The sequence below is a fragment of the Actinopolymorpha cephalotaxi genome, from assembly GCF_013408535.1.
GTDB lineage: Bacteria > Actinomycetota > Actinomycetes > Propionibacteriales > Actinopolymorphaceae > Actinopolymorpha > Actinopolymorpha cephalotaxi.
In genome coordinates this window covers 2,866,275-2,923,945 of record NZ_JACBZA010000001.1, presented here as the reverse complement: position 1 = coordinate 2,923,945, position 57,671 = coordinate 2,866,275, and the positions used below count along the sequence as shown (strand labels likewise).

Here is a 57,671-nt window from a genome sequence, read left to right as displayed (position 1 = left end):
ACGTCCTCGTGGGACCCACTCGCCCGTAGCCGTGGTGCTCTCAGGGGCAACACGGTGCTGACCGCCACCGTCACCGACCGGTACGTCGACGTTCAGCGGGTGCACGTGATGGTCACCGGGGAGGACCCGTTCGCCGACGACATCGATTCCGGAGCCGGGGACCGCTTCAAGGATCCCGCGGACTACGACTTCGCCATCGTCCACATGAGCGACACCCAGTACCTGTCAGAAGGCGCCACGCTGCCGGCGCACTCGGCGGCCGAGCGTGCGGTGTGGGAGAAGGCGTACGGCGACATCCCCCGTTGGATCAGGGACAATGCCGCTGCGCGGAAGATCGCCTATGTCGCAAACACCGGCGACATCACCAACAATAACCTCGCCCAGCCGACCACGCCCGAGAAGCAACAGCAGGCGATCCGGGAGTTCGAGCTGTCCAGCCGCCTGCAGAAGATCCTCGACGACACCGACGTCCCGAACGGCCTGCTCGCCGGCAACCACGACAACTGGTACGGCCACGAGACCGGCCCCAACGCCACCTACAACCAGTACTACGGTCCCGCCCGGTACGCAGCAGCCAGCCAGAACTGGAAGAACGGTGCGTACGGCGGCCCGTGGCGCGAGGGCGACAACGAGAACCACTACGACCTGTTCTCCGCGGGCGGTCGTGACTTCGTGGTCGTCGCCTTGTCGTACGGCATCAACAAGGAGGAGGCCAGGTGGGCCGACTCCATCTTCAAGCGGTACCCGGACCGCAACGGGATCCTGCTGTCCCACGACTACCTGAACGCGAGCATCCAACGTGACGGGCGCACCGGCCAGTTCGCCGACCCCGACGGCTCGTCGCTCTTCAAGCAGATCGTCCAGCCCAACCCCAACGTGTTCCTCATCCTCGCCGGCCACGTCCATGGAGTCGCCACCAACGTCAAGCCACAGGTCGGCCAGGTGGTCGGCAACGGCGTCGTCGAACTGATGGCCGACTACCAGTCCTACAGCGTGACGGCAGGCCGGGTCGGTCTCACCGAGGTCGGCGGCTACAACCCCACCGACCCGCTCAACTTCGGCGCGAGCTTCATGCGGTTGCTACAGATCGACGTGGATCGCGCCGAGTTGAAGGTGAGCACCTACTCGCCGTTCCTGAACGACTTCGGCGCCACCGAGTTCGACCCCGGCCTCCGCTACGACGGGCACGAGGACAACATGGTGCTTCCGATCGATCTGAACAGCCGGACCACCACGTTCAAGTCCGATGTGCTGGCGCTCTACACGCCGACGGAACTGATCGGCCAGACGTCGGTGCCCTCCGGCGAGGTGGCGTCGGTGACCTGGGCGAAACTCGGGCCGGCCACCCCGTACGCCTGGATCGTGACGGCACGCTCGACCAGCGGCGGCATCACCGCGTCCCAGCCGAGCGTCTTCGTCACAGCCGACGTCAATGGCGGCCCCGGACCATGGGGGCCCGACGCTCCGCTCTTCCCCTACTTCCCAGAGCGGTCCAAGACCGCGCCAACCGAACGATGACACAGGCTCGGCCCACACTGTAAGGGCCCGCGCGTAGTGGCGTCTCTCGCGCCACTACGCGCGGGCCTGCCCGTTTCGCAGGCCACTGCCGTGGTCTCCTCGGCGACGAGCGCCGCGATCCGCCCGGGAGGCAGCCGGCGGCCGGCACTCGAGCGGGACAGTGCACGGAGACCAGGGGCGAGGATCTGAAATCTTGATCCCTTCCGTGCCCGGAGAAGCTAACCTGTTGCCACCTCTGTCCCACTGAGGTAAGCATTCGATTCGGATACGGCGCCGTGGTGATGCGATGACCGGAACAAGCCTTGAGCGACGGTTCAGGCCGTGGGTCGACGTGATCGGTGATTCCCTGGCTTCCCCTTCAACCGGTTTCCCGGTGGACCTGCTCCTCGAGACCTTCCAGTCCTCCTTTCCGTGCGTGGTGTCCACCTGGCAGTGGCGCGACGGTGACGGGAGCTACGGCTTCCACCTGAACGAGCCTGTTCCGGGCTGGCCTCGTCCGGATGCGATGGGCGTGTGGGCCGAGATGATGACCCGGCATCCGCTGATCAGGTGGTTCGCCGTGACCCAGGACCCTACGGCGACGTCGATCGGACGGGTGCCGCAGAACGCGGAGAACAAACGAGCTCTTTCGTTTCTCCGCGCGGAGCTGCTGGACGACGGCTTCGAGCAGCAGATCTCGATTCCTTACCGGATCTCGCGTGCGGCGACGTACCGCGCCTTCGTGATAGCGAAGTCCGGCCAGGACTTCTCCGACGAGGACGTCAGTCTGGCGCGCAGAGTCCAGCCCCTGCTGTGCCTGTTGGCTCGCCAGGCCAACGTTCTCGATGAACGTGCCGCAGGAAAACCTGACGTATCCCCGACCGCTGTGTCTCTCGGACTGACCGGTCGTCAGCTCGCTGTCCTGCAGTTGCTGGCCGAAGGGCTCACCGCTGAGGCGATCGCCCGGCGACTGGCGATCTCCCCGCGGACGGTGCATGTCCACCTGGACCATCTTTATCGCAAGCTCGGTGTTCGCGACCGCCTCAGGGCAGTGCTCGTTGCCCGCGAGTGCGGCCTGGTTCTGGCGGGGGGACAACCGCGACGAGTAGCCGAGCCCCCTCAACCGACGGATCACTCACTCGTTCGCGACGTCGTCGGTCAGCGATTCGTGGCGTGGCGCCCGGGCATCGGCAGTCTCAGCATTGCCGGCACTCCGTGACACGCCGGTCGTCGGTACGCCGGGTGTCCCCGAGGTGAGTCCTCTCAGGGGCCGGTTGGTGTCGGACACTACCGGCGAGACTTCGGGCACGCGCGATGTCCACGAGCGAGTCCGGAGGCCCGCATGCGTATGGTCTTTCGTCCGATGGGTCTCGTCTACTGTGCGACCGGTCGGGGGAGGGGTTGATGTGATTCGGGAACGGAAACGTGTGGCTGGTGACCGAGGCCCGAAGGTGCGGGGACATACGTGGGCGTGGCCACCGCCCCGGTCACCGCGCGACCGAGGAGTCCGCGGAGCTCCTGGCCCGGATGAATCTGCAACTCGTCCCACAGCCGGCGGCGGTAGCACTGGTACGCCTTGTACGCCTCGGCGAGGTTCCCCTCGGCAAGATGGGCCTGCATCAGTGAGCGTTGCGCAGTTTCCCGCAGCGGGTCCGCTGTCACCGCCATCATCGATGCCGTCACGGCTTCGGCGAACCGCTCTCGCACGATGAGCTGACAGACGAGGGCCTCCAGGCCGTGCAGCACACTCTGACGAACCGACTCCCGCTCGAGCGAGATCCAGTCGTCGTACCAGCCGGGCAGGAGGTCGAGGCTGTCCACGCTCTCGGGAAGAACGCTCAGGTCGGCCGGCGTGGGGTTGCCCACGATCAGCCGTCCTGCCCACGAGGTCACCAGGGACACGTCGATGGCGACACCCTCGCGCAGTGACAAGCAGTTCTTGTCAGCGTCGATGATGTCGATGCCGGCCTTGTTGAGCCGCCACAGTGCCGAACGTAGATTTCCGGCGGCGCGTTCGTCCTCGCCGACCGGCCAGAGTGCGCCGGCAACCGCCCGCCGGGACAGCCGGCCCTTCCTCAGTGCGACCAGCACGAGCAGTCGTTTGCTTCCCTCGGGAACGTCGAAGCGCCTTCCCTGGTGGCGGAAGTACGGTCCCCCGAACAGATGAAGGATTCCGTCCGGCGCTTGTTCGTCGGTCAGTTCGTCGATCAAAGATGTGAACATGAGATGTCCTGATGAGAGATCGAATGGAGGACCGACGAGTCAGTCATCCGGGTGGCAGGCGCACCGCTTGAGAAACTGGGCGGCAGATTCGGCGATCGCGCCGGTCGCGCTGTCGATGTCGCGATACCGGGCAACCGTGTCCGGTCCCGGGGCAAGCAGTTCGGACCGGCTCATCACAGTAATCATCGGTGCGTTCGGCTGATTCTCGATACGCAGGATCCAGACGGCTGCCGACGGCTTCGATTGCTCGGATTGCTTCGTCATGGAACGACGATCTTTGCGAACCGTCACGCATCCGTCGCGAGTTCGACACCACAGTTCGGTTTTCCCGCGGTCGTGAAGTCCAGGGTCGAGCACCTGGTCTGGGCAACGCCCGTGGCGATCTCACACTGCCGGCCCACCACCACCCCCCAAGATCTTCCCGTCACGATGACGGCGGGCCCCGAGGGCTGTCAAGTACCAGGGCTCGATGTGGAAAACGCCTTCGCCGCGCGCCCGTAACGGTGGGGTGACGGCCGCCGGTTTCGCTGGGCCTCGTGACGGACTACGCGGCGATCCGTGGTGCATCGCTCTCCTTGCGCGACCTGTTCAAGGAGCACATCACCGACGACCCCGACGCCACGCTCAACGGCGTCCCGGTCGACCTGCGCTCGCCGCGGGAGCTCGAGGTCGCCGTCGTCACCGACGCGCTGTCGGTGTGGCTCTACCGGGTGGTGCTGCAGCCCGACCTGGCCAACCAGTCCGGACGGCGGATCTCGCCGCAGGAGACCGAGCGCCGGTCGACGTCGCTGCAGCTGCACTACCTGGTCGCCCCCATGCACTCGGCGGTCCTGACCGAGCACACCCTGATGGGCCGCGCCATCCAGGTGGTGCGTGACCATGCGCAGCTCGGCGGGAGTTCACTGCGCGGGGCCCTGGCCGGTACGCCGACGACGATGAAGCTCAGCATCGAGATGTCCGGCACCGCGGAGCAGAACACCCTCTGGTGGTCCCTGCAGAGCCAGCAGCGCGCCGCGTTCAGCCTGATCGTGGACGGCGTGAGCATCGACTCGCACCTGGCGCCGTCCGCCGGTCCTCCGGCGCTGTCCCGGCACTCCGGCTACGCGCAGATCGTGGGGGTCACGTGAGCACCCCCGTCACCGGCGTCACGACCGTCGCCACCTCGGCCCGCACCTACGCGGTGGCCGGTCGGGAGGAGACGCTGGACGCCGTCCTGGTGATCGTGCCGCTGGTGCGGGCCGCAACGGGCCGGCCGTTCCCGGCCCGGGCGGCTCAGCCGTCCGTCCGCACCGGTCATCCGCACGCCCGGGCCCGGATCGCTTCCGGAGGGTTCCTGGTGGTCGCCGGGCGGCCCGATCTCGTGCTGCGATCGTCGGTGCCGTTCACCACGATCACCGTGGAACTGGCGGTGCCGGGGGAGCCGGTGATCCGCCGCGACTTCTCGGTGCCGACCGGCGCGCCGCTGCCGGTGCACATGCCTGCCTGGGAACTGGACGATCCGGTACGTACGATCACCGGCACGGTCCGGCGCGTCGGTTTCCCCTTCCCGGTGGTTCCGGCCGCCACCGTCACCGCCGGAACGGGAGTGGCCGGCGCACCCTTCGCCCTCGCGCTGCGTACCCCGCTGGCTCGCGACCACGCTGCCGGGCTCGTCGTCCGGGAGTGCACGCTCACCGCGGGCCCGGTCACGACGCTGGCCGAGCCGGTGGTCGCGGGCGCCGTCAGCGTCGTCCTCGCCAGTTCGGCGGGAATCGGAGCCGGGACCGTCCTGGAGTTCGGTGCCGCCCCGGTTCGCGAGCACGTCGTCGTCCAGGGGCCCGGACCCGATCCGGGGCAGGTGTTGCTGCGGAGCCCGGTCGTGCACAGCGCCCCTGGCGGCGCCCCGGTCACCGGCCACGGCGTCACGCTCACCGGACCGTCTCCGGTGCTCACCCGGGCACCGCGAGCGGGGGACGGCGTTCTGCTGCTCGACTCGCCGCTGACCGGGCTGACGAGCACCGCCGCCGTCCGGATCGACGACGGCACCAGCAGCGAGATCCGTTCCCCACATGCGGTTTCGGACCTGGGCGGCCACGTACGGCTGGCCGGCGTCCGCAACCTCGCCGCACTCCAACTGACCGCGACCGGCCCCGCCGGAACCGGGCCCGCCCTCACCACCGCGATCGATCCGGGCGGCGGCCCGATCATCGTCGACCTCGCCACCCCGTAAGACTCACGAAGGAACCGTCATGGTCGAGTACCTCGCTCCCGGTGTGATCGTCCAAGAGGTCAACTCCGGTCCAAGCCCCATCCAGGGTGTCGGCACCAGCACCACCGGGTTCGTCGGCCTGACCCGGCGCGGTCCGATCAGCGGTCGCCCACTGCTGATCACCGACCACGGCAGTTTCGTCCGAACGTTCGGCGGGGCGCTGCCCCCGGACCCGATGCTGGACGGCTTCCGCGACCTGCCCGACGGCGTTCGCGGCTTCTTCGCCAACGGTGGCCGCCGGCTGTACGTCTCGCGCGTGGTACCGGGCGGAGCGACCGTCGCGACCGCCGCGCCGACCGGCGGCGTCACCACCACGACCCGGTCAGCCGTACTCCGCAACGCCACCACTGCCCAGCTCACCGGTCTGCTGCGCGGGATCGGGGTGGGCACCACGCTGCAGTTGCGGACCGAGCGAGACGGCATCGAGGTGCTCTCCGACGTCGTCACGGTCACCGCCACCGACGCCGGCACCCGGACGGTCACCGTCGGCGCCGCGTTCTCCACCACGGTCGACTTCCCCAGCGGGGCAGGGGTTCTCACCGGTTCTACCGGTCTCGGCGCCGACGGGGCGATCACCGGAACGGCGACCCCGGCCGTCTCGGCGATCGCCTCGATCCAGTTGGCCGCCCACGATCCGGGCTCCTGGGGCCGGGACCTGCAGGTCACCGCCACCCAGGAGGCCGCTGCGCGCACCGAGTTCGTTGCCATCGACTCCGCGGCGGTGGGCGACACGAAGCTCCGGGTGCTCAACGCGGCCGGCTTCTATCCGGGTGCGTGGATCGAGATCGACACCGGCGCCGACAAGTTCTACCGGCCGGTCCTGTCGGTGGCCGGCTCCGTCCTCACCGTCGACGGACCCGCTCCGGGAGCCACCGACTACGACCCGGCCGGCGCAACGCCCACCCGGGTGTCCTCGTGCGAGTTCGGCCTCGCCGTCAGCTACACCGACGCCGCCGCCAGAACGACTGTGTCCGAACGGTTCTCGGGCATGACCATCGCCCAGGTCCCCGGTCGCTACTTCCGCGACGTGCTGGCCGGCTCGAACCTCGTGGTCTACGGCGACGGGACCACCACGCTGCCGGCCGACCCGGCGAGCAGCGACCCGTTCAGCTTCCCGGCCGGAACCTTCGGCGGGGCGATCACCTTCGGCACCGGCGGCAGCGACGGCACGTCCGCCCCGGTCGCGTCCGACTTCGTGGGCACCGATCCCGGGCCCGGCCGGCGCAGCGGCCTGCTCGCGCTGGAGGAGGTCGACGAGGTGGCGATCCTGGCCGCCCCCGGGGTGTCCGACCAGGGAGTACAGCTCGCGCTGATCGAGCAGTGTGAGCTGCTGATGGACCGGTTCGCCGTCCTGGACCCGGTGCCGGGGACCGCCGGGCAACCGGCGACGCTGACCCAGATCACCGACCAGCGCAACCTCTACGACAGCAAGTACGCCGCGCTCTACTACCCGCGGGTGCTGGTCGCCGACGACCGCACCGGCGCGCCGCGGGCGATCGGCCCGAGCGGGCACATCTGCGGGGTGTACGCCCGTACCGACAACACCCGCGGTGTGCACAAGGCGCCGGCGAACGAGGTGATCGGCGGGGTCCTCGGTTTCGAGGCGGTGATCTCCAAGGGCCAGCAGGAGATCCTGAACCCGGTCAACGTCAACGTGCTGCGCGACCTGCGCACCCAGCACCGCGGCCTGCGGATCTACGGCGCCCGCTGCCTGACCAGCGACCCGATGTGGAACTACATCAACGTCCGGCGGCTGTTCATCTTCCTCGAGGAGTCCCTCGACGAGGGCACCCAGCCCTACGTGTTCGAGCCGAACGACGAACGCCTGTGGGCACGGATCCGTGACAGCGTGACGATCTTCCTCACCCGGATCTGGCGGGACGGCGCCCTGATGGGATCAAAGCCCGAGGAGGCGTTCTTCGTTCGCTGCGACCGCAGTACGCACAGCGACGACGACATCCTCAACGGCCGCCTGATCATGGAGATCGGCGTCCGCCCGGTCCGCCCGGCGGAGTTCGTCGTCATCAGGATCGGCCAGTGGCTCGGCGGCTCGTCCGTCCAGGAACTCTAGAACGCTCGCGACAACGCACGGAGAAGGTGACCAGGCATGGCAGTCGGAGATCGGGTGGATCCCTACCGGGGGTTCAACTTCCGGGTCGAGATCGGCAACGGCGGTGAGGAGGTCGCGGCCTTCCGCGAGGCGAGCGGCATGAACTTCACCATCGACCCGGTGGAGTACCGGGCCGGCAACTCCCCGGATCTGCATCCCATCAAGGAGTTCGGGATGCGCAAGTTCCAGAACCTGTCGCTGCGGCGGGGGATCACCACCGAACCCACGTTGTGGCAGTGGTTCGCGAACGTCTCCAGCGGGGTCGCGGACCGGCGCGACGGCGCCGTCGTACTGCTGGACGAACTCCACAACGACGTCCTGCGCTGGAAGTTCACCAGCGGCTGGATCTGCAAGTGGGAGGGCCCGGCCTTCAACGCCATGCAGAGCGAGATCGCCATCGAGGCCATCGAGATCTGCCTGGAGAAGTTCGAAATGGTCGCGGTGTAGCGCATGGAACTGATGGCCGCACCGGGTGTCCGGGTCGAGCTGGTCGACCCGCCGCCGCCGGTACAGCCGGGCCGGGTGGACGTGCTCGGCCTGGTCGCCGTGTGCGAACGCGGGCCGGCCGGGGTCCCGGTGCGGATCAGCTCCTGGCGGATGTTCACCGACCTGTTCGGCTTCTTCATCCCGAACGGGCTGGGGGCGTACGCCGCGAAGGCCTTCTTCGACAACGGTGGTTCGCTCGCATACGTGGTCCGGGCGGTGGCGCCGGAACACACCACCACCCTCGCCGCGGTGCAGCCGGCGGATCGGCGTACGTCGGTGGTACTGGCGCTGGACGGGCTCGTCCCCGGCGGCTCGGCCACGCTCGGCGGCCCGGCCACCGGATCGCACCAGCATCTGGTGACGGCGGTCGACCCGGTGGGGATGACGGTCACCTGGGACCGGCCGTTGGCGCTCGAGCTCGACCCGGTCACGAACGGGCCGATCACGGTGGCCAGTGGCGGAGGGGTCGCCTCGGCCGGGTTCGCCGACGCCGCCGGTACGCCCGTGCTGGTGGTCAGGGCGTACGGCCCGGGCAGCGCCGGCAACCGGCTGACCGTACGGGTGAGTGGCGGCCGTCGCAGCGCGGCGGTCACGCTCGCGGTGGGAACCGCCGCGGCGCTGCCGGTGTCGCGGGTCGACGGGTTCACCACCGGTTCCCTGGTGCGGTTCAGCCAGACCACCCCCACGCCGATCACCCGCTGGCAGGTGCTCGACGGCGTGGACGGTGTCACCCGGGTGCTCCTGCTGCGGGCGCCGCTGCCGACCGGGGTGGGCGGGTTCGACCTGAGCCGGCCGATCACCTGCGAGACGGACTCGTTCACGCTCGGCGTCTCCGACCGCGGCCATCTGCTGGAGGTGCACTCCGATCTGGTCCTGGTGCCGGGACATCCGCGGTACGCGCTGGACACCGTGGCCGCGTCCAGCCGGCTGATCCGGCTGGAGCTGCCTCCGGGCGGCCCGCCGCTCGTCCCGAGCCATCCGGCGGCGGCGCTGTCCGCCACCGTGACGGGGGACCCCGCGACGGCCGTGCTGACCGGCGGCCGGGACGGGAGCGCGGGAATGACCGTGACCGACCTGCTCGGAGCCGACCTGGCCGCGAGTGAGAGCGCCGATCCGTCAACCCTGTATGGGCTGAGCGTGCTCGGCGTGCTGTCCGAGCCCGGGATCATCGCCATCCCCGACCTGGTCGCGGGCCCGGTCGCCGCGAAGGTCACGCTTCCGCCGCCACTGCCGGACCCGTGCGACCCGTGTGCGCCGCCGGCCCGGCCGGTGCCGATCACGTCGGCCGCGGTGACCGAGGCCGGCGCGGTCTTCGACGACGACGCCATCGCCGCCGCCCAGCAGCTGGTGATCGAGCACTGCGAACGGCTCGGCGACCGGCTGGCGCTGCTCGATCCGCCGGCCGGGCGCCGTCCGCTGGACGTGGGTCAGTTGCGCGGATGGCGCGCGCGGTTCGACAGCTCCTACGCCGCTCTGTACGCACCCTGGATCAGCGTGATCGACCCCCTGGCCGCACGGGGCACCGCACAGGGCAGGCAGAACAGGCGGTTGCCGCCCAGCGGGCACCTGGCCGGACTGATCGCCGGGACCGACGCCGACGTCGGCCCGTGGCGTGCTCCGGCCAACCGGGTGATGCAGTGGGCGGTCGCCGCCGACTCCGACTTCGGGGACGACGCCCACGCGATCCTGAACAGCGAGGGCGTGAACGTGCTGCGGCCTAAGCCGGCTCGCGGGATCGTCTGCCTGGGCGCGCGGACTGTGAGCTACGACCCGGCCTGGCGCAACCTCAACGTCCGGCGGCTGTTCCTCTACGCGCGGCGGGTGCTGTCCGGTGCGCTGGCCTGGTCGGTGTTCGAGCCGCTGGACGACGCGCTCATCGGCCTGGTCGACACCGTGCTGGCCGGGTTCGCCGAAGGGCTCTACGCCGCCGGCGCCCTGGCCGGGGCGAGCGACGTCGAGTCGTACCGCATCAGCTTCGACGGCACCGACCGGGTCGGCGGCATTCTCTCGGCGGAGCTGAGCCTGGCCGCCGCCCGCCCGAACGAGTTCATCCTGCTCCGGGTCGCCCGGACCCAGGACCGGCTGGAGTTCGCCGACAGCAGCGCCGCCGGCGCCGTCACCCCGGACAACCCGGCCGTGCCGTTGACCGGTTCACTCACCGGGCTGACCGGACCCGGAGGCACGCCATGACCGCCGAACGCCCGATCACCGCCGCCAACTTCGTCGTCCGCCTGGTGGAGACGGCGTCACCGGTGTCGGCCGTGCTGTCGTCCATCCTGCCCGCCCCGGACACCGGGTTCTCCGAGTGCAGCGGCCTGGAGGCGACGATGGCGGTGGACGAGTACGCCGAGGGAGGGCGGAACACCGGCGTGCTCAAGTTTCCCGGCCGGGTACGCCATCCCAACCTCAAACTGCGCCGCGGCGTGACCAGTTCGCTGGACCTGTGGCAGTGGCACGAGGACTTCCTGCGTGGCCGTGGGCGACGGCGCGACGGGATCATCCAGCTGCGCAACGACGACGGCGACGTGGTCCGGTCGTGGCGCTTCCAGCGCGGCATCCCGGTCCGCTGGGCCGGCCCGCCGGTGAACGCGCTCGGCAGCCAGATCGCCATCGAGGAACTCGAGATCGCGCACGAGGGACTGATCGTGCGCTCGCTCGGGGTGGCGGGTGAGATCGCGGCCACCATCTCCTCGGTGGCCGAGTCGTTCGGGCGGCTGTGATGGCAGGCCCCGACGAGCAGTTCGAGGTCGGCGAGATCGACCTGCGGATCCAGCCGGTGGACGACCGGACGCTGCTCTCACCCGACGTCCTGGACCGGGTGGTGAGCGCGGTGATCGCCAGGCTGGACGAACGCGAGCGCACCCAGGCGGGCGCGAAGTCCGACCGTGCGATGTGGAACTCCGTACGGAAGGAGGGCTGAGTCGTGGCCCTGGCCCGCGCGCAGTTCTACCGCCTGCCCTCGCCCGGGGCGACCGAGGGCGGAAAACGGCTGAAGGTGCAGTTCAACCCGACCGACTACACCCTGACGAAGACCAACCAGCTTGCCGAGATCGGCGTTCCGGGGCTGGACTCTCCCATCCTGCAGTTCGTCCGCGGCCAGACCGAGACGATGAAGCTCGACCTGTTCTTCGACGCCACCGAGGAGGGCACCGGTCCGCAGGTGAAGGCGGTGACCGAGAAGACCGACGACTTCTACGACCTGGTGAAGATCGACAACAACACGCACGCACCGCCGATCCTGCTCTTCACCTGGGGAGGTACGGCGTTCCCGGGGCGGATCCGCAACGGCTTCAAGTGCGTGTGCTCCTCGGTCACGCAGAAGTACACGTTCTTCTCCGAGACCGGCCTGCCGCTGCGGGCCACGCTGTCGGTGGAGCTCAAGGAGTACAAGACCCTCACCGAGCAACTGCAGCAGCTCAACCTCAAGTCCAGCGACCACACGAAGTCCGACGTGGTGGGCGCCCGGGACACGATCGCCTCGGTGGCCCAGCGCGCCTACGGCGGAACGGGTTCGGACTGGCGGCGGATCGCCGAGGCCAACGGGATCGACGACCCGTCGGCGATCCCGCCCGGCGCCATCCTGCGGATCCCGCGAGGTGACCAGTGACCGCACCGGTGATCGAGCTCGACGAACCCGGACAGCCCTTCTACGCGCCCGCGTTCCGGGTCGCGCTGCTCGGTGCGTCGCCACACAACGGCGGCAAGCCGGGCAGCAAGAAGGGCGGCACGCCGCTGGATCCGCGGATCGTCCGGGACATCATCGAGGTCACCTTCGAGGACCGGATCGACGCGGTGGACTCGTTCACCCTGGTGCTGAACAACTGGGACGCCGGCCGGCTGGCCACGGCGTATCTCGGAAAGGACGCCGACGCGGCGCTGTGGCAGCTGATCCAGCCGGGCAACGAACTCCAGCTGTCGATGGGGTACACCGGCAGGCAGTCGGACCTGCGGGTGATGACCACCGGCTACATCACCGCCCTGGACGCGGAGTACCCCGAGACCGGCGCGCCCCGGCTGACCATCCGCGGGCTGAACGTGCTGGATCGCCTGCGTGGCAAGCAGTTCACCTGGGGCTGGCCGTCGGGCAAGGACCAGGGCGTCACCGACAGCCAGATCGCGAAGTCGCTCGAGCCGCCGCCGGACACCGCCTCCGGACGCCCCGGCCTAGGTGTCGCGGTCCGGACCGATCCGCAGGCCGCTCAGCTCGAACCGGTACTGCCGTCGATGATGATGGTCAACGAGTATCCGATCGTGTTCCTGATGCGCCGGGCCCGGGCGCGCGGCTACGACGTCTTCCTCGGCCGTGACGCCGCGGGGAAGCCGGAGCTGTACTTCGGGCCCAGCCGCCGGATCCGCGACCGTACCTACCGCCTGGTCTACGGGCAGAGCCTGGTCAGCGCCAAGGCCGCCATCCAGACGGCGAAACAGCTGAAGTCGGTGACCGTCCTCGGCTGGGACCGGGCCACCAAGAAGCAGCTCAAGGGCGAGTGCACGATCGACGACCCCGCGCTGAAGGACGTGCCACCACAGGTGCGGGAGTTCGCCCGGCGCAACGGGCGCGACGAGGTGATCAGCGACTTCCCGGTGCGGACCGCGGAGCTGGCCCGCAAGCACGCGGTCGAGGTCCTGCAGGCGCAGCGGCTGGAGCAGATCACCGTCGACGGCGCGGTGGTAGGGCTGCCGGACCTGCGCGCCGGCCGGAACGTCGAACTCGGCGGGCTCGGCACGGTGCTGAACGGGCGCTACTTCCTCACCAGTACCAAGCACGTGCTCTCCGACACCGGTTACCGTACGACCTTCTCGGCCAGGCTGGAGCACACGACATGAGCATGCAGCCGACCCCGGGGACGCAACCGGGAAAGATCTACGGCGTCGTCATCGGCCAGGTGGCGGCCGTCGGCACGGACAAGCATCTGGGCGAGGTCGAGGTGACCATCCCGGCACTGGGCGACGGCTACCACAACTGGGCGCCGGTGGCCGCGCCGATGGCCGGCCACGACCGCGGCTTCTTCGCGATGCCCGAGGTCGGCGACGAGGCCGTGATCATGTTCGAACAGGGCGACGTCAGCTTCCCGATCGTGATGGGCTTTCTCTGGAACGGCAAGGACGCAACACCGTCCACCGCACCGCGCGAACGGATGATCCGTTCGCTGAACGGCCACACCATCCGGTTGATCGACTCCACTCCCACGCCCGAGGGCAACCGGGGCGCGGTCGTGGTGGAGGACGCGGCCGGCAGCCAGGTCGTGCTCGCCGACGGCAAGGTCACGATCAGCTCGAAGGGCATCCTGGAGTTGCGGGGCACCGTCATCGTGCTCACCAGCTCCGGTGTCAGCCGCGTGGTCAGCCCGACCGGCAACACGATCTGACTCGGCGAACCCGTGACGGCGGGGTGACAGCACACCGGCACGGTTGGTCCGTGGCTCGCATCGACATCCCGCTCTCGGTCAACGTGCAGCACGCACTCGACCTGCCGCCGTGTGCCAAACTCCGCATCCCGCAAGGGAAACCCCTCACCCTGACGTTGCCGACCGGCGGCAGCATGCAGGCGATCACGGACCTGTCCAAGGGCATCCCGAGCGACTGCGCCACGTCGATGAACATCATGGTGCAGGTGGCTCCGCTGCTGGCCGCGATCGACTGCCCGCTGAAGATCCTGGGGGTGATCGGACCGCTGATGGAGGTGATCGGCGCCCTCACCAGCGGCGACCTGCTCGGCGCGGGCAAGGCGATGGAGAAACTCACCCCGGCCGTGGAGAAGCTGGCACCCTGCCTGGGGCTGGTGATTCCGGGCGGTTCGATGGTGCCGTTCGTCAAGGATCTGCTCTGCCTGGTCCGGGCATCCCTGAACTGCGTACTCACCAACCTGCGTTCGGTGCAGGAACTCCTGAACGGCAGGCAGGCACTGCTGAGTGTCTCCACCAGTGACGCGGAGCTCGAGGTCGCCAACTGCACCAAGGACAACGCGGACGCCCAGCTCGCGGCGATCGGGCAGGCGATCGACCCGATCGCGGCGGTCCTCGGCCTGATGGCCCCGCTGTTCGAGATCGCCCAGCTGGAGCCGATCAAACTCGAGGTGGCCGGGATGTCCTCAGACGACCTGGAGACGCTGAACACCACCGTCACCGTGCTCGAGGCGGCCGTGACCGCGATCGACGACATCACCGGCGGCATCTGTGCCGGATGACCGCCGCGACTTCCTGGGCACGGGCTGGCGATTCCCGTTGTCCGTCAATCCTTCGGGCGGCCTGTCGTGGTCGTCGGGGGAGCGGGACATCGCGGAGTCGATCTGGATCGTGCTGTCCACCGCCCCGGGTGAGCGGGTGATGGAGCCGGAGTTCGGCTGTGGCGCACACCAGCTGCTGTTCGACAACGACACCGCCGCCACCCGGGCCGAGATCGCGCACCACGTCACCACCGCGCTGGTCCGCTTCGAGCCCCGGATCGACGTTCTCGACGTACGGGTGGACGACGCGGGTGCGAGCGACCTCGACGCCCTGCTGGTGTCGGTCGACTACCGAATCCGCGCGAACAACGCGCTCCACAACCTCGTCTACCCGCTGTACGTGACCGAGGGGATGGTGACGTGACCGGACTGCAGGCGCCCAACCTCGACGACCGCGACTTCGCCGCGCTCTTCGCGCAGGCGCGCGCCCTGATCCCGCGGTACATGCCGGAATGGACCGACCACAACCTCTCCGACCCCGGCATCACGCTGATCCAGCTGTTCGCGGCCCAAGCCGAGCAGACGCTCTACCGGATGAACCGGGTGCCGGAGCTCGCGTACCTGAAGTTCCTGCAACTGCTCGGCATCCAGCTCGGCACTGCCACTCCGGCCGGGGTGGAACTCACGTTCACCACCACCGGCCCGACGGTCGACGCGCTCGTGCCCACCGGCACCCAGGTCGCCACCAGCGGGGGCGACAACGGGCCGATCGTGTTCGAGGTGCTGGAGGGATTCACGGCGATCGGCGCGCCGCTGACCGCGGTGCAGACCTACGACGGCACCGGCTTCCGCGACCACTCGGCCCTGCTGACCGTACCTCCCAACGGCGGGCAGGCCAGCCTGGTCAGCACCGGAACCGCGTCCGACGTCGACATCTTCGGCGCGCACGCCCCGGTGGGCGCGGCGCTGATGCTCGGCTACACCACGCCGGGCGCCTTCACCGCCAACCCGATCACCCTGTACGCCACCCTGCCGCCGCTGCCGGGTGGCGACGTCGTACGTGCGGGCGACGACGCCCGGCCCGGCTCACCGGCGGGCCGGATGTGGGCCGAGTTCCACGACGGCACCCGCTGGCAGCCGATCGCCATCCTGACCGACGAGACCCAGGCCTTCACCGGCAGCGGCCGGCTCACCGTGGCCGGGCCGGGCATCCGGGCCGCCCGGGTGAAGCTCGGCTCGGTGACGACGTCGCTGTACTGGATCCGCTTCGTCCTGACCGCGGGCGACTACCAGAACCCGCCCCGGCTGCGGGTGCTCGCGCCGAACACGGTGCCGGCGCTGCAGGGCGTCACCTTGCGGGACGAGGTGCTCGGCGGCAGCGACGGGATGCCGAGCCAGGGCCCGTTCACCCTCTCCACCGTCCCGGTCATCCGCGGTGAGGAGCGCGAGGTGGCGCGCGGCGACGGCCGGCTCGTCCGGGTCACCGACCTCGAGCTCCGCGTCGACGAGGGCAGCGGAGCCCAACCCTGGCAGCAGGTTCCGGACTTTCTGGCCTCCGGCCCGGACGACGAGCACTTCGTGCTGGACCGGTTCTCCGGTGACGTCGTGTTCGGCGACGGCCGCAACGGCCGGATCCCGATCGCGAACCCGGCGCATCCCGGCGACAACATCGTGGCCGTGTGGTACCGGGCCGGCGGCTCCGCGGCCGGGAACGTCGGCGCCGGCACGGTGACCAGTCTGCAGACCGCGGCGTTCGGCGTGGCGTCGGTGACCAACCTGGCCGCGGCCTCCGGCGGCGCGGACCCGGAGACGGTCGCCCAGGCCAAGGTGCGCGCCCCGGCCGTGCTCAAGGCCGGCGGCCGCGCGGTCACCGCCGAGGACTTCGAGACCATCGCCCTGCAGACCCCGGCCGCCGTCGGCCGGGTGCACGCGCTCGCGCTGACCGACCCCGGCTTCCCGGGTGTGCCCGTGCCGGGTGCGGTCACGGTGGTCGTGGTGCCGAACTCGCCCGGCCCGGCGCCGGTCCCGACGGTGCACACCCTGCGCGAGGTCTGCGCCGAACTGAACAAGCACCGGCTGATCACCACCCAGGTGTTCGCCACCGGCCCCACCTATCGGCAGGTGCGGGTGGTCGGGGACCTGATCGTCGCGCCGAGCAGCGACCTCACCGTCGTGCAGAACGCGGTGAGCGACCGGCTCACGACCTGGCTGCATCCGCTCACCGGCGGGGACGACGGCACCGGCTGGCCGTTCGGCGGCACGATCTACGCGTCGTCGCTGCTCGGCCTGATCCTGACCACGCCCGGAGTCGCGCGGATCCGGGACAACCAGGTGCTGGTCGAACTCGACGGTGAACGGCAGATGTTCTGCCGGGACGTGGAGATCGGCGTGGGTGAGCTGATCGACGCGCTCACCCCGCAACTGGTGGTCGGCTACCGATGAGCGCGCCGTCGCCCTCGTTCCTGCTCGACCAGCGCGCGGGCTGGCGGCTCGACCCGTCGGTGTCCACCGGCGTCCAGACTGTCAACGGTCCGTTGACACTGAGCCCGCAACCCGCGGCGGCGCAGGTGATCTCGGATCCGTCCGGATCCTTCGGGGGCCTGACCGCACCCACCGGCGTGGCCATCGGGCCGCGCGGGGAGATCCTGGTGCTCGACCGGTCCGGGCACCGGGTGCTGCGCTACGACCCCGGCTCCCGCACGTTCGCACCGCTGGGCTGCCTGACGTCCGATCCGTCGTTGCTGGGTGGGGCCGCCGGGATCGCCGTCACCGGCACGGGCGACGTGGTGTTGGCCGACCCGGTGCTCCGCCGGGTTCTCCTGGTCAGCGGTGACGGCCGTGGGGTGCGGGCCGTCCTCGGTCCGGTGAGCGCTGTCCCGGGCACCCGGCCGGTGCCGAGTTGCCCGGACTGGGTGATCGCCGAGGGTGGGGTTCTGCCCGAACCTCGTTGGCCGGTGGGCGATCTCGCGCCCTGGTCACCGATCGCGGTCGCCGCGGCCGGAACCCGGATCGCCGTGCTGGACGCCGCCCGCGCCCTGGTCGTGCTGTTCGACCAGTTCGGCCGCTGGTGCGCCACCACCGACGGATCGGGCGCCGGTCTGCCGCCCCTGTCCGAGCCGATCGCCGTCGCGCTCGACCTGCACGGCCGGATCTACGTACTGGAGAAGGGCCGGCCGTCCGTACGCCAGCTCGGTCCGGACGGGGTGGCGATCGCCGACCTCGACTCGCCTGCGTCCGTACGGCAGGACTTCCGCCCGGTGCTGGTGGCGGTCGACGCCGACGGGCGGCTGTGCGTCTCGGACCGGGCCGGCTGCCTGCTGCTCGGAGACCCCGGAAGTCCCGGAAGTCCCGGTGGGCTGGCGCCCTGCGACTCGGGGCTGGACAGTGCGGTGTCCGGCCTGGCGTTCGACTCCAGCGGCAGCCCCGTGCTGGTGGACCAAAGCCGGCAGTGTGTCGTACGGCTGTCCGACGGCGGCGGATACCCACGGCGAGGAGAGGGGCGGACCGAACCCCTGGACTCGGGCTGGACGGCGCGGGTCTGGCACCGGATCGAGCTGACCGCCTGCATCCCGGCGGGCACGTCGGTACGGATCGACACGCTTACCGCGGAGGCGCCGTTCGACGCAGACACCGTTGAGGCGCTGCCACCGGACCGCTGGGTGACCGGACCCGAGTTTCGTACGAGTACCGGTGACGGCGGCCCGGAGACGGTGGACCAGCTGATCCGGTCCGCCGGCGGGAGGTACCTGTGGCTGCGGATCGTCCTCTCCGGCGACGGCAGCACCACCCCGGTGGTCGAGTCGCTGCGGGTGGAACTCCCGCGGGACACCAGCACCCGCTTCCTCCCCGCCGTCTACACCGCCGACCCGGCCGCCGGTGACTTCACCCAGCGCTTCGTCGCGCTGTTCGACACCATGACCGCGACCATCGACCGGCATCTGGACCGGCTGCCCGCGTTCCTCGACCCCTGGGCCGTACCGGACGGTGAGCACGGCCTCGGCGGAACCAGCGAGTACGGCGACTTCCTCAGCTGGCTGGCCGCGTGGGTCGGCGCCGCGAACGATGCCGGGCTGCCCACCCGGACCCGCCGCGCCCTGATCGCCCGGGCGGCCGACCTCTACGCCCGGCGCGGAACCCCCTCGGGCGTGGCCGACTTCGTCGGGCTGTTCAGCGGATCGACGGTCCGGGTGCTGGAGCAGTACCGGCTGCGGCACTGGGCGTTCGCCGGCCGTACCCAGCTCGGCGTGGACCAGCTCTTCGGTCCGTCCATCGTCGGACGGTTGCAGCTCGACGTCTTCTCCCGGATCGGCGAGTTCACCCTGGTCGACACCGGTGACCCGGCGCTGGACCCGTTCGCGGTGCACGCCCACCGGTTCACCGTGTTCCTGCTGCCGCACGCGGACACCACGCCGGACGACGCGCAGCGCTGGGCCCAGCTCGCGATCGAGCTGGCCAAACCGGCGCACACCGTGGCCGACCTGGTGCTCGTCCGCGCGCGGATGTGCGTGGGCCGGCAGGCCACGATCGGCTTCGACACCGTGATCGGCGGGCTGCCCGAACCAGGGGAGAGCCGGCGCCTGGGCGACGGCTTCGTGCTGGCCGGGGAGCCGGTCCCACCCGGCGGCGCCCTGGTCGGCACGCACCGGCTCGGCGGCGCCGCGACGTGATCGTGACGGGCGGGCGACGCTGACCGGGTTGGCTGCCGTACAGAACCAGCGAGAAGGAGATGGGCCGGGATGGCAACTCTTTCCCAGCACGCCGGATGTGGCTGCGGCAGTCACGCGACGAGCTCCGTACACGATCCGCACTGTGCGAGCTGCCCGCCCGCCCAGCTCGGCCGCAACACCTACTTCACCGGGAAGCTGCTGCTGGACCGCGACTTCCAGATCGAGCAGGACTTCTTCCGCGGAAAGCACCTGCGCCACAACCGCTACCAGCACGGCAGCGGCATCGGCTGCGGGCTCGAGGTGGAGCCGCACCCGACGGTGGGCTGCCGCGACACCTACGTCGTGGTGCGGCCAGGCCAGGCTCTGGACTGCTGTGGTCAGGAGATCGTGCTCGCGCGGCCGGAGGTGGTGCCGCTGGCCGAGCTGGTGAAGCAGGCGTGGGCGGCCGAGCACGGCGACGACCCGATGACCGGCACACACACCATCCAGCTGTGCGTGCAGTACGCCGAGTGCGCCACCGAGGACGTGCCCGCCGTCTACGCGGACTGCAGCTGTGACGACGCCTGCCGGCCCAACCGGATCGTCGAGTCCTACCGGTTCCAGGCCCGCATCGACCCGCCGGCGCCGCCGCCACCCGCACCGGCCAGGCTGACCTGGGACGCCACGATCGCCGTGGCCGGAGTCGCCGGGATCGCGGTGAACCCGGACCAGGACCGGCTCTACGTGGTCACGGCGGGCGCCACCCCCAGCCTGCTGCAGTACGACACCGCCAACGGTTCGCTGCTGGCCTCGCGGACCCTGCCGGCCGATGGGCTCGACGTACTGGCCGGTGAGGACTCGGTCTACGTGGCGGTGCGGGACGCCGACGGTGTGCTGGTGGTGGACCCGGCCGACCTCGGCGTCGTCCGCAACACCCTGCCCCTCGCGGGGGCACCCACCGGCGTGGTCCAGCTGGCCGGACTCCCCGGTGGCGGGCTGCTCGTGCTGGACTCCGGAGCGGCCACCGTCACGGCCTGGTCGGACGCGATCGACACGGCCGGAGCGGACCTGACCACGGCCCAACTCGCCACCGCCACGGTGGCCGCCGCGCCGTCCGCCCTCACCGTGCTGGGCGACGGGAGCGGCTGGGCCACCGCCCATCCGAGCGGTGAGATCAACCTGATCGCCGCCGCCACGCCGGGCACCGCCACCGGCGCGGCCTTCACCGGCGCCCCCGAGCGGCTCGCCGCGTGGAGCGGTACGACGACTGCCGGGGCCGCGGCCGAGTACCTGGTGGTCGGTGACGCCACGGCGGGCACCGTCCAACTCGCGGCCGTCGATCTCACCGCCGGAACGGTCACCGCCACCGGTGCCGCCGCCTCCCTGGGTGGGACGCCGCTGGGACTCGGCGTCCCCGCAGGCGGATGGAGGGCGCTGGCCTCGATCCAGCCCGCGACCGGCCCGGCCGCGATCGTCGCGATCGACCTGGTGGCGTTGCGGGATTCGGGTTCTGCCGTCGGCGTACCCGTGACCATCGGCGCCACCGGTGGGGACATCGTCGCGCTCGGCACCACCGCATACGCCGCCTTCACCGGCCCGGCCGGCCACCCCGAGCAGGGCGGCGTCGCGGTCGTCGCCGTCACCGAGAACGACTGCGGCGCGCACCTTCGCGGCGGGCCCTGCCCGGAGTGCGACCAGCCCGAGTGCCTGGTGCTGACCACGGTCCGCGACTACGAGACCGGCGCCGTCTTCACCGGCGACACGCTGCTCACCACCGACCGGGTGAACCTGCCCAGCGTCGCGCAGCTGACCGCCGCGGTGCGGTGCCTGCTGGACCGCCCGGGCGGGAGCGGCGGCGGTCCCGGCCCCAAGGGCGACCCCGGACCGGCCGGCCCCAAGGGCGACCCCGGGCCGGCCGGGCCGAAGGGCAACCCCGGGCCACCCGGGCCGGAAGGACCGGAAGGACCCGAGGGACCCGAGGGGCCACCGGGCACGAAGGGCGACCCGGGGCCCGAAGGACCGCAGGGACCGGAAGGCCCGCAGGGGCCGGAAGGCCCGCAGGGACCCCAAGGACCGCAGGGACCGAAGGGCGACCCCGGCGGGCCGGGCACGGGCGACTACCCCAGGATCCAGGCGATCAACTGGCTGCACGGCGCCCGGATGGACCAGGCGCAGCAGGCCAGGCTCCAGGAGGAGGGCTTCCTGATCGCGTTCACCGAGTTCATGAACGCCGACACCTTCAACCGGTTCACCTTCGAGATCTTCGTACGGGTACCCCGGGAGCCCGACGACGAGACCTTCAAGGTGGGCCTGAACTCGCCGGCCTGGGAGTGGGTGGGGATGCGGCTGGCCATCCAGCCGCTGAGGGTCGAGTCCGAGTGCGGCAACCCGAAGGTCTCGGTGGTCCTCGGGGACCCTCCTCCGGACGAGGTGAACGGCGTCCGGCTGAGGCCGCGCAACGACGGCCTGCCGACCGGCGACCTGCTGATCGTCGCCCGCGGCGACCAGATCCTGGCGCTGAAACCGGCCGTGGGCGAGGACGGTGCCGAGACCCCGAGGGCGCTGGACGGGAACCACCTGGGTCCCGGCATCAACGGACCGAATCCGCGTTGTCCCACCGGTGACAAGGTCGAGGGCGGCCGCTTCGAGAGCTGGATCATCGGCGAAGGCGAGGACGAGTGATGGCCCTCAAAGCGGGTGCGGGCGGTGCCTGTTCGTGTGGCACGACCGGTTCCACGGGTTGCGGGTGCGGTGCCGGATGCGATCTGGCCAGCCCGTCGCGGCCGCGATTCTTCGCCGGGCAGGTGCTGTCCGACCTCGACCTGATCTCGCTCGAGCGGTACGTCATCGCCAAGGACCAGCTCCACAACCGGTACTTGCACGGTTCGGGGGTGGTCTGCGGCCTGGCGATCACCCGGGACGACTGCAGCGACAACCTGGTCGTCGAGTGCGGCTACGCACTGGACTGCCACGGCCGGGACATCGTCGTACCGAACCGGCAGTCCTTCGACCTGGACGCGGCGATCCGGGCCTGCCTGCTGGCCGAACGGACCCGGCCGGTGTGCGATCCGCCCAGTCAGCCTCCGGCGGCCTGCCCGGACGACGGCACCTGGTGCGTGACCCTGCGCTACCGCGAAGCCGACATCCGGCCGCAGAAGCCGCTCATCGCCGGGTCGTGCGGGTGTGGCCGCGGCGGTACGGCCATGGGTGGCGGCACCTGCGGATGCGGCGGCGGTTCGGCGTCCGCCGGATCCTCGGCGTGCGGATGCGGGGGCACCGGGACGTCCGGCGGTACGACGACCAGTACGACGACCGGCACCGCGACCTGCGGGTGCGGCAGCACGGCGTTCGCCCCCGGCTGTGAACCCACCCGGACCGTCGAGTGCTTCGAGCTCGGCGTGTGCCGGGACGACCAGCAGTGCCACGACCTCTCCGCCCGGCTGGCCAGCTCCATGCCGGCACAGATCATCGCGTGCCTGCGGGACGCCTGGGCAAAGGTCGGCCGCCAGGTCGACCCGGAAAGCCAGAAACTGAACGCGAAACTGGCGATGGGCAAGGCGACGCCCCGCGACGCCGGTGCCGCCTACGCCGCGGTCTGGCGGCTGCACGCGGCCATGTCCGACCTGGTGCGGGGCTGCGAGAGCCCGTCGCCGGAGGTGGTCCAGGAACTGGCCGCGGCCAGGCCGACCCCGCAACTGGCCGAGGAGAGCAACGCCGTCTACGTCGCCCGCAGCGGTACGGCGGTCCGGCAACTGCTGCTGCTGGCCGTGCTCTACGCCAGGGACTGCATCTGCAAGGCGATGCTGCCGCCGTGCCCGCCCTGCCCGGACGACGACCGGATCATTCTCGGCTGCGTCACCTTCCGGGACGGGAAGGCGCAGAGCATCTGCAACCTCTCCTGCCGGAAGTACGCCGGCAGCTTCGTGAACCGCGAGTACTGGCTGCCGGTGCTGCCGATGCTCACCTGGGTCGCCGGGCTGCTGTGCTGCCTGCCCATCATTCAGGACCAGCGCGGCGACCGGCGCGACCTGCAGGTGCTGATGTCCGCGCACGACCCCGACGGCGTACTGCGAGATGCCCTGCTGGACAACGACTTCGCCGCCGTTCGTGACCTGTTCACCCGCGCGGGTTCGGTGCGGACGGCGTTCCGGCGCGGTGCGTCCCGGTTCGCGCCGCAGCGCTGGGCGGCCGGCCGGGTCAACCTGAGCGACGTACTCGGCACCAACGTCAGGTCGGCGCGCACCCGGCTGGCCAAGCGCCGGGTCGAGGTCACCGAGGTGGTGGTGGACAGCCGGGACGACATCCCGCTGCGTGGGTTGGGGCTGCTTCCGCTGGTGGCGCCGGGCAGCCGGGTCACCGCCTACGTGGTGGACGGCAGGATCGTGGCCTTCCGCGCGCAGCAGGGCCAGGAGGAGCAGGGAGGGGGAGGATGACGGCGATCGAGCGCCCGCAGTACACCCAGGGCCAGACCCTGGGCGCGGCCGACTTCCGGGCCGAGCAGTTGTACCACCGCAACGCCCGGCGCCGGCACGCGCTCGGTCCGCACACCTGGGGGATCGTGCTCGGGCTCGAACTGGTGGAGCAACCCAGTCCGGTCGATCCCTCCGTGGTCGACATCATGCTGCGGCCGGGCCTGGCCACCGACGGGTACGGCCGGGAGCTGATGGTCGACGCGGCGCTGCGGCTGGATCCGGGCGCGTTCAGCGCGTTCTACGACCTGGCCCACCGTTCGGTCTATCTCGCCTACGACGAGGTCACCAGCGGGCACGACGCCAACCGGTACGACGACTGCCTGCCCGGCCGCCAGACCCGGGTCACCGAGGGCTACCGGATCGTGGTGGACCCGGCGCCGCCGACCCATGACGACATCGACATCGCCGGCCAGCCCGGACTCGTCGTCCCCGACGGCGGATCCCTCCCGGCCGGTGCGGTGTCGATCCCCGACGACGAGAGCATCCCGTACCAGACGCTGCCCGACTCCTCGTCCACCCGCTGGCTGGTCCGGCTCGGTGACGTGAAATGGGACGGCACGACCGCGCAGTTCCGGCCGGCCGATCCCGGTGCCCTGACGAACGGGCGGCACTACGCCGGGCTGGTCGCCGACCACCTGCTCGGCGCCGCGGGCACTCTGCGGATCGCGCCGCGCGACGATCCGGACGCGGACACACCGGACCCGGACGGTGCCGACTTCGCCACCGTGCAAGGGCGCCTGCGGGTCGAGGGCCGGATCAGTGCCGAGAAGGACGTACATCTGGAGGCATCCGCGCTCCGGTTCGTGAACCCGCCGCCCGCCACCACTCCGGTACCGATCACGGTCAGCCGCCGCACCACGCTCTCGGGCAGCGAGGAGAACCTCTGGGTGCAGCTGGGCGAGACACCGGACGACGCGAACCACCTGCTGATCGGGCCGGGGACCACCGCCCCGGCGCCCGACGTGGTCAGCGTGAGCGGGACCGGCGACCTGAGGCTGCCCACCGGCGACGCATCCATCCCGCAAGGGGTTCTCGGCTTCGGGGCGAAGACGCGGCAGATGATCGACCTGTGGGGAGCCGGTCACGAGTACGGCGTCGGCGTCCAGGACTTCACGCTCTACCACCGTACGGGCAGCGACTTCGCGTGGTACCGGGGCGGCGTGCACTCCGGCACCCGCGGCGATCCCGGAGCGGGCGGGGCGGCGATGATGACGCTGACCAACCCGAACGGGCTGCGGGTGTTCGGCCCGATGGCGACCACGAACGGGCTGACCGTCGGGTCGGGCGGCGACGACCAGGTCCGCACCAGGCACGTTGTGGGCAAGGCGTCCGGCAACGACGGCATCGACTCGCTGTACCTGAACTGGGCCACCGGCCGGGACGTCGTGATCGGCACCCTCGGTGGCCCGCGCAGCAGTCTCTGGCTGTCCGGCGACCTGCAGGTACAGGGCACCGTCACCAGTGTCGTGGACGTCTACACCACCACGGTCCGGGTCAGGAACACGGCCACGGACGCCCCACGCACGTGGCAGATCACGCTGCCGGCCGGGCGGTTCAGCGAGGTGGTCAGCGCGTTCGCCGTGCTGCAGGGCTTCAGCCTTTGGGACAACCAGAACAACGGCGCGTTCGACTCGTTCGGTCACGTCGCGAACGCGGACGCCATCCCGCAGCACGTGATGGTGACCGTCGACTCGCAGTCGACCAGCACGGTGTCGGGCCGGTGCTTCTGCTCGGAGTCGTCGGCCGCCCTGCAGGGGGACAACACGGTGTTGTTCACCGTCGTCGTGATCGGACGGAAGCGGCCATGAGCGAGGATCTGGCATCGGTGGTGAACCGGCGGCTGGCGCAGCTGCGGTCGGACTTCGCGGCGGGGGAGCGGGACCTCGCCCGGCTGGACGAGCAGCGGGAGACCCTGCGGGTGGCGCTGCTGCGGATCTCAGGCGCCATCCAGGCACTCACCGAGTTGTCGGAGATCTTGCCGGACGGGGCCGCGGCGGAGGCGGCGCCGGCCCTTGTGGACGTGAGCTCAGGAACCGCAAGGGGTTCTGGGAGTTCGGGGTGAGCCGGATCGGCCGCCTGACCGCCGGCATCGCCGTCCCCGGCCAGGGTGAGCTGCCGCTCGGGACCATCGACCGGATCGCGACGGCGGTCACCGAGGGAGTGCCCGCAGCCCTGGCCCGCCGCTTCCCGGTCCTACGGGAGTCGGCGCCGGACTCCGCGGGCGACGGGCCGGTGGTGCTGATCCGCCGGCTTCAGGTCTCGGCGGCGGTACCGGCCACCGCCAGTGCGGACGAGATCGCCGAGCGGCTCGCCGACCGGCTGGCCCGGGCCATCCGGACAGCGCCGGACGAGGTCCGGATCCGCTACCCCTCCCGCGCCGCGCACATCGCGGCGTTCGTCGCCGCGCTGGCGAGTGGGACGGGGGACAGCTGGGTGTTCGAATCCTTCGACGGGGTGCGGCTGCTGGCTCCACTGACGGCGCTGCGCACGCTCGCCGAACGCCACGCGGTTCCCGTCGTCGCCGTGCTCGGCGCGCTGCGCCGCAGCGGTGACCTGACCACGGTCCTGGCCCGTGCGGCCCCGTCCGAGGTGAACCGCACCTGGGCGGCGTGCCTCGCGCTCCCGCACGTCCGGATGTCCGCGGCGGCCGCGGCGGCTCACCTCGGGGACGACCCGGTGGACGACGGCAAGGGGCTGCACCGGTCGAGTGCCGAGGCCCTGTCGCTGGCGCTGGCCGCCCGCACCTTCGCCCGGGGCCGGTCGCCCGCGGTCGCCGTGGCCGTGGCGTCGGCGACGGCGACGGCGGCTGCCGAAACCGTTCGGGCATCGTCGCCGGCGGTGCGCGATCCAATTGCCGTACGCCGTTCCGGTGCGGCTGGTTCCGCCGCGAAAGAGCCGCGGGCAGCTGACCTCGCGGTGTTCGAGGCCGAGGGCGCGCCGGCGTTCCTCCTGCTGCCGTCGTTCGCGAAGGTGGGGCTGGGCGCGCTCGCACCGGCCGACCGGGCGCGGGTGCTGGCGGCCGCGACCCGGACGTCACCCGAGGATCCGGCCGTGGTGCTGGCATCGGCGCTCGAGGACGACGAACCGCCCTGCGAACCCGGCGTGGACATATCGCAGGTCGTCCAGCAGGCGCTGGTCGACGACGACCGGCTCGGCCTGGACCGGCTGGTGACCCACACGTGCGGTCCGTACGTGATCGTGGCGGACGCGTCGTCCGGTATCTGGCTGGCGATCCTGGACGACGCCGAACCGCCGGACGACGCGCTGATCCCGGCGCTGGCGGGGCTCGAGCGTGCGCCCGCCGATCCGGATGAAGCAGCGGCCACCCGGATGGTCGCGGACCTGCGCTACCTGCTGCCGGACGACTCCGGTGACGCCGGTGCGCCGGCCCGGGCGGTGGCTGTCGCCGCGCGCGCCGGGATGGGCCACTTCGCCCGGCGGCTGGGCGGTTTCGGCGCCAGCTCGCTGCCGTTCCTGTCCGATCGCTTCCTGACTCCCGGGGGCGTCGTCGCCGACCTGGGCGAGTCGATCCAGGTACGCCTGCCGGCGCCACCGCTGCTGGTGGTGCTGGCCCTGGCCGGGCTGGACCGCACCACGGTCGAGGTGCCCTGGCTGCCGAAAGCGGTGACCGTCACGCACGAGGACGCCGGATGGTGTGTCCCGGGTTCTGTTGAGTCGAAATTGCTGGATTCTGGTGCCCGACACCAGGAGGCCAGAGTGGGAAGACGGGGCTACCCGCCGCAGTTTCGTCGTAAGGTCCTCGACCTGCTCGAGGAAGGTCGTAGCGTCGCCCAGGTCGCGCACGACCTCGACATCAGCGACCAGTCGATCTACGCCTGGCGACACCAGGATCGCATCGACAAGGGCCTCGTCGCTGGCCTGACGAGCAAGGAGAAGGCAGAACTGGCCTCGGCGAAGAAACGGATCGCCGACCTGGAGACCGAGCTGGCCGTCGCGCGCCGGGCCGTGGAACTGCTGCGGGAGGAAGCGACCCCAAAAGGAGGTTCGCGGCGGTCGAGGTGATGGCTGCCGAGAAGCTCCCTGTCCAGGTCGCCTGCCGGGTCCTGGCCGTGTCGGAGTCCGGATACTACGCACGACTGAGCCGCGCCCCGTCCGAGCGTGCCGTGCGGCACGCGTGGCTGACCGATCTGATCAGGCAGGTCCACACCGATTCCCGCGGCATCTACGGCGGCCGGAGGGTCCACGCCGAACTCACCCTCGGCCACGGTGTCGCGGTCGGCCACTGCCAGGTCGAGTTGTTGATGCAGCGTGCCGGCCTGCACGGGGTGACAGGACGCCCGAAGTGGAAGCGCATCAAGCCCGACAACATCTCCACCGACAGCGTCAACCGCGACTTCGCCCGGGCCCTGCCGAACCAGCTATGGGTCACCGACATCACCGAACACCCCACCCGGGAGGGCAAGGTCTACTGCTGCGTCGTCTTGGACACCTACTCCAGGCGAGTCGTGGGCTGGGCCATCGACGCATCCCCCAACGCCGCACTGGTCACCAACGCCCTCGGGATGGCGATCGACACCCGACACGGGAACACCAGGGCCGCTGGGACCGTGATCCACTCCGACCAGGGCACCCAGTTCGGGTCGTGGGCCTTCACCGACCGCGCCAAGAACTCCGGCCTGGTGCCCTCGATGGGCAGCGTCGGCGACTGTTACGACAATGCGATGATCGAGTCGTTCTGGTCACGCGTGCAGGTCGAACTACTGGACCGCAAGAAGTGGAAGACCCGGATCGAGCTCGCCAACGCGATGTTCGACTACCTCGAGATCTGGCACAACCGCCAACGCCGGCACAGCGCCCTCGGCATGCTCACACCGATAGAGTTCGAACGCACACACATCATCACCGTCGCATGAGAGTCCAGATTCTCGACTCCATCGAACCCAGGGCAGGTCAGGATGACCACCGAAGCCGCGCAGGCGCACCTGGCTGCCGAGTTCGCCGCGCTCGACCGGCGGCTGGCGATCCTGCTGGCGTACGAACAGGCGGCCGGCCGGGATCGGAGTGAGGATCCGCTGGCCGGGCTGGCGATCCGGCCCAGTGACGCGGCGGCCGCGCTTCGCCGGCGTGGTCGTCCGGGGCCGCCGCTGGATCCGGACGTGGCCACCGTGGCCGAGGAACTGCTCGACGCCGCTCCACTCGGGGACCTCTGGCGCGCCTTCGGGCTGTCCCGGTTCGAAGCCTTCGTCACCGTCGTCGCGTTGAGCGTCGACCTCGATCCGCGGTACCGGACGGTGATGGCGTTCCTGGTCGACGACGCCGCGGCACAGGGACCGACCGTCGCGCTGGCGCAACGTCTCTGGGCAGGGGACGGCGTACACGCGGCGGCCTGCCGCGCCGCCTTCGAGCCGGACGGAAGGCTCCTCGGTTCGGGGCTGGTCGGCCTCGGTCCGTCCGCGGGCCCGCCGGTGCCGTTGCCGTTCCGTACGCTGCATGCCGGCGACTGGCTCGCCGGGGTCGCGCTCGGCCGGCCCGACCTTCCCGCCGAACTGCGCCCCTGGGTCACCCGCCACCCGGCGGGAAGCGGCGCGGGGAGCGCGGGGAGTACGACGCCGGTGGTGTTCACCGGGCCGGACGAGCGGGCGGTGATCGAGGCCGCCCTGGAGGCGGCCCGCGGGCCGGTGCTGCTGGCGATCCCGCCTCCGGACGCGCCGCCTGCCGGCGAGACGCTGGACCTGCTCGTAAGGCAGGCCCGCGCCGACCGCTGCGGACTGGTCGTGGCCGCCGAGGTGGTGGACGCCGCCGCACAGGCAGGCACGCAGTCCGCGCACCAGGCCACGCAACGGTCCGCGCCCTCGCCGAGCCACCGGCTGCGGATGCTCGCGCCGGCCGAGGTGCACATCGTCGGTGAGCCGCGGTGGGCGCCGGCCGCCTGGCCGCGCCGTGAGGTGCCCGCGCCGGACGCCCGGATCCGGGCCGAGCGCTGGACCGACCGGCTCACCTCGGCCGGTCTCGACCCCGATCCGGACGCGGTCACCGCGGTCGCCTTCAGCCACCGGCTGGCCCTGGACGACATCGACGCCGCCGCGGCCCGGGTGATCGCGGGCCACCCGCCCGCGGTGTCCCAACGGGTGCACGTCGTCGACCCGGCGAAACCGTTCCATCCGATCGGAGCCGGTGTGCTCCACCGCGCGGCCAACGAGATCGCCCGGCCCGCTGCCGACCAGCTCGTCCGGCCGGTGGACCTCTCCGTCACCTGGGACGACCTGGTGCTGCCGGAGCCGATCCTCACCCGGCTGCAGGATGTCACCGCCTCGATCGCCGCCCGGCCGGTCGTGCTGCAGGAGTGGGGGTTCGGCTCGCGGCCGGGGTCCACCGGGCTGAACCTGCTCTTCGCGGGGCCGTCCGGCACCGGCAAGACCCTCGCCGCCGCCGTGATCGCCGGGCAGTCGGGTCACCAGCTGCTGGCCTGCGACCTGGCGCAGGTGGTGGACAAGTACCTCGGGGAGACCGAGAAGCGGCTCGACGCGGTGCTCCGCAGGGCCGAGGCCGCCAACGCCGTCCTGCTCTTCGACGAGGCCGACGCGCTGTTCGGTCGCCGCGCCGACGTCACCGACGCGCGCGACCGCTACGCCAACCTCGAGGTCGCCTACCTGCTGCAGCGCATCGAGGCCCACCGCGGGATCACCATCCTCGCCACCAATCTGGGTCACCACCTCGACAGCGCGTTCAGCAGACGGCTGCACGACCGGATCGACTTCCCGCAGCCGGATCCCGTTCTCCGGCAGCGGATCTGGCGGCAGATGCTGCCCGGCTCGGCACCCCTGGCCGACGACGTCGACCTCGCCACCCTGGCCCGGGCGGTGGAGCTGTCCGGCGGGGAGATCCGGGCCGCGTCGCTTTCGGCCGCCTACCTGGCGGCGGCCGAGGGCGGTCCGATCCGGCAGCGGCACCTGGTCGGCGCGGTGCTGCGTGAACTCGACAAGGCCGGCCGACGCCCTGACCGCAGCGAACTCCCCGGTCTGCGGCTGGCCGGAAACGAGTGAACGGGGATGGGCGAGCACCGGCCCCGGCGTCGGGCCGATCCGGACGCGGCGAAGGACACCCGCCCTCGCGGGGTGGCCGAGCTTCCGCCCGAAGTCATCCGGGCCGGTGTGAACCCGGAGCCGGCCGACGTGGTCCGCCGCTCCGGAGCGCTGGGCGGCAACGCGGCGGCCCTGCGTACCGCCCGCGCACTCGGCTTCGCCGGCGGCGATCTCGACGCCGACGCCTACACCGGAGAGGAGCCGCCCGACTTCTTCTTCGGCGTGCTGGCCGACCTCGACGTCCCCGTTCCGGATGCGCCGCCCCGGGACTCGCCGGCGTCCACCCGCGCCGCGGCCGGTCCGCCCGTCCCCGGGATCCCCGCGCCCAGCCGTACGGGCGGTCCCAGCGAAGGCGCCGACCACGCCGCCGAGCAGCCGGCTGAACCGATCTCATCCGCGGCGGTGACAGAAGCGACGGAAGGGACGGCCGCGGCACCCGGGTCCGACGCGACCCCGAAACCGGCAACCCCACGCGGAGCGGTCGTGAAGGTCCCGGGCACACCTGCGGACGGAGTCCAGGGCGGGGCAAGCACCTCGTCGGCCGCACCGCCGGCCACCGCGGTCGGCCCCACCACCGTGGAGAGCCCGGACGAGTTGGTGACGGCGGTCAGCACCGCGGCCGGAAAGCTGGGCACCGCCACCGGTTCGTCCGGCCCGCCGCCGGACGTCGCCGCCGGGCGCGCCTTTCCCTCCGCCCTGGCCGCACCGGCCACAGCCTCCGCACCGAGCGCCGTCCGCGGCGGCGGGTCGGGGGTCCGTCGCCCGAAGCCGGACGACGATCTGCCACCCGACCCGGTGCCGAAGGCCACCAAGGCGGTCACCACCGCCGCCGCCGCGCTGTTGCCCGAACTGGCCCTCCCGCAACTGCTCTCACCACCCGGCGGCCCCGCGCCGACGCTGGCCTACCCGCAGCAGTTCGCCGAACTCAAACGGCCGGAACCGCCCAAGCCGGAGAAGCCGAAGCAGAAGAAGCCGGCCGCGAAGGCGCCCCACCCGGACTCGAAGACGGACCCCAAGCAGGAACCTCCGGCGCCGGCACCGGCGCCGCAGCCGTTCGTTCCGCCCGTACTGCTCGACCTTCGACAGCCGCCGATGCCCAAGGTCGATCCGACCCTGCGCTCGGCCGAGCAGACCAAGATCCGCACGGTGATCGCCTCGGTGAAGGCCGACCTCCCCACGGCTGCCAGGCCTTTCGTCCGGCAGCTTCGGGACGCGGCCGGCTTCGGCGACCTGCTGACCCAGCAGTACGGGCGGAAGGAGGTGGCCGCCTTCTGGGAGCCGGTGATCGGCGACAAGCCACTGGCCGAACGCCTGCTCACACCGATGCGGGCGAAACTCGACGAACTCGGCGAGGCCGCCGGGCTGTCGGCGTCCATCCTCGACCAGGCGGTGAAGGAGAAGCAGCAGGAGCTGATCGCCTCCGGCCGGGCGGTGTCGGACCAGACGAAAGCGCTGGTGGCGGCGCGCGGCCCGGTCATCATCGGGGAGGCCGAGAAGCGTGCCGCCGAGGAGACGGCGAAGGTCGCGAAGGAGCACGCCCAGCGGCTGAAGGATCTGCGCCGGGCGATGACCTCCCACGACCCGAAGCTGGTCACCCAACTGGCCGACGAACGGGTGACGATGATCGGGGACCAGGTGGCCGGCGGGATCCTGGCGCTGGAGAACGCCGCCACCCGCCGCACCGACCTGATCGAGGCGATGACGGCGGCCTACCTCGAGGCGTACCGCATCGCCGACGACGCGGCCCAGGCCTCAGCCCGGGCGGCCGCGGCCAAGGCGGCTGATCCGGTGCCGTCCCCTTCAGTGGTCCAGGTGCCTCGCGCGCCGGACGGCAGACCCTGGCTGACCTGGGCCCGCGAACAGGTCGTCGCCTCGATGAAGGCCCTCCGCACCCAGACCACCACCGACCGGGACGCCCGGATCGGCGCGCTGCGCGAGGCGGGCGTGACGGCGACGGCGGCGGTGCGCGAGTGGGCCGACAAACGGCTGCGGCACAAGGCGACCCAGCAGGAGAAGGAGGCGCAGGCGGTCGCCGACCGGACCGTCGCCGAGCAGCGGCTGGAGAAGGCCCGCACGCAGGCGGCGAAGGACAGGGCGCGCGACGACCTGGTGGCTCAGATCCGTTACGCCGAAGCCTTCCATGACGCGCGCCAGGCCGAGGCCGCCGGCACGGCCACCGAGGCACAGAAGAAGATGCTGGCCGAGGCCGGCAAGGACGCCGACGCCTATCTGGGGGCCGCCGACGTCCCCGGCGATCCGCTCTCCGCCGTGGCCCACCATCTCACCGAGCAGGTCGGTACCCAGGTGGTCGCGAAACTCACCGAGTCGGGGGTGATCTCGGCCGAGGTGAAGAAGCTGCGGGCCACGACATCGGCAGAGGCGTTCAGCCTCGGCGTGGTCGTGTTCGCCACCAAGCCTCCGGACGCGGCCAGCCGGGTGGCGTCCCTGTCCGCCGCCACCCGGGAGAAGTACGGCACCGACGAGGACGCCGTCTTCGCGGCCCTGGACAACCTCGACGGGCAGCAGATCGACACCATCAGCACGCTCTACCAGGCCGACTACGACGAAGGCCTGTACGACCGGCTGGACGGCGAGCTGAGCGGTTCGGAATGGTCTCGCGCCAAGGCTCTGCTCAGGTCGGACCAGGTGGGCGCCACCGCGGCCGCGATCCGGTACGAGACCAACTCCTGGTTCAGCGCGCCCGACCGGGACAAGATCGCGTCGTACGTCCGCTCGCTGCCGCCGGGCAAGGGCGACGAGCTCAAGCAACGGTTCGGCGAGAGCGCCCGCTGGTACAACTCCGGCAGCGCGACCCTGGACGAGGTGCTCGGCGACACGATGCGCACCTACCGGTACAACCCGCAGACCGGCGAGAGCGTCCCGGACGACCGGGGTTCGGAGCAGATCGGCCTGCTGCTGCAGGTCAACATGCTGAAGCAGCCCGAGCCGGCCGCACCGGCGGGGCTCGCCGGCGCCGCGAAACCGCGGCCGTCGATCATCGACGCGCAGGACCGGCAGAACAAGATCGACGCCCTGCAGGCCAAGGCCGACGCCATCGACCTCGACCTCGCGTTGCGCCCGGCGTACGGACCGGCCAAGGCCGACGCGATGGACGGCGTCTTCAAACGGATGCGGGCCGAGATCGCCGACGCCAATCCCGGGTGGACCGCCGAGCAGGTCAACAACGAGGTACGCCGCCGCAACGCCAACACCGAACGCGCATATGGGGAACGCTTTCCGGCCGAGCTCCAGGTCAACAACTTCGGAATGCCGGTGCAGAACCTCAGGCCGGAGGACTCCCGGCTGCGGCAGGTCATGGCGGCCAACCTCTACGACAGCGGCGAGAAGGAGATCGGCCTGGCGATGCTGGACGTGGACCGCAAGGCCGAGCGGACCGCCCGCATCCTGCTGGCCGACCGCGGCGCCTACGCCGCCGACAGCGACGTCAACGCCGGCCTCGAGCAGTCCTACCTCCAGGCCGCGGACGAGATCAAGCGCGCCGAGGGCCCACGGCTGCGCAAGGAACGCGCGGACCGGATCAGAAAGGCGCAGCAGGAGGGACATCCGCTCACCCAGGACCAGCTGGCCGAGGAGGACCGCAAGCTCGACCGCGAACTGGAACGCCTGACCGACAAGCGTGCCAAGGAGCTGATGGCCGAGACCAAGATCCACTGGAACAAGAGTGGTCACGGGTCGCTGGACGACTGGGTCAAGGACAAGACCCAGTGGGGCGGGGAACGCGAGGCGGTCTGGCGGCTGGAACAGGGCGGAAAGCTCACCCGTGCTCAGGAACTCAAGTTCTCCGTGGACGGCTGGGGCATGGACATCGCCCAGGCCAAGAAGGCGCTCGCGGGCCGCACACCTGCGGAGATCCGCCAGATCGCCGCCGACTACAAGAAGATCACCGGCGAGGACCTGATCGGGCGGCTGCACAGCGAGACCTCGGGGGAGAACCGGTTCGACATCGACGAGGCCCTGCGGGGCGAGCCGATGACGGCCCAGGAGCGGATGGACGCGCTCACCCGGCGCTACGAGTACAACAAGAACACCTACTTCTGGGGCGGCGGTCCGCCGAAGGAACTGGCCGGCAGCATGCGCATGCTCCAGGCCGAGTACGACAACGCCCGGGAGGCGTTCGCGGCACTGAACGACCCGGCGGCCAAGCTCTCGGTCGAGGACCGGAACTTCCTGCAGCGGTCCTTCGAGGCCCAGGCCACCCGGACCGAGTCCCGTGCGGAGGAGTACCGGGCGTCGGTGCACGCCTACACCGACGGGATCGTCCAGATCGTCTCCACGGCGGTGGCGGTCATCGTCGGCGGCGCGCTCGCCATCGCCACCGGGGGAGCGGCACTTCCGCTGATCGCGCTGGCCGCGTCCCTGTGGGCCACGGCGGCGACCATGGTGGTGAAGATGGCGCTGCTGGGTGAGGCGTACGGCATCCACGAGTACGTCGACGACCTGGTCGTGGGCGTCGTGGACGCCGCCTTCGCCTATGCGACCGCCGGCCTGGGCGACAAGTTGCTCGGTGTCAGCAAGGTGACCGGCGCCGACAAGGCCGCGATCCGGCTCGCCGCCGCGGCGGCCCGGGCACAGCGCGCCGCCAAGCCGCTGATCGCGCGGATGGGCGCGACGCTGGTCGAGAACGTCGCCGGTGCGGCGCCGTCCGCGCTGGCGGGCAACCTGGTGAACCGGGACAACTGGCGCGGTGACATGTTCCTGAACGTCACCAAGGGCACGTTCACCCAGATGGGCACCGGCATGGCCATCGGCGGCGTGATCGGGCAGTCGCTGGAGATCAGCGGCCGGATCCTCGGTGCGGTCGCCGGTCCGGCGCTGGAGCGGTTCAGAGCCGGCCGTACCTCCAACGCGGCGACCGAGGCGGCGGCCCATGCGGCCGGGACCGCCGAGCACCAGCACGTCCCCGGCACCGAACGTGCGCCGAAGCCGGCGGCCGACGCCACCGGTGCGCCGGTGGCGCGGGTGGAGACGGCGCCGGACGCCATCCACCAGCAGCAGCGGGAGATGCGCCGGGAGGTGCTGGGCGACATCCCGCCTCGGGAGCGTGGAGCCTACGCCGACACCCCGATCCTCGTGCTCGGCGACGCCGAGTACGCCGAACGGACCGGCAGCGCCGAACGCGGCATGGCGACCGTGCTGATCGAGAACGGCAAGCCACTCGTGGTGATCCGCGAGGGCGCTCCGCTGTGGGCACTGCGGGAGGAGGGGCGGCACCTGCAGCAGTTGCGCGACCCGATCCACGCCGAGCATCTACGGCTGCTGGACGAGGCCCGGTTGCGGGACTGGAAGAACCTGTCCCTGCACGAGCGGATGCTGTCGGCGCAGGCCCACCTCGAACTCGAACTCGCCGCGCAGCACGACATCATCGCCGACCTCACCCACCAGAAGCTGGCCGGCTCCGAGGACCCTCATCTGCAGGCCCGGCTGGACACCGCCCTGCGGGCGCAGGAGGTGCTGGGTCACCGGCTGGAGGAACTCCACTCGTTCCGGAACAGCCCGGACGGATCCCCGCCGCCGAAGTTCCTGGAGGAGCCGTCGCGGCTGAACACCAAGACCGGCGACCCCGCACCCTCGGGGCCCGCGCCGCCCGCGGAGTCCAGCCACGCCGAGGCCAAGCTCGCCGCTGATGCCGAGGCGAAGGCGGCCGAGGCCAAGGCAGCGGCCGAGGCCAGGGCGGCCGCGGACCAGGCGGTGAAGGACGCCGAGGAACAACAGCAGCGCTGGCGGGAGCGGCTGGTCGAGGAGAAGGACAGTCTCGCGACGGTCGACAAGTCCCTCGCGGATCTGACCACGAAGCAGGCGGAGCTCGACGACCTCGCCCGGCGGATCGCGGCGGAGAAGGACGCGAAGACTCTGACACCGCTGCTGCGCCGGCGACGGGAGATCCTGGCCGACGTCCAGAAAACCCACTTCGACCCGGATGTCGAGCTGCCGCTCTCGTCGCTCGAATCGGCGATGAAACGGGAGCGGACAGCCCTCAACAAGCGGCGCACCGAGCTGGCCGAACTGGTCGCCAACCTCGAGCACAGGTTGAGCGGGGACAAGCTCGACCCCAAACTGCCGGTCGCCGGAGCCTACGACGACATCAAGAACGCGCAGGGCGGCGATCGCCACCACATGCCCGCCAACGACTCACTCGAACGCGCGCGGGCGCTGGGTACGCTGCCGGTCGGCAACCCGCTGCTCACCCACGGCGGCGGTGGCGTCATCCGGATGGACGACGCGGACCACAGCCTCACCGCGAGCCACGGCTCCGGCTACGGCCCCGAGGCCTACCGCGACAAGCAGGTCGCGCTCATCGCCGGTGGGAGGTACCTCGAGGCGGTCAAGATGGACCTGGACGACATCCGCGGGAACCCGGTGCTGCGCGACAAGTACGAGAAGGTGATCCAGAAGTATCTGAACTTCCTCGAACAGAACCAGCATCTGGTCGACCAGCTGAACAAGAACTCCAGTGTCACCATCGACTCCCTGCGGAACCCGAAGGAGTGACTTCCGTGAGCGAACGTCACCGGCCGGCCTGGTCGATCGAGCCCGGCCGCGGCATCGGCCCGCTCCGGCTGGGGATCCCGGTCGACGCTGCCGTTCGCGCGCTGGACGACGCCGGCCTCGGGCCTGCCGAACGGGTGCGGAAGGGCTCGTCGTTCATCTGGAGCAGCCACGCGGGAACGGTGCACGTCGTACCCCTCCCGGCTCCCGTCCCTGGTGCCGCCGAGACCGTGGCGGAGATCGAGGTGGTCCTGCTGGGCTCGGCGGCGCCGGAGCAGCAGCCGCAGGCCGAGCTGTCAGGACACGAACTGCTCGGGCAGCCGCTCGGCGACGTCCGGGAGTTTCTCCTCTCCCTGGACGAGCGGGCCGAGAGTCGCGGGCCGCTGGTGACGGCGCCCGGGCTCGGTGTCCGGGTGTGGAGCGGCAGCGAGCCGCCAATGTCGCCGGTCCGGTCGGTGACCGTGACCCGGCCGACGCCGCCCGCACGGGTGATCGACCCCAGGTGCGCCTTCGCCCGGCTCGACCGCGTCGCGCGCACGCTGGGCTTCACCGGCGGGGCGACGACCGTCCGGCCGCCCCTGCTCGCCGGCGAGCCCGAGGTCGCCGAGTGGTCCCGCCGGGAGATCCTGCTGCGCTACTCCTTCGACCCGGTCACCTTCCTGAGGGTGCTGCGCCTCGACGGCCCCGAAGCGGACAGCGCCCCGGTGGTGCAGAGGCTGCTGGCCCGTCTTCCGCTGGTCACCGACGAGCAGGTGCTGGCCGATCTCGATTCGTACGACGACGAGACGGCCGTACGGGCCATCCAGGCGGTGGGGGTGCTGCGGCTGACCGCGGCACGGGAGAAGCTGCGCCACCTGAGCCAGGGAACGCGGGACGTCGTAAGGAATGCGGCGGTCACGACGCTGATCGGCCTGCCGGACGCGTGACGGGCAGTTTCTCCTTCTCCAACCCCGCCGGCGGCTGGGTTCGAGGCCGGACGCCACCGGAAACCCGCAGTAGTCCTCGGTCCCTACGCGCCGGCGATCCGGTAGTCGGAGCGTCTGGCGCGCCGGGTGCGGGCCCAGTACTCGAACGTGAAACCCGGCCACAGTGTGCGGTTCACGCCGTGCTCGTCGAGGTACCAGCTGGTGCAGCCGCCGGTGCTCCACACCGCCCGGTCGAGGCGGCGCCGGAGCATCGCGTCGAACCGTCGTTGCGCCGCCGCCTCGACCTCGACGACCTCGCCCCGGCGGCGCCGCAGCATCCGCAGGCAGCTCATGACGTGCCGGACCTGGGTCTCGATCATGAACACCACGGACGTGTGCGCGAGGCCGGTGTTGGGGCCGAGGAGCATGAACAGGTTGGGGAATCCCGCGACCGTGATGCCGTGGTGGGCGGTCACGCCGTCGGCCCAGGCGTCCTGCAGCGTGAGGCCGTCGCGGCCGACGATCTGCTGGTCGAGGAGCGCCGAGGTGACCCGGAACCCGGTGCCGTAGACGATCGCGTCCACGTCGTAGGACGTACCGTCACGGGTGCGGATGCCGTGCTCGGTGATCTCGGCGATGGGGTCGGTGACGAGTTCGACGTTCGGGCGGGCGAGGGCGGGATAGTAGTCCGACGACAGCAGGATCCGCTTGCAGCCGATGGTGTAGTCGGGCGTCAGCCGGGACCGCAGCTCAGGGTCGCCGACCTGGCGCCGCAGGTGCCGCCGGGCCAGGTCCTCCAGGGGACCCATCAGCTTCGGGCTCACGGCGAAGCCGAGTCCGCGAAGCTCCAGCGCGAGGTAGATCGAGGCCCGAAAGGCCCGCATCGCGAGCGGATTCGAACGGAACCGCCGGCGACGCTCGGCCGGGATCTCGGCGTCCGGACGGGGATGGATCCACGCGGGCGTGCGCTGGAAGACGTGCAGCCGGGACACCTGCTCGGCGATCCGCGGGACGAACTGCACCGCGCTGGCACCGGTGCCGACCACCGCGACGCGTTTGCCCGTCAGGTCGTAGCCGGAGTCCCACTCGGCGGAGTGGAACTGCCGGCCGGTGAACCTGTCGCGGCCCGGCACGCCGGGGTAGGAGGGCACGTGCAGCGCTCCGATCGCGGACACGACCACCCGCGGCGTGAGCACCTCGCCGCCGGCCGTCTCGACCCGCCAGCGCCCGGCCGATTCCTCCCACCGCATCGACGCGACGCGGACGCCGTAGCGAAGGTGCGGTTCGATGCCGTACTTCCGTACGCACGAACGCAGGTAGTCCCAGATCTCCTCGCGCGGTGAGAACATCCGCGACCAGTCGGGGTTGAGCGCGAACGAGTAGGAGTAGAGGTGGGATGGGACGTCGCAGGCGCACCCGGGATAGGCGTTGGCCCGCCAGGTGCCGCCGAGGTCGCCGTCCTTCTCCAGTACGACGAAGGAGTCGATGCCGGCCTTCTTCAGCTGGATCGCCATGCCGATGCCGCCGAACCCCGCGCCGACGATGACGATCTCGGGTGTGGCCGTCACCGACGGCACCGCCGTCATCGCCGTACCTCCGTCCCCGTCGTCTGGCAGATGACCGACGCGACCAGTTCCGGATCGTCGTTCATCGGCGAGTGGCCGCACCCGGGCAGGTCGACGTGCCACGCGCCGGGCAGCAGCGCCCGGGCCCGGGCGGCCTGGCGGTGCAGGAGCAGCCGGTCGCGGGTGCCCCACCCCACCGTCACCGGACACCGCGGCGTGGCGTTCGGCGCGTAGTCGCGTCCGTGCCGCGCGACCGCCCGGAACGCCGAGCCGGAGCGCATCGCGAGCGCGTCGGCGAGGACCACCTCGGCCGTGAGCCGGTCAGGGCGCCCGACCAGCAGACCGTACGCCAGCGCGCGAACCCGGGGCGATCCGGCGGCGGCCCGCAGCACCGGGTCAGGCAGGAACGCGACCGAACGAACGGTGTGCAGCAACGCGAGCGCCCACCGGCGTTCCCAGGTGAGCCAGAAACCGGCCGGCGCCAGGGCGGTCGCGGACGCCACCTGGCCAGCTGCGGCGAGCTCCAGCGCGAGCGCACCGCCGAGACTGTTGCCCGCAACGTGCGGGCGGTCCAGGCCGAGGTCGGCGATGAACGCCGCGACCGCCGTGGAGAGGTCCTCGCGCCACCGTGCGCCGCCGCAGGCCGGCGACGCGCCGAACCCCGGCAGGTCGACCGTGACGACCTCGTGCCGCGCGACGAGCAGCGGAACCACCGGATCCCAGGCCTGCCGGCGATGGCCCAGGCCGTGCAGCAGCACCAACGGCGGGCCGCTGCCCTGCCGGTCGTAGGCCAGACTCACCACGTTCGCGCTCCGATAGGGTCTTCTACTGCCGATCCGCCCGCGGCACACCGTCGCCGTCGGACGCGGCGGAGTGGACGCGAAGCTCACCGGCCTCGGTGACTTCGGCGGCCTGCAGGACCTGCGTCCCAAACGCCGTCATCAGTGCCTTCGCGGCCGGCTCGGGAATCCCCTCGGCGATCTTGATGACGTTGCCGAGTTCGACACCGAACCACGCCACGACGTCGCACCGATCCGCGCGCAGCCTGTCGATGCGCACCCTGCGTGCGTGGCCGAGGTTGACGAGCTCACCGTCAGTGGTCCAAACCCACATCGTGTGCTCCCTTCGCTGCCGGGCAACGTGATTGCTGTCTTCGAGCCGTCAGGTCGACAGGTCTCGAAGATCGACGCTAGGCGCAATCGATCAGCCGCGCGGTGCGGATGACAGAACCGGCCACGAGGGACGCCCCCCGGCGGGAGGACACCGGTGTGGGGAGTGCGGTCAGCGCTTGTTGAGCTTGGCCACGAACGAACGAACCTTGGCCTGGGTGCGCGGGTCACTGGCGGCCGCCTGCACGCGGTCCTGTGCCTTCTTGACTGCCTGTTGGGTCCGCGGGTCCTTGGCCAGCCGCTGCGCCTTCGTCTGCGCGTTCGCGGCGAGCTTTCGGCCCTGCGGACTCCGGAAGAACCGCAGGATCCGGTCGAGCAGCGATGTCGCCACAATGCCTCCTCAGTCGGGTGTGACGTCTGGGAAACGGCTGGCACCGCACCATGGTTCCTTGTTCGGCCCGTGCACTTACCAGCACGCAGCGTGGCGCCCGACGTCGGCGCGGTGCCGAACGATGAGGGTGTTCACCTCCGGCTGACAACCCCGGGTTGACTGCGCAGGATGCTCACGGCACGGAAGAGTCGATGGCCGATTGGTGGTGGCCCGTGATGCGTCGCCTTCGAATGGTGGTCGCTGCGGCGGCGGCGATAGGCCGTCGCGACCTGTACGTGATGCGCGCGAACGGCACGGGCGTCACCCGGATCCCTGGCACCGTGAGCGCGGGCTCGCCCGACTGGGGAGTCAGATGACAGCGTTCGTTCATCCCGGCGAGTAGGGCCGGAGAAGCTCTGAGCGGCTGAACGGCCTGGCCGGGTTAGCATTCGCCATGGCCGGGATCTGGGGAAGTGCGGCGGCGAACGCCGGTGGCATGACGGCCCAAGCCTGGCAGCGCGCTGCGACGACGGACTGGCTGCGTGCGCGGCCGGCGCGCTGGTCCGATCCGAGGTTGTCCGCCGTCCTTTGGGCGGTCATGGTGGCGTTGTTCGTGGCGACCGACACGAGCGGTACCTGCAGCGAGACAGCACCGTGCATGGTCGACCAGTCCGAAATGCTCGGCGCGGTCGCGGGTGTGGCCCTGTTGGCGCACATCGGCTGGCTGGTGTGGGTTCCCGAGGTCGCCTGGATCACCACTCCTGTACTCGTCGTGGTGTCGGTGGTGAGCCCGGGCACCATTGTCGACGGGGCCGCGTCGTGGGTGCTCTGGCTCGTCGTACCGGCCGCCGCGTGGACCCTGGCCACGTTGTGGCGGCGGCGGTCCGGGCGTGCTCGCCAGTTGGAGGCGGTGGCACCGATGGCGTCGACCATGACTCTGCCGCCGGTTCCGGCGCCGGCGTGGGAGCGGAGAACCCTCCGGCTGGTGGCGGGGTTCGCGGCTCTGGTCGCATCGGTGGGTCTCGTCGCCTACACGCTGCACTGGCAGTCGACAGAGAACGCCCACGTACGTCAGGCCACGCGGGTGCCAGGCACCGTGCTCGCCCACCTCGACGACGACTACGCGCTGAGGGTGCGGCTCGGGCCGCCTGGTTCAGGGACACGAAAGCTGGAGACCTTCGACGCGAGCGGGTATCCGGTCGGCTCGTCGGTGGACGTCCTCGTCGACAGATCCTGGGCGCGTCTGGTCGCCGAGCCGTTCGATCCGATCGGCTGGTACCTGGATGCGGCCGGTCTCGCCCTGCTCGGAACGACGTTGGTGGTCACGGCTCTGGCGTGGCGCCGGCGGTTGGCCGCCCTCACGAGCGGACCGGTGCCGGCGTTGACCGTGTGGGCAGGTCCTGATCCCGGCGGCCTGTTCACGCCTCGGTCCGCGTGGGTTCAACGTGTCGTGGTGTATGCGGCGGACGACGAGAGCATGAGCCGTCCCCTGTTCACGGTGCCGGTGGAGGCGCTCGAAGTCGGCTGGGAGGACCTGCCCGACGAGGACTTGCCCGACGAGGACCTGCCTGACGAGGACTTCCCCGACGACGAGGACGAGCCCGGGCCGGCCACCCTCTTCGGCCTGCCAGTTGACGGTGCGGTCCTGGCCCTGCGAGTCGAAGGCGACGGGTCGTTGCTTCTGTTGCCCACAGGACCGGCGCGCAGGGCAGGCCGACAACGACGTGGCCGCTACGTCGATGCGAGCGGGCCGTCGAAGGCCGGCCGGTGAACGGGCTGGGTCGTCGACGCCGGCGGGCGCGAACGAGGATGCGTCGCCACCGCGATGGTTGCCAGCGCGTCGGTGAGCCGCCGAAGGTGAGGTGGCGGCGACTCGGCCAGCGGTAGGCGCACCGTCGCGTGCGGGATGATCCCGAGCTCGGCCAGGGCGGCCTTGGCCATGACAGCCCCCTGGGATGTGCGCATGATGGCGTCCACCAGGGGAATCAACTCACGCTGGATCGTCCTCGCCAGTTCGAGATCACCGCGCCGGACCGCTCGTAGGAGTTCGGCGTAGTGGTCGGCGACGAGGTTGCCCACCACGCTGACCACGCCGGTGGCACCGCTTGCGAGGTAGGGGAGGCTGAGCTCGTCGATGCCGCAGTAGTAGGCGAGCGGCGTACTGGCCATGACGGACATGGCTTCGAAGAGGTCGCCCTTGGCGTCCTTGACCGCTCGGATCCGAGGATGTCCGGCGAGCTCGGTCAGCGTCGACGCCTCCATGGCGACGCCGGTGCGCGCAGGAACGTCGTAGAGCATCACGGGTAGCTCGGTGGCATCGGCCACCGCAGAACAGTGAGCCACCACACCTGCCTGGGTCGGCCTGGAGTAGTAGGGACAGACGAGCAGCAGCGCGTCCGCCCCGACCGCCTCGGCTTCGCATGCCCGGCGAATCGTGGCCGCCGTGTCGTAGGTGCCGACGCCGGCGATCACCCGGGCTCGGCTCCTCGACCGGGCAGCTACGGTGCGGACGAGCCGGGCAGTCTCGACGTCGGTCAGGGTGGGCGACTCGCCGGTGGTTCCGCCTACGACGATGCCGTCGCATCCCGTGGACAGCAGGTGGTCGACGAGGTTGGCCACGCCCGGTTCGCAGACTGTGCCGTCGGGCTGCATCGGGGTCACCATGGCGACGACGTTGGCGCCGAAGAGCAGGTCGGCAGGTTGCTTCGGGTCGGTCATGATCCGATCCTGTCCCAGCCGATACGGATGGTCCAGCAATGCTTTCTTGCCGATACTGCTTAGCCTGTCTTCATGGTTGAGGTCGGAGCACTGAGGGCGCTGCGGTCGGTGGCCGCGCTGGGGACACTGGCGCGGGCGGCCGAGGAACTCGGCTACACGGCGTCGGCGGTGTCGCAGCAGATCAAGAAGCTGGAACGCCAGATAGGCGTACCCGTCCTGGTGCCGGCGGGACGAGGCGTCGTGCTCACCCCGGCCGGGCAGGCCGTCGTCGACTCGGCACCCGAGGTGTTCCAGGCGCTGGAACGCTGCGCCGAAGCCGCCCGCTCCGTCGCGGAGGGCGAGCCGCGCGGTCTCCTCCGGGTGGTTGCCTTCTCCACCGCAATTCGTGGGCTGCTCGCGCCCGCCATGTCGCGACTGTCGAAGCGCTGTCCGGGCCTACGCGTGCACGTTGAGGAGCGAGACCCCGACGACGCCCTCCACAGCGTCGACGCCGGAACAGCCGACCTGGCCCTCGTCCACGACGCCGACGGGCTGCCGGCACCTCTGCCACCATCCCTGACCCAGCGCCACCTACACACAGACGTCGGCGACCTCGTGGTCGGTCGGGCGCATCGCCTGGCGCGGCTCGACCGGCCCCTGACAGCCGGCGACCTGGCCGGTCATGCGTGGGTGACCAGCCCTCCGGGCACGGTGTGCCACCAGTGGTTCCGGCGGCTGGTCGCGGACGTACCCGAGGAGCCGGACGTACGCCACCTGGTCGACGATTTCGCCACCCAGTTGTCGCTGGTCGCCTCGGGCGAAGTCGTCGCCCTGATCCCTCGCCTCGCCCGGCCGCCTCTGAGCGAGGGCCTCGTCTCGAAGGTGCTGAGGCGACCGCCGCAGCGGGAGGTTCACGCCGCGTGGCGGCGCAGCGCCGACGCCAGCCCAGCTGTCCAGGCGGTGGTAGCGGAGCTCGGCCCCCTGTTACGCGCGGAGGGCAGCGGCGGACTCCCGTAGGTGCCGGTGGATGCCGTCGTACGCCGCCGACGACGGCAGGAGCCCCTTCGGGATCTTGACCACCGAGGAGTAGTTGGTGTCGACGACGTTGGCGATCGGTGCCTTCGCCGTCTGGCTGAGCAGTTGGTAGGCGTCCATCCGGTCCAGGCCGTAGAGCTCGCCCAGCCACCGCACCATCTCGACCTGCGCGATCCGCCAGGCGTCCTCGAGGGGGCGGCTCGACCCGACGGCGATGATCGCGTCGTCGTGCTCGATGCGCGGCCACGTCGGGGCGCCGCCCTTGATCAGGTCGACGATCAGGGTGACGTTCATGGCACCCTCGACGGCGGTGCCGCAGGCCTCTCCCTCGCCCTGGCGGTAGTGGCCGTCGCCGACCGAGAACAACGCGCCCGGCACGTTGACGCCGAGGTAGCAGGTCGCGCCGGCCCGCATCTCGGGTGTGTCCATGTTGCCGCCGAAGCGTTCGGGTACGAGGGAGGAGCGCGCCTCGCGGCCACCGGGCGCCACCCCGACCGTGCCCAGCATGGGCTCCAGTGGCAGGTCGAGGCGGAAGTCGCTGCGCGCGGCCTCGAATGTCAACGCGCGCTTGACGGCGTCCACCTGGTAGAGCCAGGTGATCTCGGGCAGCGGCTCCTGCAGCAACGCGGTGTGGTCGGTGCCCGTAAGCCCGCCGAAGAACGGGATCGTCGTCGAGACACCCCAGTCACGGGCCGGCTCGAGGTCGACGAAGTGGAGTACGAGAGTGTCGCCGGGCTCCGCGCCCTCGACGTGGAAGGGCCCGGTCTGCGGGTTGAGGTAGTTCATGTCGACGCAGGCCGACGGCAGGTCGGTGGCCTTCCGGATCCGGCCGGAGTAGGCGTCCTCGGTCCACAGCCGCATGGCCGTACCCGGACGGACCCGAAGGGCCGGCTCCGCGCCGCCGAACGTCCAGGCGTACTGGTCGAAGGTGGGGGTGAACTCAACCGTCTCCACAGCAGTGGCTCCTTCCACGTGGTCCGTGAACTCCTGCCATCCTGCACCTTCGGAGAGTCGGCCGCCCTGTGCGCACCGTAAGTTGGCGAACTCATGAGGCCGCTCAGGCTCGACGCCCTCGTCCGCACGGGTCTAGCGTGGGCGCCAACTCTCCCAGAGCAGAGAGAAGCGAAGTGCCGAAGTGCGCAGGAGACTGTATTCCACCGAGGATCTGCGGGTGCGAGCCGCAGACATGCAGACGCTCGCTCCGCAGTTGACTCTTCGTGTCGACACGCGACGCGCCAGGTCAGCCCACAGGAGGTCGGATCAGCTCGGGGGCGCGGCCGCGGCGTGGCGGTGCCGGCAACTCGCCGCTGCCGAACGCGTCCGGGCAGTGGCGAGGCGAAGTCTCGCGACCCTTCTCCGCCAGCTCACCGCCGAGACCCGTAGCGGACTTGTCTTGCAGGGCACCACTCTCAGTCCGTCCGAGCGTCACCGAATCGCAGCCGAACGGGACATGGCCGGTGACTACCGAGACTGGGTCGCCGATCAACGTGAGGCTGACGCGGACCGACGGGATCGGATCGCCGACGAACGCGACCGGGTCGCCGACGAACGCGAACGGCTGCTCGACGAACGGGAAGGGCTCCTTGTCGAGGTCCGGCCGGAGGGTTGAGCACAAACAGGTGCGGCCGGCTCTCACTTGAGTACTTCCAGCAGCCGGTCCGCGAGGACCGACGAGGAATGCGGATTCTGGCCGGTGATGAGGTTGCGATCCTGCACCTGGTAGGGCTCCCAGATGGGGCCGCGGCTGAAGTTCACGCCGACCTTGTCCTGGATTTCGGTCTCCAGGAGCCAGGGCGCCCGCGACGCGAGGCCGACAGCTTCTTCCTCGTCGTTGGTGAAACACGTGACGTCGTATCCCCCGAACGGAGACTCTCCGTGGATCCTCGTGGCCAGCATCGCGGAAGGGGCGTGGCACACGATCGCCAGCGGCTTGCCGGAGGCGAGTTGCGCGGTCAGTAACCGGCCCACGTCCGCGTCGTAGGCGAGATCCGCCATCGGTCCGTGCCCGCCGGGCAGATACACCGCGTCGTAGTCCTCCAGCCGGACCTGCGACAGCGCGAGTGGCCGCCGCATCACCTCGGCGGAGCGGATGATCTCCTCGAGTTCCAGTGCGCCGTCCTCGCCACCGGCCATGGACGGGCGCAGGCTCATCATGTCCACGTTCGGTGTCACACCGCCCGGTGTCGCCACCGTGACCTCGTGCCCGGCTTCGGTGATCTTCTTGTACGGCATCGCGAACTCTTCGGCCCAGTACCCGGTCGCATACCGAGTGCCGTCCTTGAGGACCCAGTAGGTCGCCCCGCTGACTATGAAGAGGATTTTCGCCATTACGTCGGCCCTCCTGGCTTTGCTCCCAAACTGTCGGGCCCAGCCGTTCCCACCGTAGGCACAGGGCCGGCCCGGTTTCAAAGGGCTCCTGGCCATGGCACTCCGAGTTCCTACGCCGGGGTTCTTGGTGGCGGAGACCCATGTGCCTTGACCTCGCAACGTGTGCAGGTGTTGAGTGATTCGAAACTCCGGGCAAGCCGATGTTGACAGTGACGGACGACGCTTGTGAACCGTGATCGACGCGGGGGAGAGGACCGAAGTCGCCGGCAGTTTCTGCGAGCGACCGGTGGTGCGGCGCTGGCTGCCGGCCTCGTTCGGGTCGTGTCCGGCAGGGCGGAGGCCGCGGAGTCCCCGCCCACCCGTACATCGGCCAACGGCGGTTTCGGCCCGGTACGTCAGGTTCGCGCGGGTGTGCTCGACGTCGGATACGTCGACCTGGGACCAGCGCACGGAACCCCGGTCGTTCTGTTGCATGGCTTCCCGTACGACATCCACAGCTACGAACGCGTTGCCCCGTTGCTCGCCCGGCGCGGATACCGCGTCGTCGTGCCCTACCTGCGCGGGCACGGCAGGACGGTGTTCCGCTCGGCCTCGACCCCGCGCAACGTCGACCAGGCCGCCTTCGCCCTGGACGTTCTCGCCCTGATGGACACTCTCGGGATGCCGCCGGCGGTGCTGGCCGGCTACGACTGGGGATCGAGGACGGCGGACATCATCGCCGCGTTGTGGCCGGAGCGGGTGAAGGCGCTGGTCTCGGTCTCCGGGTATCTGATCACGAATCTCGACGCCAACAAGGCACCGCTGCCACCCGCGGCCGAGAACGCGTGGTGGTACCAGTACTACTTCGCCACCGAGCGCGGAGTGAATGGACTCAGGCGGTACAAGCGCGAACTCGGTGAGTTCATCTGGAAGTTCAACTCACCGACCTGGAAGTTCGCCCCTTCGACGTACGGACGCACTGCGGCCGCCTTCGACAACCCCGACTACGAGGCCATCGTGATCGGCAACTACCGCTGGCGACTGAGTCTGCTCCCGGCCGAGCCGGAGTACGCCGCCCTGGAGGGGACGCTGCAGAGCGTGCCGAAGATCACGGTCCCGACGATCGCGGTCGACGGGAGGTACGACCCGTTCACTCCGCCCGGTGACGGCAGGTCCTACCGGGCGCACTTCACCGGCAAGTACCAGCACCGGACCTTCGATGTCGGCCACAACGTGCCCCAGGAAGCACCACGCGACTTCGCCCAGGCCGTCATCGACGCCGATCGACTCTGAAGGTCAGGAGGACACCACCTGGATCGGAGAGGGCAAGTACGCATGGAGTTTTGCCCAACTGGTAATGGGTAGGCGCCCCGCCATGTCCAACCACTTCACGGGACTCAGCCTGGGGCCACCACTCGGCGACCAGCGCCTCGATCTGTGTGACCTCTACGCTTTCGGCGCACCCGGCGACCCGGGCAGGACCGTGATCATCCTGAACGCCAATCCCAACGCGGACGCCCTGCACCCGGACGCGGTTTACCGCCTGAACATCGACAACGACGGTGACTACCTGACCGACGTCGCGTTCAGTTGGGTGTTCGGCCCGCCGGCCCCCGACGGCTCCCAGACCTACAGCGTCTACGCGGCATCCGGTGCGGAGTCCCGCAGGCCCGAGGCGGTCGGAACCAGGATCGTGTCGGACGCTGCGGTCTCCTTCGGCCCGCGGGCAAACGTGGTCGGCAGCGGCGACTACCAGGTGGCCGCCGGCAGCCGCAGCGACGCGTTCTTCTTCGATTTCGACGGAATCAAGAATCTGTTCGACACCAGCGGCAAGCGCAATTTCACCGCACCACATCTGGGTGGTCAGTCCCCGTGGACAGGTGTCGACTCCAACACCACGGCGAACGTCTTCTCCATGGCCATCGAACTGCCGACCGCAGAGCTGGCGCCGAAGCCCGAGCTGCACATCTGGGGCAGGTGCAGCGTCCTGCGCGACGGCGAACTCGTCCACGCGGACCGGGCCGGGCATCCGTCGATGAGCAGTTTCTTCAACACCGACGACACGAAGGAGGAGTACAACGCCAGCGAACCGGTCAACGACCGGGCCAGGTGGACGGACCAGTTCGTCCATCTGATGGGGCACACCGGCGGATACTCACGCGAGGAGGCGATCGCCGCTCTGGAGGAGCACGGTCTCCTGCCGGACGTGCTGCACTTCGACCCCTCCAAGCCGGCCGCGTACCCCAACGGACGGACGTTCGCCGAGGACGTGATCGACATCCGCGTCGCGTTCCTCACCAAGAACGAGGCGCCGCCCACGGGCCTCTCACCGCACACCGACACCCTCGACCGGTTCCCCTACCTCGGAGACCCGCATCCGGCAGCATCTTCCTGATCCGAGGAGGAGATCGTGGGACGTCTGGACGCAAAGACGGCGGTCGTCACCGGCGGGACGAGCGGCATCGGGTTGGCCACTGCCCGCCGGTTTCGCGAGGAAGGTGCTCGGGTCTACATCACGGGGCGCCGCAGGGAGACACTCGACCGAGCCGCCGCGCAGGTCGGGGGAGACGTCATCCCCGTTCAGGCCGACAGCGCCGACCTGGCCGATCTCGACCGGCTCTACGGCACCGTCGCCGAACGCGGTGACCGCATCGACGTGCTGTTCGCCAACGCCGGCGGAGGCGAGTTCGCCACCCTCGAGCAGGTGACCGAGGAGCACTTCGACGACACCTTCGCCACCAACGTCAAGGGCGTGCTCTTCAGCGTCCAGAAGGCACTGCCCCTGCTGAACGACGGGTCCTCCGTCATCCTCACCAGCTCCACGGCCGGCCACGTCGGCACCGAGGCCTTCGGTGTCTACGCCGCGTCCAAGGCCGCTGTTCGTTCCTTCGCCCGCACCTGGGCCAACGAACTGCGCACCCGCGGGATCCGGGTCAACGCCCTCGCACCCGGGCCCGTCGCCACCCCGGGAATCGACGGGCTCGCCCCCGACGAGGAGCAGGCCGCGGAACTGCGTGGCTCCCTGGCCGCCTCCGTCCCCCTCGGCCGGATGGGTCGGCCGGAGGAGGTCGCCGCTCTGGCCCTCTTTCTGGCCACCGACGAATCCAGCTTCGTCACGGGTACCGAGATGTTCGTCGACGGCGGCGCCATCCAGGTGTGACGGCACGAGGCCCCCGGTGTTCTCGGCCGGCTGTTGTCGTCACGTGCCTTCCTGGCCGCGCGGCGTGCGGTCCCGGCCGGCGCACAGCCGGAACGAGAAGCCGTCCTCGGTGGGGACGAGCAGGGCGCCGATGTCGAGCATGTGGGCTATCCACAGACCGAGACCGGTGCCCAGGTTCGCGTTCGCCATCGGCACGAGCCCGGCGAGGGGGTCGGTGGGGCCGCGACCCCTGTCCGATACGTCGGCCACCAGGCGTTCGGCGGTGGCCCAGATCCGGACCGTCGCGGGCGGTACGCCGTGCAGCCGCGCGTTGGTGACGGCCTCGGAGATGCCGAACAGCAGGTCGTCGAGTTTGCGGTCGTCGACCAGACCGCGGCCGAGCCGCTCCAGGGCGTGGCGTGCCTCGGCGGTGGAGGGGTCCACGAGTTCGACGTTGGGCGGGCAGGCTTCCAGCGGGTCAGGAGACACGGGAACCCGTGCGTTCCTGGCATCGCAGTCATAGCGGCCGTTGGTCTGGTGCGCTCCGGCAGCGGTGACGGTGCAGGGATGCATCCGCTCGACCACCTGCCGGACCGGATCGGGAACGGTCGTGGCGTCGTAGAGGCAGAGACTGCGTACGGGAAACTCGTCCCACACGGAGTTGACGGCGAACTCGTAGCGGTCCCAGCCGGCGAAGCTCCCGCCGTTGCCCGGATGTGGAACCTGACCGGCGATCCGGACCTGTGGTGCGCCGGCCGCGACGTGGCGTTTGAACAGTCCGCGGTACGTCGCGATCGCCCGTGCCGGCGTGGCGTACAGACTCGTATCGGTGATGAAGTTGACCTTCGACGGGTCGTCCAGCCATAACCGAAGCAAGGCGGACTTCGGTTCGTCGTAGCCGATGACGACCGGCTCGCCGTTGGCGACGCCCTCGTCGACGAACGGCACGATCATCGCCTGGAACTCCTCATCCGACTGGTAGAACCCCACCTCGTGGACGTTGCCGGCGTATGTGCCCGGCGTCCAGGTACTCATCGCTGGGTCTCCGTCAGGACGAGGTTGGGTAGATGGTCACAGCCGGCCGGGCAGAACACGAGACTCTGAGAGGGTCTCAGGTCCTGCAGGAGGAGACGTCTGCCGTCGTGGGCGAGCCGGTCGGACAGCTCGGCCAGCATGCGGACGCCAGCGAGGTCGACGAAGCGCAGCTCGACCAGGTTCAGCAGCAGATCCTCCTCGACGTCTGCGCCCGCCTGGTGGATCCAGTCGAACCAGGCCGTCACCTGGGAGAGGTCCAGCTCGCCGACCATGCGGAACCCCCGGGGGTGGTACGTCGGGAAGATCGACAGCCGCGCGTCCTCATAAACGGGGTCCGGAACCACCGTGTGGGTGTGCAAGGCCTCGACCGCGGCGATCTCCGCCGGGCTGAAGATGCGGCGGTCGTACTGGCACATCCCCATCACCGGCGTGTCGCCGTAGACGTCGGCGGCCTTGCGTTCGTAATCGGTCCACTTGTCCGAGCCCGGCCGGCCGCGAAGGACGCTGGGTTCTCCGGTGATTCGCAGAGCTCGGTACCCGGCGGCGAGCGCTTCGCCGGCGTTTCGTCTCAGCACCGCCACCATCACGTCAGGATCGAACGGTAGATATGCGAGGTAACCCTCCCGGGGACCCATCACCCGGAGCTGGCCGCTTTCGCTGAACCGCGCTGGGGCGAGGCCGCTCTCGCGTAGAAGGTCGAACACCGTCACAGGGTCGACTGCGGCGAAGTAGATCACCTGCTCGTGCCGAGCCAGTCCGTTGCGGATGTAGGAGGTGAGCACCTCACGCTGCTCGGCATCGGTGTCGAAGCTGAGGCAGTGATGGTCGCCGACCCGCATCCGGCCGACGACTTGCTGAGCGACATCATTCATGACTAATTTCCTCGATCGCAAACGCTACGCTCCTTCTCCGAAAGGAAGAAGGCCCTGTTCGGTTACCGCCACGTGCGATATCGGAGGTATGCGCGGATCGCCTGTCCCGTGGCGGCCCTACCTCGACCGCTCCTCGGGCGTCGAGCAACCTGGGATTGCGGAAGGGCCGACAGCCGTCGCAGCCGACATAAGCTCTGGCGATGCGACGGTGTTCGGTGGCGGAGAGCGTCAACACGCTGGTGCGGTTCTGCGCGCGACGTGACGTGGCCGCGCTGACGCCTGGTCACCTCGGCGGGAGGGCCGACGTCGCGATCCTGTTCGGTGGAAGCGTCCTCGCCGGGGCGGCGGTGTTCGCCGACGCCATCAGGTCCGAGGTCGCCGGCTTCTACCTGATCGTGGGCGGCGAGGGGCACAGCACCGACGCGTTGCGCCGGCAGGTGCGCGACCGCACCGGGTGGCCGGACGTCGACGAGCTCACCGAGGCCGCGCTCTTCGACCGGTACCTGCGCGATCGGCACGGTCTCGCGGTGGACGCCCTCGAAGAGAAGTCCACCAACTGCGGCAACAACGTGACCAACGCCCTCGCCCTGCTGGCCGCGGGTGGTGTCAGGCACGACCGGATCGTGCTGGTTCAGGACGCCACCATGCAGCAGCGCATGGACGCCGGTTTTCGCCGGCACGTCCCGCCGACGACGACGCTGGTGAACTTCGCCTCGCACCGGACGATGGTGCGCGAGGTCGACGGTGCCGGTGCCGGTGCCGGCGCCGGCGCCGGTCTGCTGGAGTACGAGTCGGCGCCGGACGGGATGTGGGACCTCGAACGCTACGTGTCGCTGCTGCTGGGGGAGATCCCGCGCCTGAGGGACGACGCCGGCGGGTACGGGCCGTCGGGCCGGGACTACATCGCCCACGTCGACGTACCGGACGAAGTCGAGCAGGCGTTCACGCTGCTGCGGAACACCACCGGCCACACCGTTCGGCGGGTCGATCAACGGTGGAAAAGCCAGTAGGCGGCGCTGCTGACAGGATCCGCTGGAATGAGAAGGGGAATTCAAAGAGAATTCCGACGTCAGCAACTCGTAACCGATTGTCAGGCGCTCGAATGTTGCCGACTGTCAATCCGGAGTTGATCCGAACGCCTTCCCGCCAGGGTCGGACGGCTGGGCCGGGTCGTCACGGTGCTGAACGCGCGCGCGGTGACGGTGTACCTGTGGCACGAGATCGCGCTGATCGTCTGCGTGCCCCTCATCGACCTGATGTGGCAGATCCCCGCCTTCGAGAACCACCTGCCGCTGGACTCGCAGTGGTTCCTGTATCTCCTCGGCTGGCCGCTGATCGGTGTCGCCGTCCTCGCACTCGGCTGGATCGAGGACGTCGCGGCGCGCCGCAGGCCGCGGCTGAGGCCGTGACCGGCCGGGGATGACCGTAGCCGCCCGGACGGACCTGTTCAGCGCATGACGCCGGTGTGCCCAAGGGAGTAGCGTCCGGGCTGTGGCCACACGGACAGGCCGTGTGGCCCACTGCCCACGTCGATCCTGGCCAGCAAGGCGCCGTTGACGGTGGAGAGGGCGTACACGACGCCGTCGTAGCGCCCGGACAGCCAGAAGATCCTGCCGTCGGGGGAGAGGTTTCCCATGTCGGGGCTCCCGCCTCCCGGTATCCGCCACTTGCCGACCAGCCGGTCGGAGGCGAAGTCGAGCACGGAGATCGACCCTTCGTCGCGGTTGGTGATCAGGAGGCGGCGCGAGTCGCGGGTGACGTAGAGGCCGTGCGCGCCGAGACCGGTCGGCAGGAGGTTCCTGATCCTGAACGGGTTACCGGAGACCCGCCAGACTCCGTCCGCGTTCATGTCGGCAACATAGAAGGTACGGCCGTCGGGGGAGAGCTTGACGTCCTGCGGCTTGGCATCGCCGGGTAGTTCGATTCTCCCGACGATCCGCCTTCCGGCGGTGTCGACCTTGAGCAGCTCCGAAGAAAATTCACAGCTCACGACGAAATAACGTCCGTCGGCGGAGAAGTCGGCGTGGTTGACGCCGGCGCAGTCTGCGGGAGTCGAGTGCTCGAGCCGCATCGTGTGCGGGTCGCGGAAATCGATCCGGTGCAGAAGCGAGGCCATCACGACGGCATACCGTCCGTCGGGTGTGAAGTAGAGGTTGTACGGATCGTCGACGGGCACGGGTTTTCCGGCCTTGGTCGTGCGCGGATCGATCGGTGTGAGCGAGTCGCCCACGTCGTTGTTGACCCAGAGAGTGCGAAGGTCCCAGCTGGGAACGACATGCTGGGGCTGGCTGCCCACCGGGATGGTCTTGATCACCTTGAACGTCTTCGGGTCGATCACCGTGACGGTGTCGCTGTTGGTGTTGGGGACGTACACCCGGTACGGGTCCTTCCGCACGGCCGGAGCGAGCCGGCCGGGCCGGTCGGCCGCCCACACGTCGTCGGCACGCAGCGGCGGTGGCATGCCGGGCAGCCATGCGGGGGTGTGTGGCGCCGCGTGCGCCGCGGTGGCCGCGGCGCCGGGACGTACCCGGTCCGGGTTCCTGGTCGGTGTGGGGTGGGCGGTTCCGGCGGTGGTCCAGCACCCGGCCGCAGCGGTGGCCAGCACGGCCAGGACGAGCAGGGCGGAGAGCAGGTGTGCCACGGGTGGCCGGCTCATCGGAGCAACTCCGTCACCGTCACCGGTTGCAGGCCCTGGGCGCGGAGTCCGGCGACGAGCGCCGGCAAGGCTTGGACCGTGCCGGGATGCCCCATGTGCAGGCTCAGAATCGAACCGGGCTTCGCGGAGTCCACTCCGTTGCGCACGACCGCGGCCGGCCCCGGGTCGAGGTAGTCGAGGGTGTCGACGTCGTACGACAGGCAGACGCGGTAGCCGGCCCGGGCCGCCGCCGTCCGGATCAGCGGGGTGGTGTGCTGCGTCCCCGATGCGCGAAACCACGTGCCGGCGCTGCCGGTGAGCCGACGTAGGACTGCGGCGCAGCCGGAGATCTCGTCGTACGCCTGCGACTGGTCCAGCGTGCGCATCGGCAGGTGGTGCAGGGTGTGGTTGCCGAGCTCGTGGCCGCCGCGCCGGATTCTGTCCGCCATGGTGGGGTTCTGGGACAGCCAGGTGCCGACAGCCAGCACTGTCAATGGTGCCTTGACGTGCTCGGCCACGCGTAGCAGTGCTTCCGCGGTGGAGGGATCACCTGCGCCGTGGAAGGTGAGCGCCACCCGAGGTGCCGATCGTGGAGCGTGCCCGATCTCGACGACGCGGGCCGGCTTGCCTGCCCGGGTAGCCGTCGTCGGCGACTGCCGGACCGAGGCGCCGTGGTCGTCTGTGCGGCGGGGCTGTCCGGGCTGGGACGTCGCCGGTGCCGAGCGATCCCTGGGCCTCGCGGCCGCACAGGCACCGAGCAGAACACCGGCGGCGGTGCACGACACCGCACGCCACAACAGGCGGCGCCGCGGGATCGTCACGGCTCCACGATAGGGAGCGGGACCGGGCCGGACGGCACAATGGATTTTCCAAGGGCAGCTCGCCGGCCGACATGCCGACCACGCCGACCACGCTGACCAGCCGGCGGTGGCTGTGCTACCAGATCAGGTCGAGGTAGTCCTGTCCGTGCTCGCGCGCCAGCGTCAGGTTGGGGCCTTCCTCGCCCTTACCGCCGGACATGCCGACTTCCCAGCGGGCGTTGAAGGCGATGATCCACGCGGCTGCCGCGCACGCGGAGCGCCGTTCGCGGCCGTAGAGGCCGGCACCTCGGGCGGCCTGGTAGTCCTGCAGGAAGACCGCCACCTCGTCGGGGGTGGAAAGGCCGGCCCCGCTGGTGGAACTGGCCGCGTAACACGCCGCGGCGAAGCCGGCGATGACGGCCTCGGTGTCGGCGACGAGTTCCCAGTCGAAGGTGCCGACGAGCACACCGTCGAGGACGGCGGTGTTGCCGGCGTACCAGTCGGCGTGACCCACGACCAGCTCCGCGCCCTCGCGGCAGGTGAGGATCTGGTCGGACGCACGTCGCGCGTACTCGTCGAGCCAGTCGTAGCCGGCAGGAGTGACGTCGAAGTTCACGATCGGGTCGTGGGGTACGGGCCAGGGGCCGGCCTGGTATCGGCACCATGACGGGCCCGGTCCCGCTTTCTCCCGGAGGCCGGGCCGGGCACGCAGCAGGTCGATGTGCCGGGCGAGACCTTCCGCCAGCAGCCGGCGGGTGGCGGAGGCGCGTCCGGCCGGCACCTCGCCCGCGAGGAGCGTCTCCGCGGTGAGGACCCGCCCGTCGATCTCGTCCGGACCCGACAGCGGCTCCGGGCACGGGAAGCCGGCCGCGGCGAGGTACCGCTGCGCATCCCGCGCGGCGACGATCGTGTCGAGGGCGCCGACGGTGTCCGGGCCGGCCGGGGTGCGGTGCCCCTTGATCACCACCGCCCGCCCGTCGTCGAGTTCGACGCCCCACACGGCGTCGATGCGCCCGGCGCGGAACCTGACCGTACGGATGGGGCTACCGAGGTGTTCGCCGGCGTACGCGCTGAGGAAGGCCCGCAACTCGGCCACCGACTCCGTCCCGTGCACGGCGCGTTCGGTGTCGGTGGTCCGGTCCGACGCGTCGAAGTCGGCGGAGGACGGCGTGCTACTGGTATCGGCCACCCGCAGAGCTTCCCACCTGGTCCGCCTCCTGTCGCGGGCCACCACCTCGGGAGCCGCGGGCGCGACCTCCAGTGACCATCGACGCTCAGGCGTTCGGCCTCGGCGATGGGTGCCGCCGCCGGGTGAGCTGCGGATCCCTGTACTGCGTCGTCCACTGGGTGACGATCGGGTTCGAGCCTGGCCAGGCGTTCTCGGATTCGGCGGTGAGGACCAGTGTGAGGTCGGGGCCCCAGTCGGGGTGGTGGATCGAGGCGAGCGGAAGTCCGGTCAGCGGAAGCCAACGGCCGTCGACGGCAAGGCCGACGTAGGTCTGCCGGGCGAGGTCGGCCACCACCTCGAAGCGATGCCAGTCGGTGTCCGGAGGGAGGACGATGCCGGTGTCGTGGGCGGCGAGGTGTCCGTCGACCATGGTGTAGGCAAAGATCTTGCCGAAGCTGGGGTCCCAGGGGTTCAGTTTCCAGAAGGTGGCGGCCTCCAGCGTGTGCTGGTCGGCGTTCCAGAGTCGGCTCGAGCCGTCCCAGAACTGGATCATCTGGTGGGTCTGTTCGGGCAGGTGCGGCGCGGTGCTGGGGGAGGGCACGAGCGGCAGCCGGATCGAGTAGGCGTAGTGGTACG

General features: G+C 70.5%; 48 protein-coding genes (2 of these 48 cut by a window edge). 33 read left to right on the top strand and 15 right to left on the bottom strand.

Going from position 1 to position 57,671, the window contains the following annotated elements; all coding sequences use genetic code 11:
• A protein-coding gene (locus FHR37_RS13080) for a metallophosphoesterase (protein WP_139239243.1) crosses the window boundary here: on the top strand, nucleotides 1–1,518 show its 3' end. The gene continues 2,400 nt to the left of window position 1, outside the view; the window shows 1,518 of its 3,918 coding nt (coding positions 2,401–3,918); its start codon lies off the left edge, out of view; its stop codon occupies nucleotides 1,516–1,518.
• A 373-nt stretch (nucleotides 1,519–1,891) separates the two neighbouring features.
• The gene (locus FHR37_RS13075) at nucleotides 1,892–2,716 is read left to right on the top strand and encodes a response regulator transcription factor (protein WP_179770996.1); all 825 of its coding nucleotides are present in this window, start codon (nucleotides 1,892–1,894) and stop codon (nucleotides 2,714–2,716) included.
• A gap of 155 nt (nucleotides 2,717–2,871) precedes the next feature.
• Here the strand turns inward: FHR37_RS13075 and FHR37_RS13070 are convergent, their stop codons facing one another.
• On the bottom strand, nucleotides 2,872–3,720 hold the full coding sequence (locus FHR37_RS13070; protein ID WP_092890140.1) for an AfsR/SARP family transcriptional regulator: 849 nt from the start codon (nucleotides 3,718–3,720) through the stop codon (nucleotides 2,872–2,874).
• 39 nt (nucleotides 3,721–3,759) lie between these two features.
• A complete protein-coding gene (locus tag FHR37_RS13065; protein WP_092890143.1) occupies nucleotides 3,760–3,984 on the bottom strand; it encodes a hypothetical protein in 225 nt (74 codons plus the stop codon).
• A gap of 272 nt (nucleotides 3,985–4,256) precedes the next feature.
• Here FHR37_RS13065 and FHR37_RS13060 point away from each other — a divergent pair, with 272 nt between their 5' ends.
• From FHR37_RS13060 to FHR37_RS12950, 23 genes are all read left to right on the top strand, one after another.
• Complete coding sequence (locus FHR37_RS13060) at nucleotides 4,257–4,847, top strand: Pvc16 family protein (RefSeq protein ID WP_175542837.1); 591 nt, start codon at nucleotides 4,257–4,259, stop codon at nucleotides 4,845–4,847.
• Nucleotides 4,844–5,929 (top strand): hypothetical protein, encoded by a 1,086-nt coding sequence (locus tag FHR37_RS13055; RefSeq protein ID WP_092890149.1) that lies wholly within the window; start codon nucleotides 4,844–4,846, stop codon nucleotides 5,927–5,929. Before FHR37_RS13060 ends, FHR37_RS13055 begins: the two co-directional genes overlap by 4 nt.
• A 19-nt stretch (nucleotides 5,930–5,948) precedes the next feature.
• Complete coding sequence (locus tag FHR37_RS13050) at nucleotides 5,949–8,039, top strand: phage tail sheath C-terminal domain-containing protein (protein ID WP_092890152.1); 2,091 nt, start codon at nucleotides 5,949–5,951, stop codon at nucleotides 8,037–8,039.
• Between the two features lie 36 nt (nucleotides 8,040–8,075).
• On the top strand, nucleotides 8,076–8,525 hold the full coding sequence (locus tag FHR37_RS13045; protein WP_092890155.1) for a phage tail protein: 450 nt from the start codon (nucleotides 8,076–8,078) through the stop codon (nucleotides 8,523–8,525).
• Nucleotides 8,526–8,528: 3 nt separating this feature from the next.
• The gene (locus tag FHR37_RS32435) at nucleotides 8,529–10,754 is read left to right on the top strand and encodes a phage tail sheath subtilisin-like domain-containing protein (protein WP_092890157.1); all 2,226 of its coding nucleotides are present in this window, start codon (nucleotides 8,529–8,531) and stop codon (nucleotides 10,752–10,754) included.
• On the top strand, nucleotides 10,751–11,284 hold the full coding sequence (locus FHR37_RS13035) for a phage tail protein (protein ID WP_092890160.1): 534 nt from the start codon (nucleotides 10,751–10,753) through the stop codon (nucleotides 11,282–11,284). Before FHR37_RS32435 ends, FHR37_RS13035 begins: the two co-directional genes overlap by 4 nt.
• A complete protein-coding gene (locus FHR37_RS13030; protein ID WP_092890163.1) occupies nucleotides 11,284–11,484 on the top strand; it encodes a hypothetical protein in 201 nt (66 codons plus the stop codon). Before FHR37_RS13035 ends, FHR37_RS13030 begins: the two co-directional genes overlap by 1 nt.
• A gap of 3 nt (nucleotides 11,485–11,487) precedes the next feature.
• Nucleotides 11,488–12,171: a CIS tube protein gene (locus tag FHR37_RS13025; protein WP_092890166.1), complete on the top strand. Its 684-nt coding sequence runs from the start codon at nucleotides 11,488–11,490 to the stop codon at nucleotides 12,169–12,171.
• Complete coding sequence (locus FHR37_RS13020) at nucleotides 12,168–13,391, top strand: phage late control D family protein (RefSeq protein ID WP_092890168.1); 1,224 nt, start codon at nucleotides 12,168–12,170, stop codon at nucleotides 13,389–13,391. The genes FHR37_RS13025 and FHR37_RS13020 overlap by 4 nt, the downstream gene beginning before the upstream one ends.
• Nucleotides 13,388–13,933 (top strand): phage baseplate assembly protein V, encoded by a 546-nt coding sequence (locus FHR37_RS13015; protein ID WP_139239244.1) that lies wholly within the window; start codon nucleotides 13,388–13,390, stop codon nucleotides 13,931–13,933. Before FHR37_RS13020 ends, FHR37_RS13015 begins: the two co-directional genes overlap by 4 nt.
• A 50-nt stretch (nucleotides 13,934–13,983) precedes the next feature.
• Nucleotides 13,984–14,751, top strand: a complete 768-nt coding sequence (locus FHR37_RS13010) for a hypothetical protein (RefSeq protein WP_139239245.1) — start codon at nucleotides 13,984–13,986, stop codon at nucleotides 14,749–14,751.
• A gap of 37 nt (nucleotides 14,752–14,788) precedes the next feature.
• Nucleotides 14,789–15,154 (top strand): GPW/gp25 family protein, encoded by a 366-nt coding sequence (locus FHR37_RS13005; RefSeq protein WP_202818408.1) that lies wholly within the window; start codon nucleotides 14,789–14,791, stop codon nucleotides 15,152–15,154.
• On the top strand, nucleotides 15,151–17,172 hold the full coding sequence (locus FHR37_RS13000; RefSeq protein WP_092890181.1) for a putative baseplate assembly protein: 2,022 nt from the start codon (nucleotides 15,151–15,153) through the stop codon (nucleotides 17,170–17,172). The genes FHR37_RS13005 and FHR37_RS13000 overlap by 4 nt, the downstream gene beginning before the upstream one ends.
• Nucleotides 17,169–19,397, top strand: coding sequence for a phage tail protein (locus FHR37_RS12995; RefSeq protein WP_092890184.1), 2,229 nt, complete (start codon nucleotides 17,169–17,171; stop codon nucleotides 19,395–19,397). Before FHR37_RS13000 ends, FHR37_RS12995 begins: the two co-directional genes overlap by 4 nt.
• Nucleotides 19,398–19,466: 69 nt before the next feature.
• Nucleotides 19,467–22,058 (top strand): hypothetical protein, encoded by a 2,592-nt coding sequence (locus tag FHR37_RS12990; protein WP_175542838.1) that lies wholly within the window; start codon nucleotides 19,467–19,469, stop codon nucleotides 22,056–22,058.
• A 122-nt stretch (nucleotides 22,059–22,180) separates the two neighbouring features.
• Nucleotides 22,181–23,809, top strand: a complete 1,629-nt coding sequence (locus FHR37_RS12985; RefSeq protein WP_139239246.1) for a hypothetical protein — start codon at nucleotides 22,181–22,183, stop codon at nucleotides 23,807–23,809.
• Nucleotides 23,806–25,656, top strand: a complete 1,851-nt coding sequence (locus tag FHR37_RS12980; RefSeq protein ID WP_092890190.1) for a hypothetical protein — start codon at nucleotides 23,806–23,808, stop codon at nucleotides 25,654–25,656. Before FHR37_RS12985 ends, FHR37_RS12980 begins: the two co-directional genes overlap by 4 nt.
• Nucleotides 25,653–25,910: a hypothetical protein gene (locus FHR37_RS12975; RefSeq protein WP_092890193.1), complete on the top strand. Its 258-nt coding sequence runs from the start codon at nucleotides 25,653–25,655 to the stop codon at nucleotides 25,908–25,910. The genes FHR37_RS12980 and FHR37_RS12975 overlap by 4 nt, the downstream gene beginning before the upstream one ends.
• Nucleotides 25,907–27,871, top strand: a complete 1,965-nt coding sequence (locus FHR37_RS33085; protein ID WP_202884520.1) for a transposase — start codon at nucleotides 25,907–25,909, stop codon at nucleotides 27,869–27,871. The genes FHR37_RS12975 and FHR37_RS33085 overlap by 4 nt, the downstream gene beginning before the upstream one ends.
• Nucleotides 27,871–28,722 (top strand): IS3 family transposase, encoded by an 852-nt coding sequence (locus tag FHR37_RS12965; protein WP_139238868.1) that lies wholly within the window; start codon nucleotides 27,871–27,873, stop codon nucleotides 28,720–28,722. The genes FHR37_RS33085 and FHR37_RS12965 overlap by 1 nt, the downstream gene beginning before the upstream one ends.
• Nucleotides 28,723–28,764: 42 nt before the next feature.
• A complete protein-coding gene (locus FHR37_RS12960; RefSeq protein ID WP_092882503.1) occupies nucleotides 28,765–30,852 on the top strand; it encodes an ATP-binding protein in 2,088 nt (695 codons plus the stop codon).
• A gap of 6 nt (nucleotides 30,853–30,858) precedes the next feature.
• Complete coding sequence (locus FHR37_RS12955) at nucleotides 30,859–37,401, top strand: hypothetical protein (RefSeq protein WP_092882504.1); 6,543 nt, start codon at nucleotides 30,859–30,861, stop codon at nucleotides 37,399–37,401.
• Nucleotides 37,402–37,406: 5 nt separating this feature from the next.
• Nucleotides 37,407–38,324, top strand: a complete 918-nt coding sequence (locus FHR37_RS12950; protein WP_139238869.1) for a hypothetical protein — start codon at nucleotides 37,407–37,409, stop codon at nucleotides 38,322–38,324.
• Between the two features lie 83 nt (nucleotides 38,325–38,407).
• Here the strand turns inward: FHR37_RS12950 and FHR37_RS12945 are convergent, their stop codons facing one another.
• From FHR37_RS12945 to FHR37_RS12930, 4 genes are all read right to left on the bottom strand, one after another.
• Entirely contained in the window at nucleotides 38,408–39,889 is a 1,482-nt protein-coding gene (locus FHR37_RS12945) for a flavin-containing monooxygenase (protein ID WP_092882506.1), read from the bottom strand.
• Nucleotides 39,886–40,671 (bottom strand): alpha/beta fold hydrolase, encoded by a 786-nt coding sequence (locus FHR37_RS12940; protein WP_202817991.1) that lies wholly within the window; start codon nucleotides 40,669–40,671, stop codon nucleotides 39,886–39,888. The genes FHR37_RS12945 and FHR37_RS12940 overlap by 4 nt, the downstream gene beginning before the upstream one ends.
• Nucleotides 40,672–40,693: 22 nt before the next feature.
• Nucleotides 40,694–40,981 carry a hypothetical protein gene (locus tag FHR37_RS12935; RefSeq protein WP_092882507.1) on the bottom strand — a complete coding sequence of 96 codons (288 nt, stop codon included), beginning with the start codon at nucleotides 40,979–40,981 and terminating at the stop codon, nucleotides 40,694–40,696.
• A 168-nt stretch (nucleotides 40,982–41,149) separates the two neighbouring features.
• Complete coding sequence (locus FHR37_RS12930; RefSeq protein WP_092882508.1) at nucleotides 41,150–41,368, bottom strand: hypothetical protein; 219 nt, start codon at nucleotides 41,366–41,368, stop codon at nucleotides 41,150–41,152.
• 637 nt (nucleotides 41,369–42,005) lie between these two features.
• Between FHR37_RS12930 and FHR37_RS12925 the strand changes: the two genes are divergently transcribed.
• Complete coding sequence (locus FHR37_RS12925; RefSeq protein ID WP_139238870.1) at nucleotides 42,006–43,118, top strand: hypothetical protein; 1,113 nt, start codon at nucleotides 42,006–42,008, stop codon at nucleotides 43,116–43,118.
• Here the strand turns inward: FHR37_RS12925 and dapA are convergent.
• On the bottom strand, nucleotides 43,079–44,065 hold the full coding sequence (dapA, locus tag FHR37_RS12920) for a 4-hydroxy-tetrahydrodipicolinate synthase (RefSeq protein ID WP_092882510.1): 987 nt from the start codon (nucleotides 44,063–44,065) through the stop codon (nucleotides 43,079–43,081). The genes FHR37_RS12925 and dapA overlap by 40 nt on opposite strands.
• A 72-nt stretch (nucleotides 44,066–44,137) precedes the next feature.
• Here dapA and FHR37_RS12915 point away from each other — a divergent pair, with 72 nt between their 5' ends.
• On the top strand, nucleotides 44,138–45,061 hold the full coding sequence (locus FHR37_RS12915; RefSeq protein ID WP_092882511.1) for a LysR family transcriptional regulator: 924 nt from the start codon (nucleotides 44,138–44,140) through the stop codon (nucleotides 45,059–45,061).
• Here FHR37_RS12915 and FHR37_RS12910 read toward each other — a convergent pair.
• On the bottom strand, nucleotides 45,029–46,033 hold the full coding sequence (locus FHR37_RS12910) for an acetamidase/formamidase family protein (protein ID WP_092882512.1): 1,005 nt from the start codon (nucleotides 46,031–46,033) through the stop codon (nucleotides 45,029–45,031). The genes FHR37_RS12915 and FHR37_RS12910 overlap by 33 nt on opposite strands.
• Nucleotides 46,034–46,250: 217 nt before the next feature.
• Here FHR37_RS12910 and FHR37_RS12905 point away from each other — a divergent pair, with 217 nt between their 5' ends.
• Nucleotides 46,251–46,688, top strand: a complete 438-nt coding sequence (locus FHR37_RS12905; protein WP_139238871.1) for a hypothetical protein — start codon at nucleotides 46,251–46,253, stop codon at nucleotides 46,686–46,688.
• Nucleotides 46,689–46,711: 23 nt separating this feature from the next.
• Here the strand turns inward: FHR37_RS12905 and FHR37_RS12900 are convergent, their stop codons facing one another.
• Nucleotides 46,712–47,407, bottom strand: a complete 696-nt coding sequence (locus tag FHR37_RS12900; protein WP_092882513.1) for a type 1 glutamine amidotransferase domain-containing protein — start codon at nucleotides 47,405–47,407, stop codon at nucleotides 46,712–46,714.
• Between the two features lie 321 nt (nucleotides 47,408–47,728).
• Here FHR37_RS12900 and FHR37_RS12895 point away from each other — a divergent pair, with 321 nt between their 5' ends.
• From FHR37_RS12895 to FHR37_RS12885, 3 genes are all read left to right on the top strand, one after another.
• Complete coding sequence (locus FHR37_RS12895) at nucleotides 47,729–48,679, top strand: alpha/beta fold hydrolase (RefSeq protein WP_237768678.1); 951 nt, start codon at nucleotides 47,729–47,731, stop codon at nucleotides 48,677–48,679.
• Nucleotides 48,680–48,761: 82 nt separating this feature from the next.
• Nucleotides 48,762–49,781 carry a DUF4331 family protein gene (locus tag FHR37_RS12890; protein WP_092882514.1) on the top strand — a complete coding sequence of 340 codons (1,020 nt, stop codon included), beginning with the start codon at nucleotides 48,762–48,764 and terminating at the stop codon, nucleotides 49,779–49,781.
• A gap of 15 nt (nucleotides 49,782–49,796) precedes the next feature.
• Nucleotides 49,797–50,546 (top strand): glucose 1-dehydrogenase, encoded by a 750-nt coding sequence (locus FHR37_RS12885; RefSeq protein ID WP_092882515.1) that lies wholly within the window; start codon nucleotides 49,797–49,799, stop codon nucleotides 50,544–50,546.
• 39 nt (nucleotides 50,547–50,585) lie between these two features.
• Here FHR37_RS12885 and FHR37_RS12880 read toward each other — a convergent pair whose 3' ends face one another.
• Nucleotides 50,586–51,560, bottom strand: a complete 975-nt coding sequence (locus FHR37_RS12880; RefSeq protein WP_092882516.1) for a sensor histidine kinase — start codon at nucleotides 51,558–51,560, stop codon at nucleotides 50,586–50,588.
• Nucleotides 51,557–52,432, bottom strand: a complete 876-nt coding sequence (locus FHR37_RS12875; RefSeq protein ID WP_092882517.1) for an MEDS domain-containing protein — start codon at nucleotides 52,430–52,432, stop codon at nucleotides 51,557–51,559. Before FHR37_RS12875 ends, FHR37_RS12880 begins: the two co-directional genes overlap by 4 nt.
• Before the next feature lie 200 nt (nucleotides 52,433–52,632).
• Here FHR37_RS12875 and FHR37_RS12870 point away from each other — a divergent pair, with 200 nt between their 5' ends.
• On the top strand, nucleotides 52,633–53,442 hold the full coding sequence (locus FHR37_RS12870; protein ID WP_092882518.1) for an ElyC/SanA/YdcF family protein: 810 nt from the start codon (nucleotides 52,633–52,635) through the stop codon (nucleotides 53,440–53,442).
• Between the two features lie 168 nt (nucleotides 53,443–53,610).
• A complete protein-coding gene (locus FHR37_RS12865; RefSeq protein WP_237768679.1) occupies nucleotides 53,611–53,841 on the top strand; it encodes a hypothetical protein in 231 nt (76 codons plus the stop codon).
• 38 nt (nucleotides 53,842–53,879) lie between these two features.
• Here FHR37_RS12865 and FHR37_RS12860 read toward each other — a convergent pair whose 3' ends face one another.
• The 4 genes from FHR37_RS12860 to FHR37_RS12845 form a co-directional block, all read right to left on the bottom strand.
• On the bottom strand, nucleotides 53,880–55,088 hold the full coding sequence (locus tag FHR37_RS12860; RefSeq protein ID WP_092882519.1) for a YVTN family beta-propeller repeat protein: 1,209 nt from the start codon (nucleotides 55,086–55,088) through the stop codon (nucleotides 53,880–53,882).
• Entirely contained in the window at nucleotides 55,085–55,888 is an 804-nt protein-coding gene (locus tag FHR37_RS12855; RefSeq protein WP_092882520.1) for a polysaccharide deacetylase family protein, read from the bottom strand. Before FHR37_RS12855 ends, FHR37_RS12860 begins: the two co-directional genes overlap by 4 nt.
• A 115-nt stretch (nucleotides 55,889–56,003) precedes the next feature.
• Nucleotides 56,004–57,056: an aminoglycoside phosphotransferase/kinase family protein gene (locus tag FHR37_RS12850; RefSeq protein ID WP_092882521.1), complete on the bottom strand. Its 1,053-nt coding sequence runs from the start codon at nucleotides 57,054–57,056 to the stop codon at nucleotides 56,004–56,006.
• Between the two features lie 85 nt (nucleotides 57,057–57,141).
• Nucleotides 57,142–57,671: the 3' portion of a hypothetical protein gene (locus FHR37_RS12845; RefSeq protein ID WP_092882522.1), read on the bottom strand. The gene runs 406 nt beyond the window's last position; 530 of the gene's 936 nt are visible here — the last part of the coding sequence; the start codon falls outside the window, past its right edge — the gene reads right to left on this strand; the stop codon is at nucleotides 57,142–57,144.

Coding starts and splice junctions, on each gene's coding strand:
- FHR37_RS12975 (WP_092890193.1), top strand. CDS start 25,653: ATGAGCGAGGATCTGGCATCGGTGGTGAACCGGCGGCTGGCGCAGCTG.
- FHR37_RS12980 (WP_092890190.1), top strand. CDS start 23,806: ATGACGGCGATCGAGCGCCCGCAGTACACCCAGGGCCAGACCCTGGGC.
- FHR37_RS12860 (WP_092882519.1), bottom strand. CDS start 55,088: ATGAGCCGGCCACCCGTGGCACACCTGCTCTCCGCCCTGCTCGTCCTG.
- FHR37_RS13015 (WP_139239244.1), top strand. CDS start 13,388: ATGAGCATGCAGCCGACCCCGGGGACGCAACCGGGAAAGATCTACGGC.
- FHR37_RS13045 (WP_092890155.1), top strand. CDS start 8,076: ATGGCAGTCGGAGATCGGGTGGATCCCTACCGGGGGTTCAACTTCCGG.
- FHR37_RS13035 (WP_092890160.1), top strand. CDS start 10,751: ATGACCGCCGAACGCCCGATCACCGCCGCCAACTTCGTCGTCCGCCTG.
- FHR37_RS13030 (WP_092890163.1), top strand. CDS start 11,284: ATGGCAGGCCCCGACGAGCAGTTCGAGGTCGGCGAGATCGACCTGCGG.
- FHR37_RS12960 (WP_092882503.1), top strand. CDS start 28,765: ATGACCACCGAAGCCGCGCAGGCGCACCTGGCTGCCGAGTTCGCCGCG.
- FHR37_RS13070 (WP_092890140.1), bottom strand. CDS start 3,720: ATGTTCACATCTTTGATCGACGAACTGACCGACGAACAAGCGCCGGAC.
- FHR37_RS12915 (WP_092882511.1), top strand. CDS start 44,138: ATGGTTGAGGTCGGAGCACTGAGGGCGCTGCGGTCGGTGGCCGCGCTG.
- FHR37_RS12875 (WP_092882517.1), bottom strand. CDS start 52,432: ATGAATGATGTCGCTCAGCAAGTCGTCGGCCGGATGCGGGTCGGCGAC.
- FHR37_RS12880 (WP_092882516.1), bottom strand. CDS start 51,560: ATGAGTACCTGGACGCCGGGCACATACGCCGGCAACGTCCACGAGGTG.
- FHR37_RS12890 (WP_092882514.1), top strand. CDS start 48,762: ATGTCCAACCACTTCACGGGACTCAGCCTGGGGCCACCACTCGGCGAC.
- FHR37_RS12990 (WP_175542838.1), top strand. CDS start 19,467: ATGGCAACTCTTTCCCAGCACGCCGGATGTGGCTGCGGCAGTCACGCG.
- FHR37_RS12945 (WP_092882506.1), bottom strand. CDS start 39,889: ATGACGGCGGTGCCGTCGGTGACGGCCACACCCGAGATCGTCATCGTC.
- FHR37_RS12870 (WP_092882518.1), top strand. CDS start 52,633: ATGCGACGGTGTTCGGTGGCGGAGAGCGTCAACACGCTGGTGCGGTTC.
- FHR37_RS32435 (WP_092890157.1), top strand. CDS start 8,529: ATGGAACTGATGGCCGCACCGGGTGTCCGGGTCGAGCTGGTCGACCCG.
- FHR37_RS13065 (WP_092890143.1), bottom strand. CDS start 3,984: ATGACGAAGCAATCCGAGCAATCGAAGCCGTCGGCAGCCGTCTGGATC.
- FHR37_RS12900 (WP_092882513.1), bottom strand. CDS start 47,407: ATGGCGAAAATCCTCTTCATAGTCAGCGGGGCGACCTACTGGGTCCTC.
- FHR37_RS13050 (WP_092890152.1), top strand. CDS start 5,949: ATGGTCGAGTACCTCGCTCCCGGTGTGATCGTCCAAGAGGTCAACTCC.
- FHR37_RS12935 (WP_092882507.1), bottom strand. CDS start 40,981: ATGTGGGTTTGGACCACTGACGGTGAGCTCGTCAACCTCGGCCACGCA.
- FHR37_RS12965 (WP_139238868.1), top strand. CDS start 27,871: ATGGCTGCCGAGAAGCTCCCTGTCCAGGTCGCCTGCCGGGTCCTGGCC.
- FHR37_RS12955 (WP_092882504.1), top strand. CDS start 30,859: ATGGGCGAGCACCGGCCCCGGCGTCGGGCCGATCCGGACGCGGCGAAG.
- dapA (WP_092882510.1), bottom strand. CDS start 44,065: ATGACCGACCCGAAGCAACCTGCCGACCTGCTCTTCGGCGCCAACGTC.
- FHR37_RS12925 (WP_139238870.1), top strand. CDS start 42,006: ATGGTCGACCAGTCCGAAATGCTCGGCGCGGTCGCGGGTGTGGCCCTG.
- FHR37_RS12995 (WP_092890184.1), top strand. CDS start 17,169: ATGAGCGCGCCGTCGCCCTCGTTCCTGCTCGACCAGCGCGCGGGCTGG.